At 26.9% G+C, this 57,671-nt stretch carries 41 protein-coding genes (2 of these 41 running past the window's edge); 28 read left to right on the top strand and 13 right to left on the bottom strand.

Annotated features, from left to right (window positions below; translation table 11 throughout):
* From B0174_RS01040 to gmhA, 16 genes are all read left to right on the top strand, one after another.
* Positions 1-12,041: the end of a hypothetical protein gene (locus B0174_RS01040; RefSeq protein ID WP_108557776.1), read on the top strand. Its footprint begins 13,630 nt before the window's first position; 12,041 of the gene's 25,671 nt are visible here — the last part of the coding sequence; its start codon lies off the left edge, out of view; it ends in the stop codon at positions 12,039-12,041.
* An 18-nt stretch (positions 12,042-12,059) separates the two neighbouring features.
* Entirely contained in the window at positions 12,060-12,875 is an 816-nt protein-coding gene (locus B0174_RS01035; protein ID WP_108557775.1) for an FkbM family methyltransferase, read from the top strand.
* 64 nt (positions 12,876-12,939) lie between these two features.
* Positions 12,940-14,727, top strand: coding sequence for a tetratricopeptide repeat protein (locus tag B0174_RS01030; RefSeq protein WP_108557774.1), 1,788 nt, complete (start codon positions 12,940-12,942; stop codon positions 14,725-14,727).
* An 11-nt stretch (positions 14,728-14,738) separates the two neighbouring features.
* A complete protein-coding gene (locus B0174_RS01025) occupies positions 14,739-16,871 on the top strand; it encodes a type I secretion system permease/ATPase (RefSeq protein ID WP_165790372.1) in 2,133 nt (710 codons plus the stop codon).
* A 1-nt stretch (position 16,872) separates the two neighbouring features.
* A complete protein-coding gene (locus B0174_RS01020; RefSeq protein ID WP_108557772.1) occupies positions 16,873-18,147 on the top strand; it encodes an HlyD family type I secretion periplasmic adaptor subunit in 1,275 nt (424 codons plus the stop codon).
* Positions 18,148-18,235: 88 nt separating this feature from the next.
* Positions 18,236-19,186: a hypothetical protein gene (locus B0174_RS01015; protein ID WP_108557771.1), complete on the top strand. Its 951-nt coding sequence runs from the start codon at positions 18,236-18,238 to the stop codon at positions 19,184-19,186.
* A 9-nt stretch (positions 19,187-19,195) separates the two neighbouring features.
* Positions 19,196-20,326 carry a hypothetical protein gene (locus B0174_RS01010; RefSeq protein WP_108557770.1) on the top strand — a complete coding sequence of 377 codons (1,131 nt, stop codon included), beginning with the start codon at positions 19,196-19,198 and terminating at the stop codon, positions 20,324-20,326.
* A gap of 3 nt (positions 20,327-20,329) precedes the next feature.
* A complete protein-coding gene (locus B0174_RS01005) occupies positions 20,330-21,058 on the top strand; it encodes a hypothetical protein (RefSeq protein ID WP_108557769.1) in 729 nt (242 codons plus the stop codon).
* A 7-nt stretch (positions 21,059-21,065) separates the two neighbouring features.
* Positions 21,066-23,486, top strand: coding sequence for a TolC family outer membrane protein (locus B0174_RS01000; RefSeq protein ID WP_108557768.1), 2,421 nt, complete (start codon positions 21,066-21,068; stop codon positions 23,484-23,486).
* Positions 23,486-25,660, top strand: a complete 2,175-nt coding sequence (locus B0174_RS00995; RefSeq protein ID WP_108557767.1) for an EAL domain-containing protein — start codon at positions 23,486-23,488, stop codon at positions 25,658-25,660. The genes B0174_RS01000 and B0174_RS00995 overlap by 1 nt, the downstream gene beginning before the upstream one ends.
* 8 nt (positions 25,661-25,668) lie before the next feature.
* Positions 25,669-26,616, top strand: coding sequence for a hypothetical protein (locus tag B0174_RS00990; protein WP_108557766.1), 948 nt, complete (start codon positions 25,669-25,671; stop codon positions 26,614-26,616).
* 18 nt (positions 26,617-26,634) lie between these two features.
* The gene (locus B0174_RS00985) at positions 26,635-27,567 is read left to right on the top strand and encodes a tetratricopeptide repeat protein (protein WP_108557765.1); all 933 of its coding nucleotides are present in this window, start codon (positions 26,635-26,637) and stop codon (positions 27,565-27,567) included.
* Positions 27,568-27,575: 8 nt separating this feature from the next.
* Positions 27,576-28,106: a D-glycero-beta-D-manno-heptose 1,7-bisphosphate 7-phosphatase gene (gmhB, locus tag B0174_RS00980; RefSeq protein WP_228156386.1), complete on the top strand. Its 531-nt coding sequence runs from the start codon at positions 27,576-27,578 to the stop codon at positions 28,104-28,106.
* A gap of 9 nt (positions 28,107-28,115) precedes the next feature.
* A complete protein-coding gene (gene rfaD / locus B0174_RS00975; RefSeq protein ID WP_108557764.1) occupies positions 28,116-29,123 on the top strand; it encodes an ADP-glyceromanno-heptose 6-epimerase in 1,008 nt (335 codons plus the stop codon).
* Positions 29,120-30,553, top strand: a complete 1,434-nt coding sequence (gene rfaE1 / locus B0174_RS00970; RefSeq protein ID WP_108557763.1) for a D-glycero-beta-D-manno-heptose-7-phosphate kinase — start codon at positions 29,120-29,122, stop codon at positions 30,551-30,553. The genes rfaD and rfaE1 overlap by 4 nt, the downstream gene beginning before the upstream one ends.
* Positions 30,534-31,103: a D-sedoheptulose 7-phosphate isomerase gene (gmhA, locus tag B0174_RS00965; RefSeq protein ID WP_108557762.1), complete on the top strand. Its 570-nt coding sequence runs from the start codon at positions 30,534-30,536 to the stop codon at positions 31,101-31,103. The genes rfaE1 and gmhA overlap by 20 nt, the downstream gene beginning before the upstream one ends.
* Positions 31,104-31,117: 14 nt before the next feature.
* Here gmhA and B0174_RS00960 read toward each other — a convergent pair whose 3' ends face one another.
* The 3 genes from B0174_RS00960 to B0174_RS00950 form a co-directional block, all read right to left on the bottom strand.
* On the bottom strand, positions 31,118-31,648 hold the full coding sequence (locus tag B0174_RS00960; protein ID WP_228156385.1) for an SAM-dependent methyltransferase: 531 nt from the start codon (positions 31,646-31,648) through the stop codon (positions 31,118-31,120).
* Between the two features lie 118 nt (positions 31,649-31,766).
* Positions 31,767-32,054, bottom strand: a complete 288-nt coding sequence (locus B0174_RS00955; protein ID WP_108557761.1) for a tyrosine-type recombinase/integrase — start codon at positions 32,052-32,054, stop codon at positions 31,767-31,769.
* Positions 32,055-32,072: 18 nt separating this feature from the next.
* Positions 32,073-32,264: a hypothetical protein gene (locus B0174_RS00950; RefSeq protein WP_108557760.1), complete on the bottom strand. Its 192-nt coding sequence runs from the start codon at positions 32,262-32,264 to the stop codon at positions 32,073-32,075.
* Positions 32,265-32,412: 148 nt separating this feature from the next.
* On the opposite strand from B0174_RS00950, the gene ychF reads away from it, so the two are divergent.
* Both ychF and B0174_RS00940 read left to right on the top strand, forming a co-directional pair.
* Complete coding sequence (gene ychF, locus B0174_RS00945; RefSeq protein ID WP_108557759.1) at positions 32,413-33,516, top strand: redox-regulated ATPase YchF; 1,104 nt, start codon at positions 32,413-32,415, stop codon at positions 33,514-33,516.
* A gap of 65 nt (positions 33,517-33,581) precedes the next feature.
* Positions 33,582-34,406, top strand: a complete 825-nt coding sequence (locus B0174_RS00940; protein WP_108557758.1) for an HDOD domain-containing protein — start codon at positions 33,582-33,584, stop codon at positions 34,404-34,406.
* A 4-nt stretch (positions 34,407-34,410) separates the two neighbouring features.
* On the opposite strand, the gene recO is transcribed toward B0174_RS00940, so the two are convergent.
* Positions 34,411-35,025: a recombination protein RecO gene (gene recO / locus B0174_RS00935; protein ID WP_108557757.1), complete on the bottom strand. Its 615-nt coding sequence runs from the start codon at positions 35,023-35,025 to the stop codon at positions 34,411-34,413.
* 9 nt (positions 35,026-35,034) lie between these two features.
* On the bottom strand, positions 35,035-35,307 hold the full coding sequence (locus tag B0174_RS00930; protein WP_108557756.1) for a hypothetical protein: 273 nt from the start codon (positions 35,305-35,307) through the stop codon (positions 35,035-35,037).
* A 116-nt stretch (positions 35,308-35,423) separates the two neighbouring features.
* Between B0174_RS00930 and ppnP the strand changes: the two genes are divergently transcribed.
* Positions 35,424-35,741: a pyrimidine/purine nucleoside phosphorylase gene (gene ppnP, locus B0174_RS00925; protein ID WP_108557755.1), complete on the top strand. Its 318-nt coding sequence runs from the start codon at positions 35,424-35,426 to the stop codon at positions 35,739-35,741.
* A 53-nt stretch (positions 35,742-35,794) separates the two neighbouring features.
* Here ppnP and B0174_RS00920 read toward each other — a convergent pair whose 3' ends face one another.
* Positions 35,795-36,889, bottom strand: a complete 1,095-nt coding sequence (locus B0174_RS00920) for a nitrous oxide reductase accessory protein NosL (protein WP_108557754.1) — start codon at positions 36,887-36,889, stop codon at positions 35,795-35,797.
* 368 nt (positions 36,890-37,257) lie between these two features.
* Between B0174_RS00920 and B0174_RS00915 the strand changes: the two genes are divergently transcribed.
* Both B0174_RS00915 and B0174_RS00910 read left to right on the top strand, forming a co-directional pair.
* Positions 37,258-38,424, top strand: a complete 1,167-nt coding sequence (locus B0174_RS00915) for a tyrosine-type recombinase/integrase (RefSeq protein WP_108557753.1) — start codon at positions 37,258-37,260, stop codon at positions 38,422-38,424.
* Positions 38,425-38,584: 160 nt separating this feature from the next.
* Positions 38,585-39,826 carry an ATP-binding protein gene (locus tag B0174_RS00910; protein ID WP_108557752.1) on the top strand — a complete coding sequence of 414 codons (1,242 nt, stop codon included), beginning with the start codon at positions 38,585-38,587 and terminating at the stop codon, positions 39,824-39,826.
* 295 nt (positions 39,827-40,121) lie between these two features.
* Here the strand turns inward: B0174_RS00910 and B0174_RS00905 are convergent, their stop codons facing one another.
* The 3 genes from B0174_RS00905 to B0174_RS00895 are packed head-to-tail and all read right to left on the bottom strand — an operon-like array spanning position 40,122 to position 42,164.
* Positions 40,122-40,367, bottom strand: a complete 246-nt coding sequence (locus B0174_RS00905; protein WP_108557751.1) for a hypothetical protein — start codon at positions 40,365-40,367, stop codon at positions 40,122-40,124.
* A 1-nt stretch (position 40,368) separates the two neighbouring features.
* Entirely contained in the window at positions 40,369-41,529 is a 1,161-nt protein-coding gene (locus B0174_RS00900) for an AAA family ATPase (RefSeq protein WP_108557750.1), read from the bottom strand.
* Positions 41,529-42,164 carry a hypothetical protein gene (locus B0174_RS00895; protein WP_133174782.1) on the bottom strand — a complete coding sequence of 212 codons (636 nt, stop codon included), beginning with the start codon at positions 42,162-42,164 and terminating at the stop codon, positions 41,529-41,531. Before B0174_RS00895 ends, B0174_RS00900 begins: the two co-directional genes overlap by 1 nt.
* Before the next feature lie 375 nt (positions 42,165-42,539).
* Here B0174_RS00895 and B0174_RS00890 point away from each other — a divergent pair, with 375 nt between their 5' ends.
* The 3 genes from B0174_RS00890 (at position 42,540) to B0174_RS00880 (ending at position 45,448) form a co-directional block, all read left to right on the top strand.
* Positions 42,540-43,316, top strand: coding sequence for a hypothetical protein (locus B0174_RS00890; protein WP_108557748.1), 777 nt, complete (start codon positions 42,540-42,542; stop codon positions 43,314-43,316).
* Positions 43,317-43,426: 110 nt separating this feature from the next.
* Positions 43,427-45,016 carry a type IV secretory system conjugative DNA transfer family protein gene (locus B0174_RS00885; protein WP_108557747.1) on the top strand — a complete coding sequence of 530 codons (1,590 nt, stop codon included), beginning with the start codon at positions 43,427-43,429 and terminating at the stop codon, positions 45,014-45,016.
* Positions 45,017-45,448, top strand: coding sequence for a gamma-glutamylcyclotransferase family protein (locus B0174_RS00880; RefSeq protein WP_108557746.1), 432 nt, complete (start codon positions 45,017-45,019; stop codon positions 45,446-45,448). It begins immediately after the preceding gene.
* Positions 45,449-45,702: 254 nt separating this feature from the next.
* Here B0174_RS00880 and B0174_RS00875 read toward each other — a convergent pair whose 3' ends face one another.
* The 4 genes from B0174_RS00875 to B0174_RS00860 all read right to left on the bottom strand — a co-directional run bounded on the left by B0174_RS00875 (position 45,703) and on the right by B0174_RS00860 (position 49,605).
* On the bottom strand, positions 45,703-46,191 hold the full coding sequence (locus B0174_RS00875) for a hypothetical protein (protein ID WP_108557745.1): 489 nt from the start codon (positions 46,189-46,191) through the stop codon (positions 45,703-45,705).
* 168 nt (positions 46,192-46,359) lie between these two features.
* On the bottom strand, positions 46,360-48,114 hold the full coding sequence (locus B0174_RS00870) for a hypothetical protein (protein WP_108557744.1): 1,755 nt from the start codon (positions 48,112-48,114) through the stop codon (positions 46,360-46,362).
* 101 nt (positions 48,115-48,215) lie between these two features.
* A complete protein-coding gene (locus tag B0174_RS00865) occupies positions 48,216-48,851 on the bottom strand; it encodes a hypothetical protein (RefSeq protein WP_108557743.1) in 636 nt (211 codons plus the stop codon).
* 1 nt (position 48,852) lies between these two features.
* Positions 48,853-49,605 carry a nucleotide-binding protein gene (locus B0174_RS00860; RefSeq protein ID WP_108557742.1) on the bottom strand — a complete coding sequence of 251 codons (753 nt, stop codon included), beginning with the start codon at positions 49,603-49,605 and terminating at the stop codon, positions 48,853-48,855.
* 341 nt (positions 49,606-49,946) lie between these two features.
* Here B0174_RS00860 and B0174_RS00855 point away from each other — a divergent pair, with 341 nt between their 5' ends.
* The 4 genes from B0174_RS00855 to B0174_RS00840 all read left to right on the top strand — a co-directional run.
* Positions 49,947-50,282, top strand: a complete 336-nt coding sequence (locus B0174_RS00855) for an FtsZ/tubulin family protein (protein WP_108557741.1) — start codon at positions 49,947-49,949, stop codon at positions 50,280-50,282.
* A gap of 72 nt (positions 50,283-50,354) precedes the next feature.
* Complete coding sequence (locus B0174_RS00850) at positions 50,355-51,302, top strand: helix-turn-helix transcriptional regulator (RefSeq protein WP_133174781.1); 948 nt, start codon at positions 50,355-50,357, stop codon at positions 51,300-51,302.
* A gap of 96 nt (positions 51,303-51,398) precedes the next feature.
* Positions 51,399-54,221: a DEAD/DEAH box helicase gene (locus B0174_RS00845; protein ID WP_108557739.1), complete on the top strand. Its 2,823-nt coding sequence runs from the start codon at positions 51,399-51,401 to the stop codon at positions 54,219-54,221.
* Positions 54,218-57,671, top strand: partial view of an Eco57I restriction-modification methylase domain-containing protein gene (locus B0174_RS00840; protein ID WP_108557738.1) — the 5' portion only. Its footprint extends 1,421 nt past the window's final position; only the first 3,454 of its 4,875 coding nucleotides appear in the window; the start codon lies at positions 54,218-54,220; the stop codon falls past the right edge of the window. Before B0174_RS00845 ends, B0174_RS00840 begins: the two co-directional genes overlap by 4 nt.

The following is a 57,671-nucleotide window of genomic DNA, read 5'->3' as shown; positions in this document are numbered from 1 at the left end:
GAAATACAGCAAATCAACATGTTATTACAAATATAGAAAATATCGTTGGAACAAACCAAGCTGATACAATTACAGGAAATGATGGCAAAAACATTCTTGTAGGAATGGATGGAAGCGATACTATTTCTGGAATTGCTGGAAATAATATTATTTATGGTGGAACTAAAGAGCGAAACTCTACTTCAACAGCAGCTGATACTATTTATGGTGGTACAGGAGATGACACTATTTATGGAGCAGCTGGAGCTGATGATTTAAGAGGTGGCTTAGGAGATGACACTATTTATGGTGGAGCGGGAAATGACATTATAAAAGGTGGTTCAGGGTCTGATAAGCTTTATGGAGAGGCTGGAGATGATACTTTTGTATTTGAAGCAGCTGATAATATGACAGATTATATCTATGGTGGAAATGAAACTAAGGATGATGGTTCTAGTGATATGGTTGATTACTCTTTAGCTATTAAAGGTATGACTATTGATTTAGGTGGGAAAAATGGAATTAGAGCTCAAGATGAAGCTTTATTTGATAGTTCAAATATTCCTACATATAACTATAGAGGATATTCATATAGTGCAGATCAAGGATTTAATCTAATTTATGGAATAGAGTCTGTACGAGGAAGCGATTTAGAAGGTGACACTATTTGGGGAAATAGTGCAAATAACTCTATATTTGGGCTAGGTGGTAATGATACCATCTATGGAGTAGCTGGAAATAACTATCTTGATGGTGGAGCAAATAACGATACACTTTTTGCAGGAAGTGGAGCAGATGTTATGGTTGGTGGAAGTGGAGATGATACTTTTAAAACTTATTATAATGCTTCTGGAGACGATGATACAGCTAAATTTGGTGGAGTAAATACTATCTATGGTGGAACTTGGGATGGAACAACCGCCATAGCAAGTGGAAGTGATACTGTTGATTATGGTGCAATAGTAGATAATACATATAATATATTTGCAGATTTATCAGGGAATACTGCTAATGTACAAATTAGAACAGGCACAACCGTAATAAAAGCAGATAATGTAATAAATGTAAACAATGCCATAGGAACAAGTGGAAATGATACATTTAGAGGAAATTCATTTGCTAATACACTTAATGGATTAGGTGGAAATAATACAGCTTTATACACAATGGCAGCCTTGACAGCTGGAATAGTTGCCGATTTACAAGCAGGGGAAGTTACAAAAACTACTGCTAGTGGGACAGTTAAAGATACTTTAATAAATATTCAAAACCTTGTAGGAAGTAGCTATGATGATTATTTTGTTACAAAAATAACTGAAAATAATATCATAGATGGTGGAGCTCATGGAAGTGGTGGAGATACTATAGATTATAGTACTAATGGAGCTTCAAAAATAATTCTTGACCTTGATGTGACACATACAACAGATTTTTATGGTGTTGGTGCAATCAATGATGGAGAATATGCAAATGCTTATATTGGTGATGGTACTTTTGTAGATAAAATCAAAAACATTGAAAATATAAAAGGAAGTGCAGGAGCTGATACTATTTATGGAAATAGTGAAAATAACACTATTTTTGGTATGGGTGGAAATGATACTATTTATGCAGTTGCTGGAGCAAACTACATAGATGGTGGAGCTGGAAATGACTTAATTTATAGTGGAATAGGAGCTGATAAGTTATTTGGAGGAACTGGAAATGATACATTTAGAGGAACAACGGCTTCAAGTTTTGCTGGGGATGTAATAGATGGTGGAAATGAAACGGATGGAGTAAATATAACAGGTCGTGGAAGTGATACGGTTGATTATAGTTTGGTTGATACAACTGGATTTTCAAAAGGGCTTGAACTTACATTAAACGATACAGTAGCCACAGCTGTTACAATAAATGGAGCAAATGCACACACTATTGTAAACATAGAAAATATAATTGGAACATCTCATAATGATTCAATTGTAGGTGACAGTGGAAATAATACTTTAATTGGTGGAGTTGGAGCTGATACTATACGAGGAACTGCTGGGAATAATGTTATTTATGGAGATAATGAAAACGGTAGTGAAGCTAATATAGCTGGAAATAATGACTTGATTTATGCAGGAACTGGTGATGATAAGATATATGCAGGTGGTGGAAATGATACAGTACATACAGCACTTGGAAGCGATACTATATATGGTGGTGATGGTGATGATACTATATATGGGGGAATTGGTAGCAATAAAATATATGGTGGAAACTATATAATAGCAGATCAAACTCACACTGATAGCGGAAATGATACTGTAAGTTATGAGTTTATTTCAGGAAGTGGCGTTATTGCTAGACTTAATTCAAATCTTGCAATTGTAACTGCTACTGGAAATGCCGATGTTCTTTTTGGTATAGAAAATATCACAGGTACTGCTATGGCTGATGAAATAGTTGGAAGTAGTGTTGCAAATATATTAATTGGTGGAGCTGGAAACGATACTATCAATGGACTAAGTGGAAATAATAGATTAGAAGGTGGAGCAGATAATGACACACTTATTTCAGGAAGTGGAAATAACTATTTAGATGGTGGAACTGGAAGTGATACTGTTGATTATAGTTATTTAACGGGGACAGATTTTGGGGATGATGATGCAACAGCTGGTCAAGTAAGTGGTGTTTATTACAATGGTATCAAGGTTGATTTAACAAATACTTCAGCACAAAGAATTCATACAAATTATGGAACAGACACTATTTTAAATATTGAAAATGTGATTGGTTCAACAAAAAGTGATTATATTGTTGGAAATGATGAAAATAATATTTTAGATGGAAAAGGTGGTAATGATTATTTTGTATTAGGAAAAGGGACTGATACAATTTTAGGAGATATTGGAAATGACACTATTGCCTTTAGTGATGCTGGACGAGATGGAACTACAATTGGTGGAGTTATTGTAGATTTAAGTAAAAATCAAACTTATGGAAGTTTAGATACTTATAGAGTTATTAATGATGGATTTGGAAATGTTAAATATCTTGATAGTATTGAAAATGTAATTGGTACAAGTTATGATGATACTATTTTTGGAAATAATGACTCTAACTCGCTTATAGGTGGAGCAGGAAATGATACTTTAAAAGGTGGATTAGGAGCTAATGTCCTTGATGGTGGAATTGGTCAAGACTGGGCATATTTCGATGATATTGCAGTATCAGGTGTAAATATAGTTTTAGACACAGATGGAAGTAGTGCTAATGGAAGTTCTGGAACAGCTAATATTACAGGGTACACTACAACTCTTATTGGAATTGAACATATCAAAGCTACATCACTTGCAGATATTATAAAAGGTGACGATAACAAAAACTCAATTTTATCAGGTTCAGGAAATGATACAATTTTTGCTTCAAAAGGTGGGGATTATATTGATGGTGGAGAAGGAAGTGATTTATTAGATTTTAGTGCAACAATCAGTGCTGATTCGGTTACTCCTTATTCAGGTATTAAAGTAAATTTAGGACAAACAGTTGCTCAAACAGTTCACGACTATTATGGAACAATGACAATTCTTGGAGTAGAAAATATTCAAGGAAGCAGCTTGGATGACTTTATAAAAGGAAATGGACAAAATAACACTCTTTGGGGTGGAGCTGGAAATGATGTTTTAGATGGAGTTAGTGCAAATAATATTTTAGTTGGTGGAATTGGAAGTGACACATTTAGAGGTGGAGCTGGGGATAATATTATCTATGGAGAATCTTATTCAACTTTAGGTGCAGCAGGAACGGAAACTGATACAACATCAAGAGATTTAATAGATTTTAGTGGAGCAGGAAATTCTGTTATATTAAATTTAAGTAACTCTACTTCTATAAACTACAAAGATGAAACAACTTTAACATTAGAAGCTATAACTTCTGTAGGATATGGAAAAAATAAAATTTATAATGTTGAAGATGCACTTGGTGGAAGTGCAAATGATACTTTAATAGGAAATAGTAGTAAAAATATTCTTGATGGTGGAGCTGGTGATGATATTCTTTTTGGTTTTGGTGGAACTGGAAATATTTTAGTAGGTGGAACTGGAAATGATACTATTTTAGGACTTCTTGGTGGAGATACTATTTATGGTGGAACAGTAACATATACTGTTGCTAGAGATGGCATCGCTACAAGCGCAGTTTCTGGAAGTGATTGGGTAGATTATAGTTATATTACAGATACAAGAGCTGTAAATATTGATTTAAGCCAAAAGAAAGCAGAGCAAATAGGAACAGTTGTAAATGCAGATACACTCAATCATATCCAAAACGCTAAAGGAACTAAAAACAATGATATTTTAAGAGGCGATGATGATTTTACTACTATCAATTCACTTTTTGGATACAAAGGTGATGATAGCTTTATAGTATCAAAAGGAAGCGACTATATCGATGGTGGAGATGGTTTTAATACTATGGATTATAGTAGTGTGGATTTAGGAAATGGTGGAAATAGAGTAATTGTTGATTTAGGTCTTAGTAAAGCTTTAGATAATGGTTATAAAAACGCAGGAAATGTTGTTGAAGATACACTTCTTAATATTCAAAAAGTACTTGGTACAAGTGGAGATGATATTCTTTATGGAAATTCTTATGGAAATGTATTTGTTGGAGGAGCTGGAAACGACACTATAGATGGAAGGGAAGGCGATGATACTATTTGGGGAACTTCTGGAAACAATACACTTATTGGTGGAGCTGGCAAAGATACTATTTACGGTGGTACTGGAAATGACACACTTGATGGTGGCGCTGATAATGATATTCTTGATGGAAGTTTAGGCGGAAATAATAGATATATTGGTGGAGCTGGAAATGATACTTTTATAGGTGGTTCGGGAGTTGATACACTTTATTATTTAAATGCAGAATCTGGTATTACCGTAACGCTTAAACCAAATGGTGAAGATGGAACGATTACAAGCTTAACAGATGGAACTGATAGTTTAAAAACACATTTTGAAAGAATTATTGCTACAAACTTTAAAGATACAATAGATTTAACTAGCGCACAAGGTGCAAATACAATTTTAGCAAATGGTGGAAATGATACGATAACTGCAAGTGCAACTCATAATGACACAATTTATGGTGGAGATGGAGATGATGTTTTCTTTGCAAATGGTGGAAACAATGTTTACTATGGAGGAAATGCAACTTTAGATGCAAACGCTGATATTATAGGAAGTAGTGCAAGTGGTACAGACACTATAAATTATAGTAATGCAACGCAAAGCGTGAATGTAAATTTAAGTACTAATAGTGCAATTGCAAACGGTTTTGGCGGAACAGATGCACTTCATGATATAGCTAATGTAACAGGTTCAAATAAAAATGATATTTTAAAAGGTGATGCAGGAGTAAATAAAATTCTAGCTGGAGATGGCGATGACTGGATTATAGCAACTGCTGGAAACGATGAAATATCTGGTGGAAACCATACACAAACTGATGGCACACAAGGAAGTGGAGTTGCAAAAGATGGTAGCGGAGATTGGCTTAGTTTTCAAGAAGTGGCAAATGGACTTGATGCGACTATGAGTGCTAACTCTATTTCTTTTGGTGGTTATACTCCAAATATTAAAGAGATAGAAAACCTTTTTGGTTCTTTATATGCAGATATTTTAAGAGGAGATAATAGTAATAATACTCTTCATGGAAATGCTGGAAATGATATTATTTATGGAACAGCTGGAAATAACTTCTTAATAGGTGGAAGTGGAGATGATACTTTACTGGGTGGAAGTGGAGTTGATAAATATGATGGTGGAGATGTTTCTATTGGGACATTCTACACTTCAAGTGGAATTCATGGAAACAATACTATTAGCTTCTACGATACTACAAGCGCTGGAGTAAATGTTGATTTATCTTATGATAATGGGGATACAACAACAGGACGAGTTATAAATGATGGGTATGGAAACACTGAAACTTATGTAAGAAATATTAATAACATCACAGGAACACTTAATTATAACGATATTTTAAAAGGTAATAACTCAAAAAATATTATCAATGGATATGGTGGTAATGACACTATTTATGGAATTGGTGGAGAAAATACACTTTATGGTGGAACAGGAGTAGATGTAATCTATGCAGCTACTACAAAAACAGGAACAGAACGAGGAGATGTATTATTTGGTGGGATAGGTTCTGATACTCTTGTTGGTTCTTTTCATAAAGATTTTCTAATAGGTGGAGAAGAAAATGGATCAGATGTTGAAAAAGATTGGGTAGATTATACTTCTCTTACAAATGCACATAATTATGGTATTCGTGTTGATTTATCATCAAATGTTACTTTTACAGATGCTGATGGAGATAGATTAAGTTTAAATGGAAACTACTCTCAAATATTTGAATTAGATAATACGGGAACAGTAACAGCTAATTTTGATTATATATCTCAAATTGAAAATATTATAGGAAGTTCTAAAAATGATATTTTAAAAGGAGATAATACAACTGCAGCTGCTGGTGGAGCAAACACTATTTTTGCTGGTGCTGGAAATGATACTATTATTCTAGATGCTGGTGGAACAGATTATATAGATGGTGGAACAGGAAGTAACTGGTTAAGTTTACTAGATAATTACAGAGGAACTATTGATTTAAGAAATATAAATGGTTCTGGTGGTACAACTAATGGAAATGTGACATTAGTAAATATTCAAAATATTTTAGGTTCAAATATAGGTGAAACTGTATGGGGAAGTTCTACTACTAGTAAAGAAACTTTTATTATGAATGGTGGAGATGATTATGTTTTAGGTGGAGCGGGAGATGATGTTTATGATATGGGTATTGGAAATGATAGAGTTTCAAATAACTATGGAAGCGATACAATAATCGGTGGAGCTGGAATTGATACTCTTGATATGTGGAATAATATTGGTGCAAATCAAGGAACAAATATAGTATTTAATTCTATTTTAGCATCAAATTATACAGGACTTGCAACAGATTTAGGAACATTAACTCTTTCAAATCAAACAGTAGTGATAGAATCAAAAACTATAAATGGTCTTTCAACTTTAACTGATGGGTCTTATAACTTTTATAAAATTAAAGATGGGCAAGGATTTTCTGATTATTTATATCAAGATGGAAGTAATCCAGATTTTGAACAATTTTTAATGACAAATTATGCTGATATATTCGTTGGTTCAAATAATGCAGATACAGTTTATGGATATGGTGGTAATGATACTATTTGGGCTATGGATGGAAATGATAGCATTTATGGTGGAGATGGAAATGATACTATTTTTGGAGTTAGTGGAAATAACCTTCTAGAAGGTGGAGCTGGAAATGACCTTATTTTCGGTGGAACAGGTAATGATATAATCAGAGGTATTACAGGAAATAACACTCTATATGGTAAAGCTGGAAATAATGTTATAACAGGTGGTGATCTTATTGATATTATTTATGCAGGAATAGGACAAGATGTTATTGATGGTGGAGCTGGAACTGATACTTTAAGATTTGATGGAGCAGCTCAAAGAGTTGTGGTAAATCTTGGAACAGATGTATTAAATTACGATAGTACATCTATTGCGGCAAATAGATTTATTAATAGTTGGCAAAGTGGTGGAAGTAATCAAACAGGAACAGTAAGTAATATTGAAAATGTTGATGGTACACAATTTAATGACACTATTCGAGGAAATGACTCTATAAACACTATATTAGCAGGTGCAGGAGATGATTATATTTTTGCTAGTTTAGGTGATGATAAATATGATGGTGGAGCTCATACTGTAGGTAAAGGTGACTGGGTAGATTACAGTTTGGTTACAACAACTTCTGGTGTAAATATAGATATAAATACTCAGAAAAATGCTTTATTTACAGCTAGTGGTTCAACATATAATCAATCACTTATAGATATAGAAAATATTAAAGGTTCTGCTCAAAACGATATTATTAGAGGTGGAGCAGGTCTAAATACTATTTATGGAGGAGATGGTGATGATCAAATCTATGGAACAGCTGGTAATAACTTCCTTTATGGCGATGCTGGAAATGATACTATTTACAGTGGAACAGGAAATGATTATATAGATGGTGGAGCTGGAACTAATACTGTAAGTTATTCTGACTTTGGAACAAATGTTAAAGTAAACTTGAGTGGAAGTACTCAAGGTGTAATTGCAAATAATACAGGAGTAACTACAGGAGTACTTGATACTTTAACAAATATTCAAAATGTTACAACAGGCGGTGGAAACGACACTATTTGGGCTGGAAGTACTGCGAGTGTTATTAAAACAGGAGCAGGAACAGATACTATTTACGGTGGAACAGGAGTTGAAACTATTGATGCTGGTTCAGGAAATGATTATATCTATGCAAGTGCTGGTAATGATGTTATAGATGGTGCAGATGATAGCGATACGGTTGATTATAGTTCAAGTACAACAGGAATAACTGTAACTTTACTAGATAATGGAGTTACGACAAGCGTTAATCATAATATTGGTGGAGTTTTTACAGATAGTTTAACAAATATTGAAGGAATAAAAGGTTCATCTACAGTTTCAAATACTTTAACAGGTAATAATATGAATAATACTCTAATAGGTGGAAGCCAATCAGATATTATTAAAGGTGTGAGTGGAAACAACTATTTAAATGGTGGAGCTGGACTTGATACAATATATGCAGGAACTGGAAGCGATACTATAATCGGTGGAAGTTTAGATGAGAATTGGTTGAACTATACAGAAGTTGGTGGAGCCAATGTTAATGTTAATTTAAAAGCAGGAACAGCAACTTATGGTTCAAGCATAGATACTATTTCTCAAATTAGAAATCTACAAATGGGTAATGGAACAAATATAGTTGAGGGTAATTCAGATGCAAATAGTTTTATAGGTGGAACTGGAACTGATACTTTAAGCTACAGCGGAGCTTCAAATACAGTTACTCTTAATGTTACAAGTGCAGGTGCTGGAACTTCAACAGGTGATGGATCAGATACTTTTGTAAACTTTGAAAACTATACTCTTTCAGGAAATGCAGATATGGTAAACCTAAGTGGAGTATTTGGGAGTACAATAAACGGTGGAGCAGGAAGCGACACAGCAAGTTATAGCTCTGTAGGAAGTGGAACTTCTTTAACTGTTACTGTAAATAGTGGAAACACAAGTGCTACAGTAGTAGGTGGTGGGAAAACTGATACTCTACAAAATATCGAGAAAATAATAGGTGGAGATGGAAATGATACATTTATTGTTTCAAATGTAACAGGTATTAATACTCTTGATGGAGATGCTGGAGTAAATACTTTACAACTGAGTGGAAATATAGATTTATCAAGCGTAACACTTCTTAATTTCCAAAATATAATAGTAGCAAATGGCGATACATTAACTTTGAATGCAATAGATTTATCTGGTAAAACTATGAATATCACAATGAATGGAACAGCTAATTTAGTGATAATCTCAGATGCAAGTAGTCATGATTTTAGTAATATTACTCTTACAAAAGGAACAGGAAGAGTTACACTTGATGTTAATGTAAATAAAGATATAAGTGGAGCAAATATACACAATATAGTAGACATATTTGATGTGGCAAGTGGTAATAGTTTAACATTAAGCAATGCACAATTCAACACACATACAGGAATTGGAACAGGAACATTAAAATTATCAGATAGTTCATTAACAGGTACTCAAATTAAATCTATAAATGATGCAAGTACTAATGCAATTGATTTAACAAATGTTACAACAATATCAACAGCAACAATTTCTGAAATGTTAGAAATTGTAAATAATACAAATGCAACCTTTACAACAGCACCTAACTATGCAGTAACTATAAGTGGTACAGTAAGTGCAGCTAATATAAATAGTGTATTAGGTGATACAAGTGGAGTTGTAACGGCAACTGTAACAGCTACAGGTTCTGTATCAGCTTTAAATACAGCACTTTCAAATGCAGGTTCAAATCACGATGCATTGACATTAGTTTTAGATGCAACAAGTGCATCAGCAACAGACTTGAATACACTTGATAGTAAAACATCTGTAAATGTAAATGCTTCAAGTATTACAGATATTACAAGTAGTGATATATCAGATGTAAAAACTTTAATCACAAATAAAACAACTGCGGGGATAGACACCGATTGGAATGTAGTTATTTCAAATACAACAGTAAGTGCAGCAGATGCTAAAATAGTAAATACAGCAACATCAGGAACTATAAATATCTCAGCTTCTACAACATTAAATGGCTCAACAGCAGATGTACTTGAAATTGTAAATAATTCAGGAGCAACATTTATAACAGCATCAAACTATGCAACAACATTAAGTGATACAGCAAGTGTTTCAAATGCAAATACAATCTTAGGTGATACAACAGGAAAAGTAACGGCAACAGTAAGTGCAGATACAGCAGCGAATTTAAATACAGGTTTATCAAATGCAACAGCAACTGATGCTTTAACATTAACAACAACTGATACAAGTTTAAGTTCATTAACAAATTTAATAGCTCTTGATTCAAAAACAAGTGTAGCAGTAGACGCATCAAGTATAACAACAATAACAGAAACATATGCTAATTTAAATACAGTATATTCAGCAGTTGGAATAAGTGGACTTGGAAATGAAGCGGTAACAATCACAGATACACAAAGTGCAAGTAATATAAATACAATGTTAAATAAAACAACTGGAATAGTAACAGCAACAGTAAGTACAGATACAGCAGCAAATTTAAATATAGCTTTAGCAAATGCAACAGCAATAGATGCTTTAACATTAACAGTAAGTGCAGGAAGTGTAACAGCTACTGATTTAACAGCATTAGATAATAAAACTTCAGTTGCTGTAAATGCAGCTGCAGTTACAGTATTAATAGGAACAGCAGTACAAATTCAAGCTGCATACGATGCAAATACAGCAGGAACAATAAGTGGATTAGGAAATGAAAATATATCTATTTTGGATACTGGAACATTAGCATCATCAGTAATAACTTCTTTAGATGTAGCAACTACTGGAACTATAACTTTAAATGGAGCAGGTTCATTAATATTAACAACTACAGCAGGGCAAACCGTTGATTTAAGTGGAGTTACAAATAGTTTAACAGGAACATTAACTATAAATGACAGTACGGGTAATGAGAATATTACAGGAACATCAGGAAATGACACATTAAATCTTTCAAGTGGAAATGATACAGTTAATTTAGGAAATGGTAGTGATACAATAAATACAACTATTGTAAATTTAGATGTGAATGATAATATTTCTGATACAGGAACTATAGGAACAGATACATTAAATATTACAAATAGTGGAACTATCGATTCAGCTAATCTTATTAATGTAAAGGGAATCGAAACATTAAATTTATCAAGTGGCAATGATACGATTACATTCGATGATACAACAGAATTTAATGCTTTTAGAAATAATTTTACTGATATAGTTGATTCAGGTGGAAATGATACATTATCTTTTGGAACAACAGCAGTTTCGGGTGACCTTGACTTTAGTAAATTAACTGAATTTGAGAATTTAAATTTATCATCAGTTTCAGATAATTTAATAATTAGTGGAGATGAACCAACTAATATTAATGGTTTAGGTGGAGATGATCAATTTACTTTAGATTTCTCGACAGTTAGAAATTTAGATGGTGGTACGGGTGCAGATACTGTTAAGTTTACAGGAACTACAAGTTCTATATCAGCAGATACAGATTTTGCTCCAAGTTCAACATTTACAAATATTGAAAGACTTGATATTTCAGGGCTTAATTTAAATACAAGTGATAATAATACAGAATTTAATTTTACAGAAGCTATGTTAGATGCATGGACAGGAAGTGATACAGGGAGTTTAACCTTATCATTAACTTCTTCTCAAGTAGAAAAAATTAAGTTTACAGATAGTTCTAATGTAGTACATGATAGTTCATTAACTATTACAGATAATACATCTTATTCTATAGGTAATAATACATTTACTATTGATATTATAGATGCACCTTAAAATTAAAAAAGGCTTTTAGTGAATAAAAATATTATTGACACAGGTTTCAACAAAGTTATAAAATCAAGACATGGTTTTCTTTCATACAATAAAAATGATATTTATATTGGAAAATCGATAGAAAAATATGGGGAATTTTCTCATCTTGAAGCAAAACTATTTGAACAAATTTGTAAAGATAAAGATGTAGTTATTGAAGTTGGAGCAAATATTGGAGCTCATACTGTATATTTATCCAAACTTGTTGGAAGTGGTTTTGTGATTGCTTATGAACCACAACGATTGGTGTTTCAAAATCTATGTGCAAATCTTGCAATAAATAGTATTTCAAATGTATTTGCATATCAAGAAGCAGTTAGTAATGAAAATGGAACTATATTAATCCCAGAGTGTGATTTTACAAAAAACAATAACTTTGGTGGAATTAATATTGAAAATAGTAAAAATGGAACTCTTGTAAATAAACAAAAATTAGATAATTATACAAATAAAATAGATAGACTAAAATTGCTAAAAATCGATGTTGAAGGTATGGAAATATCAGTAATCAAAGGAGCTATTGAGTTAATTAAAAAATTCAGACCAATGATTTATGTTGAAAACGACAGACAAGAACACTCAAAAGAATTAATTGAGTTATTATGGAGCTTGGATTACAAAATGTATTGGCATTTACCAAGGCTTTATAATGAGAATAATTTTTTTAATGAGAAAGAAAATATTTTTGGAAATATAGTATCTGTAAATATGCTATGTTTGCATAAAGACAGTTCTATTCAAATATTAGAAATGGATGAAATAATCGATTCAAAACATCATCCAATGAAAAAATGAATATAATAATAATCTAAATTTTTTAGATATAATTCCCCTAATTTAATGATTTGAAGGTAACATAATGATAGAACAAGAAAAAAAACTTTTTGAACAAGCAATTGAATCTTTTAATAAAAAAGATTACGATAAATCAAAATTTTTATATGAAGAAATCTTAAAAATAAATCCAAAGTCTTCTAATATTTATGGAAACTTAGGTGTTATTTATAAAATAAAAGGTGATATCAATACAGCTATAAAATATTATGTTGCAGCAATCAATTTAAATCCTAAAAATACTCTTGTGTATAATAATTTGGGTAATGCATTTAAAGAAATAAAAAATTATAAAATGGCACTAAAAGTATATATTGATGCAATAAAAATTAATCCAAAAGATTTTAATATGTTTAATAATCTAGGAATAGTTTATGAATTAATTGGTGATAATAATAGAGCAATTGAAGCATATAAAGAAGCTGTAAGAGTAAATCCAAAGTATGCAAAAGCTGTAAATAATATAGGTGTAGTTTTATATAAACAAAAAAGATATAAAGAATCAGCGCAAATTTTTGAAATAGCACTTCAAACAGACTCAAATTACAATGAAGTTTATAGTAATAAAGGTGCTGCATATAACAAAGCAAAAGATTATGATAAAGCAATAGAATCTTTAGAAATGGCAATTCTTAAAATGCCAAATCATGGTGGAGCATATACAAATTTAGGAAATGTATATAATAAATTAAATGATTATAAAACAGCTGCAAAAATGCATGAAAAATCTATAGAATTAGAGCCAAATGGTTCAAATGCACATAGTAATTTAGGTACTTCATACAAATATTTAGGATTATCAGATAAAGCTGTTACTTCATATAAAAAAGCTATAGAACTTGACCCAAATTTTGTAAATGCACATTTTGACTTAGCAACTATGTATTTAGCATCTGAAGATTTTAAAAATGGTTGGAAAGAGTATGAATGGAGATTTAGAAAAGAAGAGATGATTCCTCATATTATAAAACATAAAGATATTTTTTCTAAGCCATTGTTTACAGGAATCGAAGATATAAAAGGTAAAACTTTATTACTTCATTCAGAGCAAGGGTTTGGAGATAGTATCCAATTTATAAGATTTCTACCACAATTAAAAGAAAAATTTGGATGTAAAATAGCAGTAAAATGCAGAGAAGGTTTAAAAGAATTATTTACAACAATTGATGAAATTGATGTATTAGTTGATAGAAGTGAAGAAACTCCAGCGTTTGATTATCAATTATCAATTATGAGTATGCCATTTATTTTGGATATGAAAAGTACAGATGAATTACCAAAAAAAATGCCATATTTAAAAGCTATTTTTGATAAAGAATTAGAAATTAAAAAAGAAAAAGACAAAATCAATATTGGTATTTGTTGGAGTGCTTCAACAACAGGTGAAAGTTATGAAGGAAAAGTATTTGATTTGAAATTTTTTGAACCTTTAATGAATAATCCAAAAATTAATCTTTACTCTTTACAAATAGGTGAGGGAAGTGAAGATATAAAAAAACTTGGATATGAAAATAAAATAATAGATTTAACTCATAAATTAACTAATTTTTCAAAAACGGCTTCACTTATAAATGAATTAGATTTAGTTATTTCATCAGATACAGCAGTTGCTCATTTAAGTGGTGCATTAAATAAACCTGTTTGGATTCCTTTACAAAAAATTCCTGACTGGAGATGGACTAACAAAGGTGAAACTACAAAATGGTATCCAAGTGCAAAATTGTTTAGACAAAAAACAGCAAAAGTTTGGGAAAGTGTATTTCAATCAATAAATGCAAAACTTTCAAAACAATATAAAATTAAAATAAATTAATAGGTAGTTTTTTGCAAATTCAAGAAAATATCACATCGCAAGAAGAATCAATATTTGAAGATACAACTTTAAATAGAGAAGAATATCCTTTATTATTTACATTAAAGTATATTTTAGATTTCTATTTTGGAGAAATATCTTTAAATACAATCATAAGTTTAAGTGCTAAATCAAATAAAGGTTTTACCCAAGAATTAGCAGTTGATGTTGTAAAGGAAATCGGTTTTACAGCAGTTTGTCGAGATATGAAAGCTTCAGATATTCCAAATCATTTTTTACCATGTATTGTCTTTGATAAAAAAGAAAATCCATATGTACTAAAAAGAAAAGGAAAAGAGTGCTTATTATACGATCCAATTAATAATAGTGAAATAAAAAAAGATAGTAGTTATTTAAAAAACTTTACAAAAGCAATTTTAGTATTTAGAGACCCAAAAAAAGAAAAAATACTTGATCAAATCAAAGGTAAAGAGTGGTTTTGGAATCCAGTAAAAAAATTTTGGAGAGCATATATTGAAATAGGATTTTTAACTCTATTTATAAATATTTTTGCTCTTGCTGTTCCTTTATTTTCAATGAGTGTATATGATAGAGTTGTTCCAAATAATGCAACAGAAACACTATTTGTACTTGCAATTGGAGTAATAATAATCCTTTTATTTGATGTATTTTTCAAAAGTGTTAGAAATCATATCATTGAAAAAGTGGGAAAAGAATTAGGACTTCATTTAGAAGAAGAACTTTTAAAAAGAGTTTTAAGTATTCAATCTCAATATGATAGTATGCTTGTGGGAACAAAAGCAAATTTGTTTAGAGAGTTAGCTTTAATCAAAGATTTTTTTGCTACAAAATCTATTGTACAAGTAATAGATTTTCCTTTTTTCTTTATATCAGTTGCTGTTATATTTATAATTTCACCAATGATTGCTTTAGTTCCTATATCTATTGCTATTTTAGTACTAGTTTTTAATTTTGCAATGCAAGTTCCAATTTCAAATTTAAGTAAAAAGAATATAGAAAATGTTCAAGCAAAACACTCTTATTTGGTTGAAACTATTCAAGGAAGTGAAATAATAAAACTTTCAAATGCACGAGCAACAAAACTTTTTAATTGGAGAAATATTATCGCTGTAACGGATTCAGTTTCACATAAAATACAATCTTTAAATGTATTTTCAATGAATTTATCTCAATCAATAATACAATTTGTTACGCTCTTAGTTATTATTGTTGGAGTATTTGAAATAAACAGTAAAACTCTATCTGTTGGTGGATTAATAGCAGTTACAATTCTTGCAAGTCGTGCAATGGTTCCTGTAATTCAAGCTTCAATGATGGCAATAAAATTAAAAGAGATTAGTGAATCATTAGATAATATAAATGAATTTTGGCATTTACCATTAGAAAATGATAAAAATATTGAAATTGGTTTGGGTGAAATTAAAGGAAATATTGAATTTAAAAATGTTGAATTTTATTACAAAAATAGTAAATATGCATCTTTAGAAAATTGTAATATAAAAATAAAAGAGGGTGAAAAAGTAGGAATTATTGGACAAACTGGTGCTGGGAAAAGTACCTTTTTACGAATATTAACAGGTCTTGATTATCCAACAAAAGGTTCTGTTTATTTAGATGGACATGAAATATCTACAATTCATCCTGTTGAAATTAGACAAAATATTGGAGTTATGCCACAAGAACCATTTTTATTTTCTGGTACATTAAAAGAAAACATTGAATTATCAAGCCCAATTAGTAAAGAAAAAATGATGCAATTAATAAAAATTACGGGGCTAGAAGATTTAGTAAAAAAATCAGGACAAGGTGATGGATTGCAAGTTGGTGAACGAGGTTGTAACTTATCAGTTGGACAAAGACATTTGGTTGCACTTGCAAGGGCATTATTAAATAATCCTCCTATTTTAGTTTTAGACGAACCAACAACAGGACTTGATGTAGGTCTTGAAAAATCTTTAATAACACATATGAAACAAGTATTGGATAATAAAACTTTGATAGTAATTACACACAGATTTGCAGCATTAGATTTAGTAGATAGAGTAATTGTTTTAAACCAAGGTAAAATTGTTGCTGATGGTCCAAAAAATACGGTTTTAGCTGCATTACAAGAGAAAAAATAATATGAATAGAGGATTATTTGAAGAGAAAAAATGGAATTATTACACTACCGTAATTCCAATTATGATTTTTTTTACGGTTTTTTTATCTTGGGCTGCAATTAGTGAAGTTGATGAAGCAATAAAAGGAACAGGAAAAGTAGTTCCCTCAGGTCAAACAAAAGTAATACAAAATCTTGAGGGTGGAATTATTTCTGCAATTTTAGTAGAAGAGGGGAAAACAGTAAAAAAAGGAGATATTATATATAACCTTTCAAATGCTTTTTTTAGTTCAGAATTTGTTACAAAAGAGATTGATTTATTGAGTCTTCAAGCGGTTTTAATAAGACTAGAAGCCTTAATTGATAATCAAAAAACAATTGAATATCCTGATGAATTAAAGAAAAAAATACCTGATATAATTGAAAATGAAACTAGAATATTTTATGAAGATTTGGAAAATAATCAAAGAAAAGTAGATATTGCAAAAGATCAATACAATCAAAAAGATTATAAATTAAGAGAAACAAAAATTAGATTTAATAATCTTAGTATAGAGTTGAATTTAGCTATGGAAAATATGAAAATATTAGATGAGTTGTTAAATAAAAAAGTTGCTTCTAAAAAAGAATATATATTAGAATTATCAAAAAAACAAAATATTGTAACTCAAATTGATGAAACAAGAAATAGTATTCCAATATTACAAGAAGAAATTGAAGAGTCAAAAAAGAAAATTGCTTCAGTTGAATCAGAAAATAGAAGTAAACAATTGAGTAAATATTCAGAAATTAAAACAGAGATTAACAAAGCAATAGAAAAAAATAAAGCAAATGTTGATAGAGAACAAAGAAAATCAGTAATTTCACCTGTAAATGGGATTATTAATAAACTTTATTTTTATACTGAGGGTGGAATTGTAAAACCTGGTGATAAAATGGCTGAAATTACTCCAATAGAAGACTCTTTAACAATTGAAGCAAAAATAAAAAGTTCAGATAGAGCATTTATTTGGGAAGGACAAGATGTATCTGTTGAAATTACAGCATATGATTTTTCTAAATATGGTTTATTAAATGGAAAATTAATTTCTATTTCTCCTGATAGTTTTGAAGATAGAAATGGTTCAATTTTTTATATAGCAAAAATAAAAGCAGATGTAAATCAATTTGCACCAGATCTTCCAATTTTACCAGGAATGGTTGCAAATGTTAATATTTTAACAGGAAAAAAGACAGTACTTAAATATATTATAAAACCTCTTAAAAATATTAGTAAAAATGCTTTAAGTGAACAGTGATTTAAAAATGTTATTAAATAAAATTATTTTAATAATGAAATAAGAGAAAATAAAATATAATGAAAGTTATTACTACAAAAGGATTGATGTGTTTAGTTTCATAAAAGCTATCCAAAATTTACTTGGCGAATTAAAAAAGAAAAAAGGATTGTGGTTTACAATCTTAAGTGTTTTGTCTATATTTGGAATCACTCTTTCTATGTATTTACTAACAACAATGACAACTAAAATCGCTGAAGAAGTTTATGCTAACATGTCAGTAACTTATAAAAGTAATTTAGAATATAAGTTTGAAGATAAACAAAAAGAGTTTAAAAGAATTGTTTTAGGATTAAAAAATAATGATAATTTTAAAAATAATTTGAGTAACAAACAAATTATAGATTCAATTATGGATGTTTATAATAAAAGTTTAATTGAATCAGGTTTTGATAGTATCTCTATGTCTTTTTATCCAACTGTTTATCAAACAAGTCAATATCGTACTATTATAAATAGTGTAATAAATAGAAAAATTACATCATTTGGTATTGAAGTTTTACCAGATGGACCAAATATTGTTTATATTGAACCTATTATATTAGGGGAAAATGTATTAGGTGTTGTCGAAATAAAAGAGAGTTTAGTATCTTTAAAAAAAGATTTTGAAAGAAATAAACAAAGTATATTTCTAGCATTAATACAAGAAAAAATGATGTCTCATTTAGCAATTGATGCAAAAAATGGTAGGTATCGTCCTATCGTAGATGATCTAAGAGTAGAAGAACAAAAATATGATGGTGCCTTTTTTACAAATGTTATGGAAGAGGGTTTAACAGGTTTCAAAGAGCTAAAAGATAAAGGGTATGTTGTTAATAAAGAATATTTTAAAACATATAAAGAAATGGTAGATGTAAATGGCGTTACTATTGGATATTTATTAGTTGGAGAAAAAGTTAAAGGTAATGACGGTTTTGTAAGTATTGTTGATAAAATGACTAAATCTGTTACTATGATAGCATTAGGTTTAGTAATATCTATATTATTATTTATGTTTTAAAGGCTATAAATGAGAAGAGTTAAAATATTAAAAATCTTTTTTATTGTCTTGTTATTTATAACATTTATTTTATATGCAAATTTTTCTTTAATAAAAACATTTTTTCTTGCAACATTAACATTTAATATTCCTATTATTACTGTTTTTTCACTTGCATTATTGGTAATTTATCAATCAGCAATAAAATTAACAATGTTAGCAGGTACTTTTGGAATATTGGCATATAAACAAGGTAAAAGTTTAGAATTCTATTTAGAAGGAATTAGTAAAATTATGCCTGCAAGTATTGCTCATATGTTTCAAAGAAGAGCAAAAAAAGGTGTAATACATTTTTCTGAACAAGAAGCAAAAGATGTAACTGAATGGTTAGAAAATCAGTTTTTTAAAGAAAAAGGCTATACAGCATTTTTTGTGGGAACTTCTTTAACACTTGGATTACTTGGAACATTTGCTGGATTATTGGTTGCAATTGATCAAATGGGAAAAATTATTTTATCTTTTGGTGGAGATAATATAGATATGGGAGAAATAATGACAGGATTCTCAGGTCCTTTAGGTGGTATGGCCATTGGATTTGCTTCTTCATTATTTGGTGTTGCTTCTGCAATTATATTAAATCTTATGCAATATATCTTAACAAAAAGTCAAGCAGCTTTTTTAGAAGATGTACAAGATTGGATAAAAGGAAGAATTGTTGAAACTCAAGCTATAGATACTATTGAAGATATAGGAGATATTAAAGGTTTTAATAAAAGTGGAGCTAATAATATGCAAGCTGCTGGATTTATAGATATTTTTGTAGATACAATAGGTGATTTTACAGAACGAATGGAGCATTCGAATCAAGTATCTCAAGATATGTTTATGAAAATTGCTAATAAATTAGAAGAGACTGTAACTACTTCAGATAATGAGTCGATTTTATTAAAAAACTTGATTGAAGTAATGAAAGAATCAAATGTTAATCAATATTCTAGTTCTAAACTCATTGAAGAATCTTTACAAGAAATTTCAACAGTAATTTTATCAGAGCATAAAACGATAAAGAAAAGTTTATTATTACAAGAAGAAAATAATAAATTACTTATTGAGTTAGTTAAAAGTTTAGAAAAAGAAAATAATTTAGAAAGTAAGAGATAATATATGGCTTGTAAATTTGAAGAAGAATTTAATCCTTGGCCATCTTTTGTCGATATTTTTTCTTCAGTTATTTTAGTATTACTATTATTTTTGTTAGTTGTTCTTGCAAATCTGGGATATTATGCGCAATTTAAATATAAAGTATCCTTTAATGGTTCAATTTCATCTAGTGAATTAATTTCAAGTACAAACAATCCTCCTGTTGTAAGTACTACTAATCCTAATTCAGATCTTAATATACAAATAATAAATGAACAAAAACAGATGATTTTAGCTCTTCAACATCAAATAGCATCAGAAGATACTTCTGTAAAATCTGCTAAAGGAACAGATGAAATAGAATCTTCTGGTATAAATGTTGCAGATAAAAAAGAAGATTCAACTGTAATACAAAAAATTCTTGCAACTGATGAATATATAGTAATAACATATAAAGCAGATGAATTTTTTGTTGATGATGCTGTTTCAAAACAAATAAAAGATTTCGTAAATAAAGCAAAAAATAAATATCCTAATCATCAAGTTAATATTTATGCATCTGACATAAAAGACCAATTAAGTGCAACTATTTCTAAACAAATTTCTCTAGCAAGAACAATGAGTGTTAGAAATTTAATTAGAAAATTTGGTTATGAAAAAAAAGATATAAAAATTGATTTAACTAGCAATCCTGATTTAAAAGAATCTGTAGATGCTAAAAATGGTTATTTAGTAATTAAAATAGTAAAGTAGAAAATAAATGAAAAAACAATTGATATTTTGGATATTTTTAAGTGTTATTTTAAATGCGAATGAAGAAACACTAATAGATGAAAATAAAAATATTTCTGTTTATATTGATGAAAATCCAAGCCGTTCTGAAATGCAGAAAATGAATAGTTTTGGCAGATATGATAAAAATTTTAATGCAGATATGACTAAATATAAAAAAGTATCATTAATGGATGTTGTTCTTGAAACAGTATCAAATAGTGATTTATTAAAAGCAGCAAGAGAAGGAGTAATCCAAAGTGAAATTAAATTAAAAGATTCAGTTGCTGGATATTATCCAACTTTAAATTTTGAAGCAGAAAATGGAAGAACTCAAGCAAGTAATGTAGATAATGGAACAAAAGATACAAAATTTTTTAGATATTACAATGATAGAAATTATAAATTTATTTTAAGTCAAAATATTTATTCTGGTGGAGAAACTTCAAATACTATTAAAAGTTTAGAAAAAAAATTAAATGTAGAAAAAAACCAATATCAAATTGTTTTGCAAGAACAAATTACAAAAGCAATAAAAGCATATTTTGATGTAGTATTTTCATATAGAACTGTTTTAGCTAGTGAAAATAATATGGAAAATTTAAATAGAATTTTAGAAATTGTAACAATAAAATATGATAATGGAGCTGCAACAATTGGTGATTTAACAGCAATTAAAGCAAATGTTTCAAATGCACAAACACAACTTACAAAAGTAAAATCTAAACTTACTGAATCAATTCGATATTATGAATATATTGTAGGTGAAAATTATATTCAAACACTTCCTTATGAGAAAAATTTTAATATTAATGTTTCAACTTTTGATTTATTATATGAAAGAGGAATCAAAAGAAACAGTATGATTTTAAATTATTATGAATCTCTTGATGCTGAAAAATTTAATTTAAAATCAAAGAGATCAAGTTTTGCTCCTAAACTAGATTTTGAAGTTTCATTAGATAATGTAATGGATAAAGAAGACTATAAAGAAAGAGAACAAGAATTTAATGCACTTTTTAGACTAAGTTTTAATTTATATAATGGTGGAAAAGATGAGAATAAAATCTTAAGTGCTTTTAGTGTTATTAGAGAACTAAATTTTAAATTAGATGAAGAAAAGAAAAAATTAAAATGGAATATCTCTAAATTATTTACATCTATACAATCTACAAATGAATCTTTAAAAAGTAATATTTCTGAAGTTATTTCATTAAGAAAAATGGTTGATGCATATTGGGAAGAGTTTAATTTAGGACAACAAGATTTACAATCTTTATTACAAGGTCATAAGCAACTAAATTCAGCAGAAATAGAGTTGATAAAATATGAAAATAGTAATATTACTGATTTTTTCACATTACTAGGATATACAGGAGATTTATTAGCCTTTTTTGATATGGATCCTGAACATCCGAAATTTATTGATTTTACGAAAAGTAATTACACACAAGATGTATATATTGATGATAAATTTCTAACAGAAAAAGAAAAATTAGAAAGAGAAGAACAAAGAAAAAAAGAAGAAGAATTACGAAATTCATTTGCTAATAAAGCTATTAAAGATGAGAATATTAATGATTTTATTAAAAGTTTTTTAAGTACAAATGATAATTTTTATACTATTGAAATAGGAAAATTCAATAATCAAAAAGATGCAATTGATTTTATAAAAAATAATGAATTAGATAAAAATTCTTTTTCTTATGATTCTATTGAAAATTTAAAAGTTAGTTCAAAAATTGCACATGGGATTTTTGAAAATATTGAAATGGCAAATTTAGAAATGAGTAAATTATCAAAAAACAATAGCCAAAAAACTCTTGTTATAAAAAAAGTGAAAGATATTAAAAAATCATATAATGACTATATTATAGGGTTAAAAGTTCAAGCACCTGCTCCTGAGATTAAGGTTGTTGAAAAAACAAATACTATTGAGAAAATCAAACAAGAGAAAAAAATAGAAGAGTTTCAATTTGATGAAACAATAAAAAATACTTTTATAAATGCAAATCCTGAAGCTTATACTATTAATGTAACATCATTTAATAATAAAAAAGAGTTAGAAAGAATTCTGATTGAAAATCCAACTTTGTATAAAAATTCTTTTGCATATAATTATTCAAATGGAACAAATCTAATTAGATGGAATTATGGAATTTATAATACATACGAAGAAGCACAAAAAGCTATTGAAGAACTCAATAAAATAGGAGCTTCTTATTATCCAGTTGTTCAAAAAGTTTCAAAAGAGCAAGAATTGTATAATTTAAATATTCAACAAAATATAAATGAACCCAAAAAAGAACCAGAATTTGAATATATAAATGAAACTTCTAAAACAGAGTATACAAATCCAAGCTCAAGTAGTGTAAAAGAAAAATTCTTACTTTTAGAAAAAGTTAAATAATGCAGAAAAATATAAAAATTAGAATAATAAAAAATATCGCAACATTAATATTAATATTTGTTGGTATTTTATTTTTATTCTTTTGGTCGTTTTTTTTAGATTTCAAAGAAAAAGCTTTTATAAATGCCCAAAAAAACATTGAATTAAATGTGGATAAATATACTGATAAACTCCAAAGTAAAATTATTTTGTTTGATAAAATATCTATAAATCAGTATATTAAAGATATTAAAAATACTAATTTTATAAGCAATGTAAAAATCAAATACAACAAAATTTTATTTAATAAAGAGAGCTTGATTTTCCAAACTGATGGTTTTGATGATAATTCATGGAATTTAGCAGATGTTACAACAGATATAAGATTTGGTGAAATAAAAAAAATAGAAGGAACATCTTTCTTTGAATTTATACCATTAAATGACTCTAATTTAAATGAAGATTTAATAATTAAATTTCAATTATTTAAAAATAATGAGATTAAGAGCTTTTTAGTTTCTCTTAATCCAAATTTAGTAGATAATAAAGATATTGAAAGAAAACATGAAGAATTTTATAGTATTTTTGAATATTTTTATAATATAAAACTAGAGAATGTAATAACAAAAGAATTGAAAATCGGTGATATAAACTATGCAACAATAGAATATATTATTGATGAATATAGTTTAAAAAAAGAGATTTATGACTTTTCCAATAAACTATTTATTTTTATAGTAGTTTTATTTTCTTTAATAATAATATTTATAGTTTATTATAATAATTATATAGAAAATAAATATATAATTGAACCAATTAATTATCTTGAGAATGTTGTTTCTGATATGTTAAACAATAAATTCTCAAATATAGATAATAAAGTTTTTAATGAAAATCATGAATATAAAAATTTGTTGAGTAATATATCAAAATTATCAAATAGAGTAGCATCTTTAGTAAATGAATTAAATATTAATAGAGAATCTATGGAAAGAAATTTATTAACTGATAATTTAACAGGATTATATGATAAAAAAATGTTTGATATTGATATGAAAAGTATGTTTGTATCATCTTTTGAAGGTTATATCTTTTTATTAAAAATTGCTAAACTAAATCAAATTGAGAGCTTAAATGGTACAGTAAAAACTGATGATTTTCTTTTGTCTTATGTAAATATTATAAATAATATTATTAATTCATATAATAATAAAATATCTTTTTATAGATTTCATGGAGCAGAATTTATAATTTTAGCAAAGGATTTTGATTATTCAGAAGCAGTTAATTTTTCAAATAGAGTGATTAATGGATTATTTACTGAAATATCAAAAAACTATAAATTACCTGATAATATATTTCATATTGGAGGAACACCAATTGATAAATATGGAACAATAGATTCAATCTTAAGTTTAGTAAATGATGCATATAAAGAAGCTGTTTCAAAAGATAAAAATAGTTATGAAATTATTGAAAAAAATAAAATCTCTGAAGAAGTAGAAAAAACAGAAAAAAAAGTAAGATATATAATTGAAAACAATGATTTTGATATATCATTTGCCTTTGATAGTTATTCTTTTGAGAATGAATTATTAATGAGAGAATTAAAACCAATATTAAAAGACCAAGATGGTAATATCTTGCCAATAGGTTCATTTATTGCAATTAGTGAAAAATTAAAATTGAATAAATTTTTTGATAAACAGGTTATTTTAAAGGCTTTAGAATATATTAAAAATAACAATATCGAATATAAAATTGCAATTAATTTATCAATTAAAACTATATCAGATGATGAATTTATTGAATTTTTAAATAAATTAGTAGTTGAAAATAAAAATATTATAAATAATATTTTATTTAGTATTACATCTTATTCTGCTTCTGTTTATAAAAAACAATTTATAGAATTTGTTAAACAATTAAATAAATTAAATTTTGAAATATTAATTAAAAGATTTAAAACAAAAGAGTATTCACTAGAAGAGTTATCAGAAATAAGAATTAATTATATAAAAATAGATAAAGATTTAACACAAAATATTCATAATGATTTAATAAAAAAGCATAGAATTAAAAATATTATTGTTTATGCTGAAGTGAATGAAGTAAAAATTATAGTTGAAAATGTAGAATCAGATCAAGATTATAAATTTTTGAGTAGATTAGATTTATATGCAGTTAATAGATAAGGTTATTTATGAATAAAATTATAGTTGTGTTGATAATGATAATATTTGTAGGTTGTTCTCAAAAACAAGATATTTTGGTTACAAAAAAAGTTTATCCTGATATTTCAAAAAATGCTGTTTTTGATGCTGCTAAAACTCTTTTTACTCTTTCAAATAAAGAAAATGGAAATAAATCTTTTATTGTAGATGTTTATAGAGATAAAATAGAAGTAAATAAAATAATATTTGAAGATAATATAATCAAAGTAGATATTGTTTTAGATAAATGGATATTAGAACTATATCAAACGGAAAAAGAAACAAGAGCTAACTTAATTGTAATTAGAAGAGATGGAATAAATCCTGATGATATTGAAAATATAAATCAAAATGTACATCAGCTTTTTTGGGATAGATTGGATTATTTATTAGGTTTAAAAAAAGAGTGGAAAATGTGTAATAAATATTTCTCATATAATTTATTAAATGGTTTTTGTGATAATTATTTTATTAGATTTAGTCCAGATAATAGTTATATCCAAAAAAATATTTTAATATCACAAGAAAATAGTAATAAAAACACAATTGATACTATAAAAGCAGATATTTATGAAAAAACAGATTTATCATTAGGTTTAAGTAATAGCGATATTTTTAATCAAAGTGAAAATATAGAAGATACAAATATGTTATCTCCCGTTATTATGGATGATATTTTTAAAACAGAAGCACAAAAAAAAGAAAGAGCAAAAAAAGTACAAAATTTAGATACAAATGAAAAAATTGGTTTAAAAGATTTAAAAGAAGACAAATCATTGAAAGAAGATAAAGATATTGATAAATTTAAAGAAAATTTAGAAAATATAATAAATATGAGACCTCAAAATGAGAATACTGATTCAAATAAGATTATTTTAAATAGTAATAATTTAAAAGAAAATAGTGAATTTGATTTGAAATCAAAAGAAAAAAAATGATAATTTAAAAGGATTTTTATGAAACTAATTATTTATATATTTTTATTTTTTACAACTTTATATGGAGTAACTTTTGAAGAAGCTACTGATAGTTTTAATAAAAAAAATTATATTGAAGCCTATGACAAGTATAGTGAGTTAGCATTAAATGATGATGCAAATGCCCAATATAATATTGCGTTAATGAATTATAAAGGATTAGGCGTTACAAAAAATTATAAGTTAGCTTTTTTTTGGTATGAAAAATCTGCACAAAATGGTAATCCAGCTGCACAAAATAATTTAGCACATATGTATCATTTAGGTGAAGAAGTTAAAAAAGATTTAGAGTTAGCTGAAAAATGGTACAAGCTTTCTGCTCAGTCTGGTTATCCTTTTGCACAACTTAATCTAGCGATGTTATATGATTCAAGCACAAATGAAGAAAAGGTAAAAGAAGCATTTTTTTGGTATGAAAAGGCTTCTTTACAAGGTGTAATTATTGCACAAAATAATTTGGCAAAAATGTATTATATGGGAAGAGCCACAAAAGTGGATAAAGCAAAAGCACTTTATTGGTTTACTAAATCAGCAGATGCTTCAAATTCTGTTGCACAAGCTAATTTAGCAATGATGTATTTAACAGCTGATGGAGTTGAACAAGATATTCCAAAAGCAATAGAATTACTTACTAAATCAGCAGAACAAAACAATTTACCATCAATGATTAAACTTGCTGATTTATATGGAAAAGGTAATGAAACTTCTTTGGATTATAAAAAATCATTTTATTGGTATAACAAAGCTTCTGAATTAAAAAGCACAACAGCAATTTTTCATGTAGGATTATATTATTATAATGGATATGGAGTTGAAAAAGATATGAATAAAGGGATTAGTTATATTAAAGAGGCAAAAGAAAAAGGTTATCAAAGAGCTGAAAACTTTTTTAAATTAAATAATATAAAATAGAAAACTTATTGATTATAGAAAATAAAAAAACAAAAGTAATATTTCTAGATAGAGATGGTGTAATAAACCATGATTATGGATATGTAAGCAAAATTGATAAATTTGATTTTATAGATGGGGTATTTGAAGCTTGTAGATATTTTATAAGTTTAGGCTATGAAATTATAATTATTACAAATCAATCAGGTATTGGAAGAGGATATTATTCAGAAAATGATTTTTCTATTCTTACAAATTGGATGATAAAAGAATTTAATAAAAATGATATAAAAATATTAAAAGTATATCATTGTCCTCATACTCCTTCTGATAATTGTGCTTGTAGAAAACCTAATCCTTTGATGATAAACCAAGCAGTAGAAGAATTTAATATAAATCTTGATAGTTCTTGGCTTATAGGTGATAATATCTCAGATATTAATACTGCAATTAATTCAAAAATAAAGAATTATATATTAATAGATTCAAAAAAAAACAATCAGAAAGATTATATGATAGTTGATAATTTAATTGATACAATAAACATAATTAAAAACTAGGATAGTTTAATGAAATACAATGATATAAATTTTAATAAAAAAACTATTTTAATAACTGGAGGAGCTGGGTTCATAGGCTCTAATTTAGCATTTTATTTTCAAGAAAATTATCCTAATTCAAAAGTAGTTGTACTTGATTGTTTTAGAAGTGGTGAGATATTTTCAAATGGAAACTTAAAAAGTTTTGGTCACTTTAAAAATCTACTTGGATTTAAAGGTATTGTAATTAGTGGTGATATAAATGACAAAAAACTTTTAAAAGAATTAGAAAATAATTATAAATTTGACTATATTTTTCATCAAGCTGCGATTTCTGATACGACGGTTGGTGAACAAGATTTAATGATAAAAACAAATGTAAATGCTTATGAAGATTTACTAAAAATTGCTATTAAACATAACGCAAATATGATTTATGCATCAAGTGCAGCCACATATGGAGATAGCAATAGATTTGAAGTTGGATATGAATTACCAAATAATGCATATGGTTTTTCAAAAGTAATGATGGATAATATTACTGCTTCATATTTGAAAAAAGATTTAGATATTTCAATTGTTGGATTAAAGTATTTTAATGTTTATGGACCAAAAGAGTTTTTTAAAAATAAAACAGCATCAATGGTTGTTCAATTTGCTCACCAAATATTAAAAGGTCTTACTCCTAAACTTTTTGAAGGAAGTGATAAAATTTTAAGAGATTTTATTTATATTGATGACATTATTCAAGCAAATATAAAAGCTTGTAATCCTAAAAAATCTGGTATTTACAATGTGGGAACAAGTAAAGCTAGAAGTTTTGAAGATATTGTGAATATTTTGCAAAAAGAACTTAAAATCGAGAATGGAAAAGAATATATTCAAAATCCTTTTGTTGGCTCTTATCAATTTTTTACACAAGCGAATATTGAGAAAACTAGAGAATACTTAGATTATGAACCAAATTTCTCTCTTGAAGAAGGAATAAAAGCTTATATTCCTGAGATTAAAAGACTATTTAAAGAGGAAGTTAAATGAGAAAATTAGATAAAAAGCCAAATATTCTTGTAATTGGTGATTTGATGATAGATCACTATTTATGGGGAACTTGTGATCGAATCTCACCTGAAGCTCCTGTTCAAGTAGTAAATGTAAAAAAAGAAAGTTCTGTTTTAGGTGGAGCTGGAAATGTAATAAATAATCTTTTTGCACTTGGTGCAAATGTTGATGTTATAAGTGTAGTTGGAGATGATTTAGTTGCCAATGAACTAAAAGATTTATTTGATAATATAAATGTCTCAAGAAATGGTTTAATTGTTGAAAAGAATAGAAAAACATCTAAAAAAAGCCGTTTAATTGCATCTCAACAACAAGTTTTAAGATACGATATGGAAAGTATTGATGATATTAGTAGCCAAAGTTGTGATGAAATTTTAGGTAAATTAAAAAAAGATATCAAAAAATATGACTCAATTATTTTATCAGATTACGGAAAAGGTGTTTTAACATCATCTTTAACAAAAGAGATTATAAAACTTGCAAATGAAAATAAAGTAAAAGTTTTAGCTGATCCAAAAGGAAAAGATTATAGTAAATATAAAGGCGCTTATACTTTAACACCCAATAAAAAAGAGGCTATTGAAGCTACGAATATAGATATAAAAGATGATTTTTCTTTAGAATTAGCAATAAAACAATTAAAAGAAATCTATAATTTAGAGGTATCTTTAATCACTCTTGGTGAAAATGGAATTGCAGTGTTTGATGAAGAATTAAGAATAAAACCAACAGTTGCAAGAGAAGTTTATGATGTAACAGGAGCTGGTGATACGGTAATTGCTTCAATTGCTTTTGCTATTGCCAATGACTTGGATATTGATGAATCAATACACTTCGCCAATTTAGCTGCTGGTGTTGTTGTTGGAAAAATTGGAAGTGCAATAGCATCTTTAGATGAGATTTTTGAATATGAGTCAAGTTTACATCAATCAACTTCTCTAAATAGAATTAAATCATTAGAAGAAATAGAAATTTTATCAAAAAAAATTCATGCAAAAGGTAAAAAAATAGTTTTTACAAATGGATGTTTTGATATATTACATGCTGGTCATGTAAAATATCTTGAAGTTGCTAGAAGTTATGGTGATATATTAATTCTAGGTTTAAATGCAGATATTTCTGTTAAGAAGCTAAAAGGCTCAACTCGTCCAATTAATTCTCAAGACGATCGTGCTTATATTCTTGCTTCTTTGGAATCTGTCGATTATGTAGTTATTTTTGAAGATGAAACTCCATATGAATTAATCAAAAAAATACAACCTAATATTCTTGTAAAAGGTGGTGATTATGAGGGTAAAGATGTAGTTGGTTCTGATATAGCAGACGAATTAAGGCTTGTTAGCTTTGTGGATGGACAAAGTACAACAAAAATAATCCAAAGGATTCAAAATGCAAAAACAAACAATTAAAGATGAATTTTTAGCTCATTTAGAAGTTATTAATTTAACTATAAAAGCTATAGAGGATAAACTTGAAAAAGCTTCACTTTTAGTTATTGAAACACTAAGAAATGGAAATAAAATTCTTCTTTGTGGAAATGGTGGAAGTGCTGCTGATGCACAACATATAGCAGCAGAGTTAACAGGAAGATATAAAAGTGATAGACGAGGTCTTCCTGCAATTTCACTTACAACAGATACGAGTGCATTAACTTCTATTGGAAATGACTATGGATATGATAGAGTTTTTGATAGACAAGTTGAAGCTTTAGCACAAAAAGGTGATTTATTAATAGGGATTTCTACAAGTGGAAATAGTAAAAATGTAATAAATGCACTTAAAACAGCAACTGAAATGGGTTGTAAAACTCTTGGTTTTTCTGGAAGAGATGGAGGGAATATGAATAATATTTGTGATATAAATCTAATAGTTCCCTCAACTGATACTCCTCGAATTCAAGAAATGCATATATTAATTGGACATATAATTTGTCAAATTATTGATAATGAGTTTTCTTAAATATATGGCGCCATTTATTGAACAAAATCAATAAATAGCGTCATATATTTATCAACTTTTTTCTTTTTCTTTTTATGAATAGTTTCGCCTTTAAAATTAAGGTTTTCAAAGGTATAAATAGTTCCTTTTTGAGGAATTTTATCAGTTTGCATTCCTATTTTGGGTCTCATAAATACTGTTGTATTTACCACTTTTTCTTTATGCAAAGGAACGATACTAAAAGAGCCATCTCCAACACATAAAGGTTTTTTTACCTTTGCTGATGCATTTGAGAATGATGTAACACCAGGAATTACTTCAGAATTTTCATAAACAATGCTATTTTGTTCTTTTATTAAATCTAAAAGATAATAAACCGTGCTATAAACAGCACTATCTCCTAAAGTTACAAAAGATAAAGTTTTATATTTTTCAAATGATTTATGAATTGTATCTACTTGATTTTGCCAATCTTCTGTTTTAAAATTCATTGGAGTATACATAGGAATAATAGGTTTAGTAAAATTAAATTCTTCCATTAATTTTTGAACTATTTTATATATCATTGATCGAATAAACTATGAACGGCACTTTTAGTAGGAATACAAATAGCATCAGAATTCTTCAAAGCTTTTATTGTTATAAGTTCATAATCACCAGGTCCTAAAGATTTTTAGAGGTGCCCTAAATTGCACCAATAATTTGAATAAGTGCATTTACCGTTCTTTCAGCAAGGATTTTATTCTTTATTTTTTGAATTTCCTTTATATCATCTGAAGATATTTCTTCAACACATTTATTTCCTAAATATGGTTTGATGTGATTAATGTAGCTTTTCTTAATTTTTTCTATATCTTTTACTTCTGTTTCTTTTTCTTTAAAATATATTTCTGCAAAATCGTGAAATTTTATGATCTTTTTTCTTTTCTTTTTTGCAATAATAGGAGGATCATCTCCTAATCTTAATTTCATAATAATTTCATTTCGGATTCATTTGCAGTAATTTATTCTTATACCTTGTGAATATTTACCAATAGTTTTTAACTTGTCTTTATCATTTTCTCTATAGCGAATAATGTACATTTTATCTACTTCTTTGGCATTATCGTTTATAATCTGTTTATAAAAAATACCTTCCTCATTGGTTGGGATTCTTTTTGATAGTATTTTTAAGTTTATCATTGTTTTAGTCCTTGAAAAGTCCGTGTGATTTGAAATATATTGCTAAATAATGAGATTTATTTTACTATTAAAAACCATGAGAGTTCCTTTGAAAAACCGATATGATGGATATTGTAGTATATTTATAGAAAATGATAAAAGGAATATTATGGGATTAGGTGTAGGAATAGTAGGGCTTCCAAATGTGGGTAAATCAACAACTTTTAATGCTTTAACGAAAGCTCAAAATGCAGAAGCGCAAAATTATCCATTTTGTACAATCGAACCAAATAAAGCGATTGTTCCAGTTCCTGATAAAAGATTAATTGCATTAGCAAAAATCGTAAATCCAGATAAAATTCAACATTCAACTATTGATTTTGTTGATATTGCAGGACTAGTTCGTGGTGCTTCAAAAGGTGAAGGTTTAGGAAATCAATTTTTATCAAATATTAGAGAAGTTGAAGTTATTTTACATATGGTTAGATGTTTTGAAGATGGAAATATCGTACATGTTGAGGGTGATGTAAATCCTTTAAGAGATATTGAAATTATCGAAACAGAGTTAATTTATGCTGATATTTCTCAATTAGAGAAAAAAATTGATAGATTAAAAAAACAATCAAAAACTTCAAAAGAAGCAGCAGCTTCTTTAATTATTGCAGAAGAAGTATTTGCTCACTTAGCTGAATTACAACCTGTTAAAACATTTGAAAATAAAGAGCATGAAGTGTTTATTGCTCTTGATAAAGAACTTAGATTTTTATCAAATAAAGATGTAATTTATGGAGCAAATGTTGATGAAGATTCATTAGCTGATGGTGGAAATAAATTTGTTGATATTTTAAAAGAACACGCAGCAAGCGTTGGTGCTGATGTTATTGTTTTATGTGCAAAAATTGAAGAAGAATTAATTGGGCTTGAAGATGATGAAGCAACTGAATTTTTAGCAGATTTAGGTGTTGTTGAGTCAGGGCTAGAGCAAATTATTCATAAAGCTTTTGATAAATTAGGTCTTCAATCATATTTCACAGCTGGGAAAGTTGAAGTAAGAGCTTGGACTATTAAAAAGAATACAAAAGCACCACAAGCAGCAGCTGTAATTCATAATGATTTTGAAAAAGGATTCATTAAAGCTGAAGTAATTGCTTATGAAGACTTCGTAAATCTAGGTGGTGAAGCTAAATGTAAAGAAGCTGGAAAACTAAGACTTGAAGGTAAAGAATATGTTGTTCAAGATGGTGATATAATGCATTTTAGATTTAATGTGTAAAAAATTTATTTACAATTGATTCAAGTTCTGTTACAATCAAAATAATTATAATTTAGGAGTTAAATTTGTCATCTATTAATATTTTAGAAAAGATAGAGTCCCTTCCGCCTCTTCCAAAGACAATAATTGAAATAGAAGAGTTTAGGAAAAAACTTAATAAAGAAGCTCTTGATTTATTAGAAATAATAGAAAAAGATGCGTTAATAATTTCTACTTTATTAAAAATATCTAACTCTGCAATGTTTGGATTTAGATCAAAAGTTGAAACACCTAGTAGAGCGATTAATCTTTTGGGAATAAATTTCACAATTTCTATTGCAATTGGCGGAACGGTACAAAATCTTCTAATGACAAATTTAGAGCCTTATGGAATAAATAGTGATGATTTCATGAGAGCTTCTAATATCTCTTCTACTTTGGCAAATATATGGTTATCAAAAATAGATATTGATTTAAAAGAAGAGATTATTCTTCCAGCATTATTACAAGAAACGGGTAAATTTATTTTATCAGATTTGATTTTAAATGAGAAAAAATCTGATTTATTTAAAAGTAAAATAGCATCAGGTTCTAGTATCGAAGAGGTAGAAAAAGAGTTATTAGGTTTTACAACTAACCAAATTACAGCTCAAATTTTTAGACATTGGAAATTAAGTGATAATTTGATTAATATGATTGAGCATGTTGATGACATATCAAATGCAAATGAAAATTTTAAGAAAAAATCTCAAATTTTAGATGTAATCAAAACAGCCTGTAATGTTAAAGAGCCATTAAGTGATGAAAATGTTGCAAAAGCAATAAAAAAAGCTATAACTTATGGTTTGGATATAAAAGTACTTAGCAAAGCTATTGAGACTTTACAAGATAGATTATTAGACGAAAAATAATATCTTACAATCCTTGAAGTAGAATGTTCCATAAATATTCTACTTCTTCATCATTAAAACTAATCACTTTCTTTTTTTCAAATAAATCTTTCATTTTATTAAGTTCAAATCCTCTTGAATAAGCACAATTTGCATGAACAGGTAAAAAACCTCTTACTAGTGAAATATCTTGTGTAATTTTATTTTCACATAATAAACATTCAAAATCATTGTGAAGTCTTCCTTCATATTCAATTAATGAAATATATGACTCACAAATAGCTCTTAAAGCGTTCTGTTTTATCATAATATGAACTAAATTTTCAAAAGAATAAAAATAAAAAGCATCAATATGTTCTATATCTTTTAAGTGAGGATAAAAAAGTTTTATATATCTTTGCCAGCAGTACATCTTTTCATTATCTAAAATCCAAGGGAAACCTAGTTGAATAACATCTTTTAATCTAGGAATTGAAGACTTTGTAATTTCAAGCTCAAAATCAATTTTATAACCTAAATTTATATTAGAATGTCTTGCTCCATAAAATCTATAGGTTGTCATAACTTCATGCTCAGTTAAAATCGATACAATTAAATCATCATCTTTTACGGGTTTTATATCAATAATATAACCTTGCATGAAAGCTTTTTAGTCCTCGTCTTCTTCGTCTTCATCTTTTCTCATATCATTGATTTCTTCAATGATTTCTTTACATTCCTCATCATCAATTTCGCCATTTTCTAAATCAACTAACATATCTTCAAAATCTTTTTTCATTTCTTGCATTTCTTTTAATTCTTCTTTTGTACTATCATCTTCTTTTTTTGCAGCAATAATTTCGAATAATTCATCAATATAATCTTCAATTTCAATAAGTACATCATTTTTTATTAAATCTTCTAATTCTTTTTGGATACTCATTTTTACACCTTTATTTTAATTTTAAAATTATAACAAAAAAGAACTACTCTTTTGCTTCAATATAATCATATAATATTTGTGCTAAAATATCTAAAATAATTATGTAAGGAAAGTAAATGGCAGAGTTTAATAATGTTTCTATCGCAAAAGCAGCTAATATTCTTTTTGAAGGAAATATTACTAGTAGAACAATAGTATTTGAAGATGGTTCTAGAAAAACATTAGGAATTATGTTAGCAGGAGAATATGAATTAAACACAGTTCATAAAGAGATTATTGATATTCAAGGTGGTATTTTAGAAGTTATGTTACCAGCTCAAGATTGGGTAAGATATGAAGGTCCAGCATCATTTGAAGTTCCAGCTAATTCTAAATTTAAATTAAGAGTACATATGTTGGTTGATTATTGTTGCTCTTTTATAAAAAATAATTAATCTTTTGTTTGTCATTTATTAACAATGCGATAAAATCGCATTGTAATAAAATATTATTTTACCATTTCTTCTTTTATTTCATCAAAACCTACAACTTTTTTACCAAAATGGTCAAGCATAAATTTTTTTGCTTCTTCTTCATTTTTAAATGGAATTAATTCTTCACCCATTGGACCATAAACATTTGAACCAATTACATAATAAGCTTTTTTACCATCTATTGATTCAAGACTATAATAATCAGTTACATTAATTTGTGATATTTGTTCATTTGTATGAGCATGATATTTTGTTGGATTAAAGTAAAATTTCATCATATCTTTTACGCCATCAAAATAGTGATTATGTCCATCTGGTAGTTGAATTTGTGCCACCCATTTTGGGAATTTTGATACAAACATTCCACATACTGGGCATTTTGCATCTTCAGGAATATTAATCATTTTTGATTTATCCACAGCATAAAGAGGATTGTATAAATAAACTGAGACAGCTTGAATCATTTGAGCATCTAAATTTTTACAAGTATTATTGTCTATTAAATATTGTTTTGCTTCACCAACTGAATTAAACTCTTTTAATTGATTTGTATCACACATAGATTCAAATATTTTTTTTCCTTTTTTAGCAAGAGGAATTCTTTTCTCATCTATAACTTCATTATCTTTTGATAATTTGTCTTTTGAAAGTTTTAAAGTTTCATTAAAATTATGAACTTCCCCTCCAAACTCTTTTTTAAATTTCTCTGCATCTTCTTTTGTAAAAAATGCATATTCGCTTGTGGAACTCATTGTTCCTTCTTTTGAACTTCCCACAACATAATAAGCTTTTAAAGCATCTATTAGTTTTAGTGATTTCGTATCCACAACTTGAATATTTTTAATCTTTTCTGCATAATTCTTATGAATTTCTGCTAAACAATGAAGTGAACAATATTGTTCTTTATGACCATTTTTAAACTCAGCAACATGGTTTGTTTTATAGTATTTTGTTAAGTTCATTCCACAAACATTGCAAAATTCTTTTGAAGAATCTGCTTTTACCAAAGTTGCATCTTTAGATTCGACTGTTTGAAAGTTTTCATTTGCACTTAAATTTGAAAAGATAATTCCAAATAAAAATATAAATAATCCCAAGGCTTTTTTCATAATTTTTCCTTATAATTGATATGAGAAAATTATAGTTAAATGTAGTTAATTTTTTGTTAAATTTCTGATTTAATGTAAGATTTGAGTTTAGAAAATAATATAAATAAAAAAAGGTAGAAGCTAAAAGCTTCTACCTTTTTTATATAGTAGTGCAAAGCTTATTCAGCAACAGCTACTTCTACAGGAGTACCTTCCCAAAAATAATAAATCTCTCAAAATCTAACAAAGCCCTTAAATGCTATATGAGCCCCATAAAATAAGGATTTATTTATATATTTTTGCTTTTTTGAAAGCTATTAAAAGTTAATTAAAGTTAGAAAAAGATAGACTTTACCAACAAATAATCAACAAAAAAATAAAGGTTTTATATGGTAAATAATTCAACTTTAACTCCTACCAAATATACAGGTGTATTTTATAGGCTAACTAAAAATAATGATAAAGTCTTTTATATCACATATATGCAAAATAAAAAATATACAAAAGAAAAAATTGGTAGTTTTAAAGAAGGAATTACCGCAGAGTATGCGAATAAAATTAGAGCAAAAAGAACGTCAGTTGATAGACTAAAAGAAGATGCTCCAATGCTTTTAAATCAGAAGTTACCAACATTTGATGAATGTTTTAATATGTATTATAAATCAATTGAGACGAAGAGTGATAGTTTGAATACGAAGAGAAGATATGAACTACACGTAAAAACAACTTTTTGGCATATAAAAATGGATGATATAACAACTCAAATGATTGAAGATTTTAAGATAAAAGCAAAAAAATTAAAAAGTCAAAAAACGACAAGAGAGTATTCACCTAAAACTATTAATGACTGGATTAATATAATTAGTACAGTATTTAATTATATGATTTCAAAAAAAGATTTAAATATTAAAAATCCAGCAATTGCAGCAAAAATTGAAAGAGAAAAAGTTGACAATGATAGAGAAAGATATTTAGAATTAAATGAAATAAAAAAAATATGGGATGCATTAGATAATAGACAAGAATTATTTGACAATAAAATAAATGATAATGTTACAGAAAATATAAAAGTATTTTTAGCTCTTAGTTTATCAACTGGTGCAAGGCTTAGAAGTGTTTTAACAATTTCAAAAGCCGATATTAATTTAAATTCAAATACTGTAATAATTAAAAATCATAAAGCAAATAGAACATATAATGGGTATATTCACCCTAATTATAGAGAGTTAATTGCTAAAAGAATTGAAAATCTAAGTCCAATTGATTATCTTGTAAATAGTTCACCCGAAGAATTAAATAGAAATTCAATAAATAAGGTATTACAGCCAATATTTGATAAATTATTTAATCAAGGATTAAAGCCTGAAGATAGCAAAAGAAGGGTAGTTATTCATACTTTGAGACATACATTTGCTTCTCAATTAGCAATTGCGGAAACGCCTATCTATACAATAATGAGATTAATGGATCATGCAGATATTAGTCAAACTATTAGATATGCAAAATTAAGTTCAGCAAATGGTAGAGATGCTGTATTTGGGTTGAAATTTATTTAAAATTAATTTGATAAATCCAGAAAAAGATATACTTTTTTCTGCGAAATATAATTAAGCCAGATATTTATTTCCTGTTGCAAAATTTTGTAGATCTGTTGTATGTATTGTATTACATATAATATTCTGATATAATTGTAAAACTTCACAATAGGAATAAGATATGTTAGAAGAGCTTTTTATTAAAAGTAGAGATTTTATAAACCTGAGTAATCAAGAGTATAAAAGATATTTTATAAATTCAAATAAACTAGAACATAGACTTTCTATTATCATAGGACCTAGAGGAATAGGGAAAACAACTACTATTGCTCAATATATAATTCAAAATTATAGAGAGAATGAAGCTTTATATATAAATCTTGATGATATCCAAAATACTTCAAAATTCACAATGACACAAATAGCTGAAGAGTTTGTTTTAAATGGTGGAAAACTTCTTTGTTTTGATGAAATACACAAATATGGTAGTTGGTCTGCGGAGTTAAAAAATATTTATGATAGATTTGATAAATTAAAAATAATAGCAACAGGAAGTTCTGCTTTACAGATAAATAAAGGTAGTCATGACCTTAGCAGACGAGCTATAGTTTATAACATGGTTGGAATGAGTTTTAGAGAATTTCTAGAACTTCATCATGGCTATAAATTCAATAATTATACTTTAGAAGAAATATTAAACAATCATATTGAAATGGCATCAAACATTAAAAAAGAGATTGAAAAAAAAGATAAAAAGATAATTCCTCTTTTTAAGGATTATTTGAAATATGGGTATTATCCATACTACTTATCAATGCCAAATGAATTACTTTTTTTTCAAACTCTGCAACAAAATATTAATGTTTCGATTGAGAGTGATTTGTTGAATGTTTATCCAAAATTAAATGGAACAAGTGTAAAGAAAATAAAAATGCTTTTATCAATCATTATAAAAAGTGTACCTTTCGAACCAAATATGAGTGAATTAAAAAAAGCAGCAGATATAACTGATGATAGAACTTTAAAAGAGTATCTTTCAAAACTAGATGATGCTGGATTAATTAAACTTTTAATGCAAAATTCATTATCAATGAAATCAATTGATAAAGCAGAAAAAATATATTTAGCAAATACAAATTTAATGTACACCAAAGAACCAAATATTGGAAATCTAAGAGAAACTTTCTTTATTAATCAATTAGATAATTACTATAAAAATAAACAAATTTTAAATGATGATGGAATATATGCAAGTAAAATAGGTGATTTTTATTGTGAAGAGAAATATACTTTTGAAGTTGGTGGAAAAAATAAAGGATTTGAACAAATTAAAGATTTACCAAATTCATTTGTTGTTAGCGATAATATTGAAATTGGTTTTGGAAATAAAATTCCTCTTTGGATTTTTGGGTTTTTATATTAATATTAATTTAAATAAAATACAGAAAATATATGCTTTTTTCTAGAAAATATTACAAGGAATAATGACTTGATGCTCTATAGTATAGTATTCCTAGTCATGATAGGGGTGATTGTTTTTATTTACTGATTTGATTAAAAAATTTGATAGACAACAAATTGACAATGTTTTATTAGATTTAGTAAAAGATAAAAAAATTAGACGAGTATCAAGATGAATTTATGATTATCCAACGTATAGTGAATTTTTAAAGAAATAGTTTTACACAGTTAGGAAAAATGCTAACTATGTAAATTATTTAAGAAACCTTTTTTTCATTTTCAACAAGAGCTTTAGCAATGGCTGTTATATTATAAAGAGGTTTTCCTTTTTCTTTGCCATTAAGTCTAGTATATGGTATACCAATTGCTTCTTCTCTATCTTTTTTCAGATAATCTTCACTTCTTCCAATTACTGAAGCTGTTTCTTCTGCATTTAAAGTAATTTTTTGAAAACGGTCAAATAAAAGGCTAGTCATAATTTTAATATCTTGATTTTTATCCATCTTAAGCTCCTATTTTATCAATGTTTGGCAGTTTTGTAAGTTTTGCAGTTTCTATATAGTAAAACTTTGCATTTTTTTCATTAACTCTTTGTTCATAAGACCATTTTCCCATTTTTGACCATTTATCCAATAAAGATAAGACTTTTTTTTCTCCAATTGAATATTTTGAAAGAAATGAAATTTGTTTTAAATATTTCATAATCTCACTTTGATTCATTTCTCCATCTGATAATAGATCTAAAATAGTATTTACAAAAGAACTCTCTGAATAACTTATATTTGCAATTTGAAAATCAATTTCTTCAATTATTTTTCTATTCTCAACTTTGTAGGCTTTTTCATGAATATTATATCTACTTGCTTTTTTAGGTAATAGCAAAATAGATGAATTAAAATCATTTCTTTGTACTAAAAATGTATAGTCAGCATAGTTTTCAATTTGCTGAGAATCTGCAAAAACTCCTGCCTTATTTAAGTGTGTAACTATGATAATAGTTCCATTAGCATCACGTATTTGCTTTTCATATCTATATAATTTCTCAACATCAATAAAACCTTGCTTTCTAGGTGTTATTAATGTTAATGAGTCCTCTATTATAATATATTTTCTTTGTGGAAAATCTAGTTGAATTTGAATAATTTCTTTTAAAAGATTTTGAGAAACAACACTTAAATTATTAGATGATTTTCCAGCGTATCTAAATCTCTCTCCATATTGTTTTATCATTTCTCCTATCCCAAAATCATTGATTTTCCCTAAAGCCATGTCTGCATCTATATATATAATAAATGTGTTTTTGTAGTTTTCTAAAATTTCTTTAGAAAACTTAACAAGTAAAGAGCTTTTCCCAACTCCTGCACCTCCATAGAATACTCCGATTGTCCCACTTGGAATAACTTCTGAAATTAACCATTGTGTTTCATGTGCATTTTCTATCTCTTCAAATGAATAAAAAAAATCATTAAATTTGTTTTCAATAGATAAATTAGATTTAATTAATTTTTTTTCTAATCTGATTTTTTCATTTCTAACTTCTGTTATTTCATTATCACTTAAAAGATGACTATTATTTTTTAAGATATTATCAATTCTTTGAATCAAATCAGGAATTTGCTCCTGATTTTTTATTTTGGTTTCAATTTTTTGAATTAGATTAGACATTACGCTGCCTTCTCATCAAAAATTAGAACTAATTGATAATCACTATTATTTAAAGTTTGTTTTGACATCTTAGGCACAATATAAGGATTGTAAACAAGAACATCAAGAGGTGTAAATCCAAATTTTACACATAGGTCTTCGAAATCTTTTATGTCAAAATCCATATCACCAATAGAATCTTCCCATACTTTTTTAAAAGTATTCGTTAAGCTTTCTTTATCAATCTTTCCCAAATCAATTTCGAAAATAATTTGTTCAAAATTTTCATAAGAATCTTCAATTTGAATTATAAAATTATGAAATTGTTGATAATTTATCTTTCTTGTCGGACTAAAGTAATTTCTAATATTATTAACAATTCGTGATTTAACTTTCTTTAAAATTAAAATATTGTCATCTTTTTTAATATCAAAAAAATATCGCTTATTTATTTGACTTATCGTAATATCCACACCAATTTTAAATAGATCATCATCTGATAAACCAATTGCTATAAATCCACCTGTTTTTAGAAATAGATTGATACATTCATCTTTTAAGTAACAATCATATAGCCATGATTCTGAATTTTTAAGATGAACTAATAATTCATCTTTTTCCATTGAATTTATTTTCAAAATTTGAAAATCTTCCATAATCTTGATATAATCCAGTCTCAAATAAGGGATTAGTTTGTTTCGAAGCATTTCTTGTCCTTTTATTTAATTTAAGATCCTTTTCCTTTAGATACTTTTGCCGAAGTATTTAGGAATTAGATCTTTTTCTCCCAATTTGATTTCTCTTAAAACCTCCGTGGTATCCAAATACTAAAATATGAAACATTAAAATATTCTTAAATATTTAATAATTTTCTTTTAACACCATCTTTTTATAAAATTTATTAAAATCCATTTTTTGGCTTATTTTTATTCATTTAGTAAAATATTAAATATTAAAAATATCTTAATTAGTATTGTGATTTATTCTAATTTATGATACAATTCTTTTAATTATTTATATATGGAGTTATAATGGAATATGAATTATATAAGCTTACAACTCATCCTGACTATTTTAGATTTGATGATCCAGAGTTAAATATTCGTGGATATTGGATTAAAACAGCTGATTTTGCAGTATTAACAGCTAAATCAAAACAAGTAATTATTTCAAAAACAATTAGTAATATCTTACCAGGTAATATAATCTGTGAATTAACATCTAATTCAAGTGCAAATTACTATTTTATATCAATTGAACCATTACCCTATACTCCTGAGGAAGCTAGACTATTTAGATTGGAGTTATTATCTTCTCAATCATCTATTAATTTAGATATTGTTGAATATGTGGATGAAAATGGGAAAAAAATACCACAGTTTCACAACTCAAATATAAAAGTTATGGGATATTGGTTACCAACAGATGAGTATGCAAAACTTTTAAATATTGGTAAAGGTACTTTGATTAGAAGAACTCAAGAAAATCAACTTCATCCTGGTACAATTTATAAACAAGGCACTGGAGCTACTCCAAATTTATATTTTGTGAATCTTTCAAAACCTGCTTATACTGCTCAAGAGGCAGAATTATTTTTAGTAAAATTCATAATAAATAAAATTGAAAAAATGATTTCTGAATTATCAAATTTACCAAAATGGCAAGAGATTAAATCTTTTTCAAAAATGCTGAATGAAAATAAAGGATTGCCAGAAGCTTTAAATTCACTTTCAAGTTTAGGTGTATCAAACTTAAATAAAATGTTTGAGTTTAATAAAAAATTAATGAAGCTTTTTCCTGAAGGATAAATAACTTCTTACTTGTAATTATCAAATTTGTATTAGTTTTTTTAATAGTATCTCATTTCAATTTATTAGATACTATTTATAGATATTAGAATAAATCACAAGGATTAAATATGGCAATTGGTTTTAATAATTCAAAAAATAAATCTGTAAAAGAGATGATTTTTAATAAAGATTTTACTAATGGTATTATTTTTGGAAGAACAGGTTCTGGAAAAACAATATGTGCTATATTGCCAAATATTGAAGATAGAATAAAATCTGATTATGGATTATTGATATATGATTTTAAAGGTAATTTACACCTACAAACAAAATATCTAGCAAAAAAATATAATAAATTATCAGATGTTATTGAAATTGGTAAACCTTGGGGAAAAAAAATCAATCTTTGTGATTATCTATCTTTAAAACAGATTCCTATGATTGTAAAAACTGATGAAAATAAAGGTAATTATTGGGATGTTGCTTCAAGAAATTTACTAGAAATGATATTTATTATAAATAAAAAGTTTAATATCCTTGAAAATGAATTTAAAAGAATAAATAAAGAGTTTGCACTTCCTTATGAAGTAAAACAAACATCTTATGAATCTATTTATAATCAAATATCTTCAGTTGAAGAGACAAAAAACTTTTTTGAAACAATGAGTTTAAATTTAGAATATGTAAAACAAAAATTGGATTTGCATGAAATAGATTCTTATAAGAATAGATTGAATATTTTTCATGAATCTATTAATAGTATTTCTAAATCTTTAAATAGCCTAAAACTCTATAAATCAGTAAATAAAGATGATGACCATGGAAAAAATGCTGTGGTTAATCATTTAAATAGTACTTTAAATCAAGTTGCAGCTAAAGAGTATTTGAATGTAAATGATATTGATATAATAAAAGAGTTAAGAGCTGGGAAAATTGTAATAATTGATGTTTCAACTTTTAGTGAAAATATCCTTGATTCTATTAATACAGCAATATATACAAGATTACAACAAGCAAAATATGAAATAATGAAACCTGTAAGCATTATTATTGATGAAGCTCAAAAAGTTTTAAGTGCAGAATATTTGCCACAAACAGATGTTTGTAGAGAGAGTAAATTTGAATATATCTTTGCAACTCAAGATAAAATACTTTTAATAAATAAATTAGGTAACTCAAAATTTGAAGAACTATACTCAAACCTAATAGATAAATATAGTTTTAGCTCTAATAACTTAGAAACAATGGAACAATTTGAATATCTTAATATTTCTAATAATAGAAAATATTTTGCAAATCCTATGTTTATAAATAAAAAAGAGTTGATAAAAGTAGAATATGAATTCTTAAAATTAAATAATCTCTTAGAATTAGCAGATTATCAAAGCGATGAACCATATATATTTATCTATGATAATAAATTAATTGAAGAGTATAAAATTATGATTGAAACAATCAATGAAAAATATATTACAGTTGATTACTTATCTTTAGCTTGTGAAATACCAACTTTAGAAAATAAAAATGAAATTGCTATAAAAATTAATCCAAATAAATATTCCCCAAAACTAGATGAATTGGAAAAATATGTAAATGATTGTTTGCGTTCTGTTGCTGCAATAATAAAAACTGAAAAAAGATTAGAAGATAGAATCGCAATGCTTGAAAATAGATTTGAATTACTTGAGCCTGAATCAAAGTTTGAGGAAGTATTTTAAATGAATTGCTATTTGTTTGCCTATGGCTCAATGAAAAAAGATTTTATTAATCATAGTAGATTAATAAATGAGAAATTTATTGGTAATGCTATTACTAAAAATAAATATAATATGTACCCTGATAGTTTATATCTATTCCCTTATGCAATAGAAAATGAGAAAGTTCAACACCTAAAAGGAGAATTGTACCTTCTTGAAAATTGTGATATAAAAAATATAGATATATTTGAAGGTGTACCAAATTTTTATTATAGAAAATTAATTTCTGTAATTTGTAATGATGTAGAAATAAAAGCATATATTTATTTTAGAGCTTTTTCTAATCCAAATAGCTTTGAAAATCAATTGCCAATTGATTCTTGGAAAAAAGAATTTGAGGATTTTGGAGTAAAACTTAGTGAGATTTTTAATGTAATTAAAGGTGATAAATAAATGTTTGATGAAGATTTAAGAGCAAAATTAAAAAGTTTAATTACTTTTACTAAGTCTTAATAAGCATATATTGAAACTACCCAGATAATAACCAATATTTATTTTTTAGAACTAAATATTGAGGTTATTCTTTTACCATTTCTAGTTTTCAAAAGTTGCAGGGATCACAATGACACTCCAGATAGTTAAAACTTCGTTGCAACTTTGATAGAATTTTAGCAAAAAGTTAAATTAAAAGCAAAAAAACAATCTCTTCAATGACTATCTATATTCATTTTTTTACTAACTTTAGCACCTAATGTATAAGTCTTAATATTATTAACAACTAAAGAATCATCATTCTTACTTTTAGCTTCTATAGTAGAAATTCTAGGTTCTTGAGATTTTTGAACAAAATAATTTATTACACTTTCAATTGTTTGGTATTTAAAATGCTCAGATATAGGAATAAAATCATTTTTTAATTGTTCACAATAATCTTCAATTTTTTCATAATCTGATTTTTGAATTATATTTGAATCTACTTTCTTGTTATTTGATATAGATATCTTTTTTGTATAGATATATAGATTTGAATAAGAAACATGTATTTTCTCTTTTTCTAAAAGATATTTTTGAATAGATAAAATACTATTATCATTTTCAAGAAGATATTTAATTGCTTCTTTATAATTATCAAGTTTTAAAGCTTTCTCTTTTTTTAGTTTTTTATTAAAAATTTCTGCTTTTTTTATTGAACTCATTTTAAATGTTTTCCTTTTAGTTATTCCTTTATTATCAGCAGATTATCGTTATATTATTTCATAATTATCTCTTGATTATCGTTTTAATAAATATATTTTTTATGAGCCATTACCCCCAAAAGAATTAAAATTAAAAATTTTAACTCTTTGTAGGTTTTTTTATCTTTTTTATAAATTAAGTGAGCTTCGCACACTTTTTTCATTATTTCCATTGGCTGTATTCATACTTAGATCATTTGTATTTGACTCTAAATTTTCATCACTTAAAATAGTATCTACAGCTGTAGAATCATGACCATCTCTTCTTTTTTGTATCTCATTTTCAATACATTTTATAAATTCATCTGTTCCAGAAATCTCTATTTCATCCAACTCCCACCCTTTAGCAATTGCCATATCAATAAGAAGAATTGCATTATCTATTAAATCTTTTGGTTCATGTTTTTTAACTATTAAAATATTTCCACTATCAACTATATGAGTTGTTTCATTATATAGTTCAATATTATGAGTAGTACTATTTTCTTTTATATACCATTTTGTTAAATCATAACTTGTATCAAAGTTATATATCTCTTCAAATAAAATATTTGTTTTTGAAAGAGATTTTGGTGAATAGTTTTTAATTGCTGATTTTAATTCTTTAACATCATAAGAGATATTTTTATTGAAATTTTCAACTAGTTTTGAACGTATATCTTTACTAGATAAATTAAAGCTTGAATAGTTAATAGTAACTATCTTTTTTCTTGAATTTATAAATGTAAACCCCATTCTACTTCTTTTATTATTTATGGTTTGTTGTTTATATTTAAAATCGGTGTATCCAAGATTTATCATAATATTTTGTAAATCTTTTTCATTTTTTGCAAAGATTAGTGCTTGGATAAAATCTTGTTTATAACAATAATCTAAAGTTTTACGATACTTATCATTTGAAGTGATTTTTTTATTTATATTAAGATTTATATTTGAAGAATCCAAATTGATATTTAAAAAATTAACACCTCTTTTTTTAAACTCATCTATAATGATATTATTAAATCCATATCTTGATTCAACATAGGCTCTTGCTATTTTATCTTCTCTATTTGAAATCAGATTATATATATCCTTATGTGAACCTTGATGGAGGATTTTTAAAGAGTTCTTTTGAGAATCACTTAAAAATAAAGGAAAAGTATCTTTTAAATTTACACTATTATAGAAAAAATCTAGATTTTGTCTTGAGAGTCTTGAACTAAAGTCTCTCATTGTTTTTATGTAGTATTGTAAGTTTCCTGTATTTTTATAGTTTTTTATTGCATCATCTATTTCAAGATTTAGTTTAGTTGCATTATTTAAAACTTTCTTTTGGAAATTCATATCACTTGCTCTTTTATTAAACCATGAAAAATTTGAGTTTTTTAAAGCTAATGAATTATCTTTTAAAGAAGCTGTCTCTTCTTGGAAATTAAATATTAAACCATATTTATTTGATATTTTTTCAATTGCACTTCTTAGTTGATAGTATCCTATTCCTGTTCTTTTTTTCTTATCAAATAAAATATGAATATGTGGTTCTACACTATAGTTTTTTGAATTAATATTATCACTTGAGCTATTATGATATGCAAGAAGTGCATTTGTAAAATCAAATTGAACAACTCTTCTTCTTTGGATAGTTTCATTATTTTTATTTATATATTTTCCTTTGCTCTCTTCAAAGGTATGGGAATGAGTTGATAGATCTTTTAAAAATGATTTCATTAGATTATCTACATCATCTTGAGATTTACAATTATGATTTATTAGAAGTTGGCATAGATCAATTGAGAGTGTAAAATGTATATTTTTTGAATCAGATTCATTGAAATCTAAATTTAGTTTATCTATTGTTAATGCACTATGATCTGTTATATGTGACTTTAGATTCCATTGCATGTTTTATCCTTGGAATGGTTTATTTGTTTTTTAACTTTTAAAATTGTTTTTGGATTTGAAGAAAAAGAGGAAATCTCTTTTTCTATTAGTTATTCACAAATTTATTGAAGTAATAAATATGTGAATATTATTAGGCTTAGTGTTATATTGAAAATCACTAATATTTTTAGATTTGAAAAGGATTTTTCAAATAAAATCTTTAAATTTTCTTCCATATTTTTATAGAAATTACTTTTACTATTTTCAAATGAATTTCTTTGAAGTTTGATTTCAAGGGCAAATTTATCAAGTTCAGAAACAACGGATTCCCTTGAATTTTTTAAATCTTCTTTTAACTCCTCTTCTTTTTTTAATATTCTTTCAAAATTGTTTTCCATTTTTAAAGCACTAGATAAAATAGATGTAAGATTCTTTGCATGTTCTGTTTCTACAGCTTCTAATTTTATGTTTAAATCTTCTAGTATTTTATTCCTTACATTTATTTCATATGATTCAACACTTAAAATTAATTGTTTCATTTTTGGAATATGAAACTCTAGATCTTTTATTAAAATAGAAGCTTTTTTATTTTGATCAACAATATCTTGTATCTCATCTTCTAGAAGGTAGAAAAAACCTAATAGAGGATCATTTTCATCAATTTTATATTTTAATTGAAGTTGTAAAATTTTTGAGTTTTTATTTTTTTCTTTATTTTTAGCCATGTTTTCATTTGAAGTTGAAATATCATTATTCATTTTATTTCTCACTATCACAAATTAAATTATCAATAATTGTTAGAAATACATCATCTAAATCTTTTTTCATTTTTCTGATTCTTGATTTTTCAATTAGTTGAAAATTTTTTGAATCTAATGCTTCTTCTTTAGTTAGATTTAAATCTCTCATCTTTTCATGCATTTTTAAAAATGAATCAGTATATCTTTGCAGTTTTACATTTATTATTACACTTCTATTTGACTCAAATAATTTTCCAATTGGTGTATTAAAAAAATCAAATGTTCCAAAGTGATAATTTTCAACAATAATATATTTTGCAAGGATTGAATATCTAGTTAGAATTTCAAATGCACTTTTATGAGTTGTTATATCAGCAGTTACAGGAATAACAACAATAAAATTAAAATTTGAAATTTCTTGATAAAACATCTCAATTGCTTCAACTGAAAATGCACTCAAAAATGGATTAAAAGATGATGATCCATTATCAACAAGAACTATTTCATTATTACCATTTTCAATTTCAAAAGCTATTTCATCTAGTTTTGTGATATCTAATGTTTCTGGAAGAATTTCACCATCTTGATCAATATCATAAATCATTATATGTTTAGCATTTAATGATTTATATTTACATAGCGTTGGAACTTGACTATCATTGTCAAAACATTTAATTGAATATTCTTCTTTTAGTGCTTGAGAGACAGATACTGAAATCTTAGATTTTCCACACCCGCCTTTTCCAGAAAGTATTGAGATTAGTGTTTTCATTTTAGAACTCCTATGTTTATTTTATTTAATCTATATAGGTATTCACAAAATTTTATTTTTTGAAAATTGTGAATAGAGGATTTCTCAAATAGTGAGAAAAAACAAAATAAACTAACTATTCCTAAACTTAAGAAGAAAAATTAGTAAAATTAAGAATTAAGTAAATCTATTTAAATTAAAAGAAAAACTAAATACAAATGTATATACTTAAATATATAAAAATAATTAAATTTGATAAAAAGTTTTTGACTTCTTTGATTGTGGATTTTTAACAACTAAGTTACTAAGTTAAGTAATTCACCTAGTTTATAATTTCACTATATAAACAATAGGAGAATAAAATGAGTTTAGATACTGCAAAAAATGATTTACAAGATTTACAAACTATCTTGTCAAAAATTGGTAGAGTTGCTGGTTATGTTAAAGTTTTTAATGTTGAAGATAATATAACTTCTGATATTCAAAAAGAGTTTTCTAATGAAGTTAAAAGTGCTAAAGGTATTTATTTAGAATTTGAAATCTTACCAACAAGTTCTATTGTTGCTGTGAATGATGTTATGTGTTTTATTAACAATAATATTGATGAAAATTGTGAAGTAATCTTTACAACACAAACAAATGAAGATTTACCACAAAATAGTATTAAATGTAAAATACTGTTTACTGGATTGGTGTAGTTTCATTTGCAAAATATAAATTTATTTATAGAAAAATTGATTAAACTCAAAAATGAGTCAATAAAGAGTCAATTGCTTTGCTATAATCAATCTATGAATTTTGAAAATAGAATAAATAGATTATCCCTAATATTAGAACTACTAAATAAAGGCTATGAGTTATCTACACCAAGTCTTGTTGAAAGATTTGGTGTAAGTAAGAAAATCATTCAAACTGATTTTAAAGAGTATATCTTGCCTTTATTTGTAGATGATAAAATCTATTATGATTACTCTTCTAAAACCTATAAAGCAAAAAACAACTTTCTAACAAAAACTTTGTTTAGTGCAGATGAACTATCTATCCTTGCAATACTAAAAAATAAATCAAAAGATAAATATAGTGATGATGATTTGAGCCAAAAAGTTGATAGTTTGTTTCTAAAATTTGAAGATGAATTAACAAACAAACTTTATCAAACTTCTTCAATAGAAAAAATAGATAATTTCAAAAATGAAATAATCCAAATAAAAAATGCAGTTGAAACAAAATCTATTATCAAATGTTTTTATAATGATAAAAATAGAGAGATATATCCTCTAAAAATCCTAAACCTTGAAGGATTTTGGTACTTAATAGTTTACGAGCCAATTGATAATAAAATCAAAACTTTCCACCTAAATACTATTAAAAATATAGAAGTATTAAATACTTATTTTTCATTCGATGAAGAAAAAATAAACTCTTTTGATAATGCTATAAGTGCTTACTATAAACCAAATAATGCTCCTATTTTAGTTCAACTATTTATGGATAAAGAAGTATCAAGATATTTCCAAAGAAAACCACTAAATAAATCCCAAAGAGTATTAAAAATCTATGATGATGAATCTTGTGATATAGAACTTACTATTACAGAGTATATGGAGATAATTCCAACTCTTCAAAGATATATTCCACATATTGGTGTGATTGAGCCTGATGAGTTGAAAGATAGGGTAAAAGAAAATATAGATTTATACCGCAAAAGATTTGAGTGATTGAGTTGGGTGATTTATAGATGATAAGATTTTAATCAAAAAAATAATCATAAGTTAGATAAAATATATAATATTTAAAACAATAATTGGAAAAATATGAAATACGCACCAGGTCAAAGAGTAATAATAAGAGATGCACAGTGGAAAATAAGAAGAGTAGATATACTTGCTGATGATGAGTATGAATTAACATGTGATGGAATTTCAAATTTTATCAAAGGTAAAGAAGCTATATTTTTAACCACTTATGAAAAAAATATAACAGTTATAGATCCTTTAAATACAGAGTTTGTAATTGATAAATCTCCAAACTATTCAAAATCACTGCTTTATATGGAATCACTTTTAAAAGATGTTGTTCCAACAGACACTAAAATTCATAGAGCAAACAAAGCTGCAATGGATAGTGTAAATTATCAGTTTGAACCAGCTCTTCAAGCACTTAATCAACCAAGACAAAGAATTCTTATGGCTGATGCAGTTGGACTTGGAAAAACTTTAGAAGCTGGTATTTTAGTAAGTGAACTTATGAAAAGAGGTAAAGGTAAAAGAATACTAGTCCTTGCTGTAAAAAGTATGCTTACTCAATTTCAAAAAGAGTTTTGGAATAGATTCTCAATTCCTCTTACAAGACTTGATTCTCAAGGTATTCAAAAAGTTAGAAATAAAATTCCAGCAAATATGAATCCATTTTTTTACTATGATAAATCAATTATTTCAATAGATACTTTAAAGCAAGAAGCACTTTATAGATCTTATATAGAAGAAGCTTATTGGGATATTATTATAATTGATGAAGCACATAATGTAGCAGATAGAAATAGCGGTTCTCAAAAATCAAAATTAGCAAAATTAATCTCAAGTAGATGTGATACATTAGTAATGCTTTCTGCAACTCCACATGACGGTAGTGCAAAAAGTTTTGCTTCATTACTAAACATGCTTGACCCAACAGCAATTGCAAATCCAAATGAATATTCATCAGATGATTTCAAAGATAAGGGTTTAGTAATAAGAAGATTTAAAAAAGATATTGCAGATCAAGTAAAAGATGAATTTAAAACAAGACAAATCTTTACTATTAAATCAAACGCATCTATTTATGAAGAAGATGTATTTGCATTTATTTCAAATATTAGTTTTAAAACAATAGATTCTAACAAAAGAAAAGGAAGTGAACTATTTAAAACAACACTTATAAAATCACTTCTTTCTTCACCAATAGCTTGTATCGAATCAATTAAAAACAGAATTAAAAAAATATCAGATTTAGGTGATGAGTATAATGATGATATTGATACTTTAGAATTATTACTAGAAAAGCTTGAGGATGTTGATAAAAATAGTTTTTCAAAATACCAAGAGTTAGTAAATCTTATTAAAAACAAAATGAAGTGGAAAAAAGCTACTGATGATAGGATAGTAATCTTTACAGAAAGAATTAAAACACTAGAATTTTTAAAAGAACATTTAAAAAATGATTTAAATCTAAAAGACGATGAAATTGTTTCTATGACTGGTTCAACAATGAGTGATATAGAAATAAATAAAATAGTAGAAGATTTTGGGCAAGAGAACTCTAAAATCAGAATTTTAATTGCAACAGATGTTGCAAGTGAAGGTATAAACTTACACTATTTATCTCATAGATTGATTCACTTTGATATTCCATGGTCACTTATGGTATTTCAACAAAGAAATGGAAGAGTAGATAGATATGGTCAAGAAAAAGAACCAGAAATATATTATATGCAGACTTTATCAAATGATGAAAAGTTCAAAGGGGATAATAGAATTTTAGAAATTCTTATTCAAAAAGATGAACAAGCAGCTTTAAATATTGGTGATCCAAGTGCATTTATGAATGTGTATGATGAAAAGGAAGAAGAGGCTATAGTGGCTGAGGCAATAGAAAGCCAAAAAGATGCAGATGAGTTTAGTAAAGAATTAGACACCAATGCATCTCACGCAGAGTTTGATTTTTTATCATTTTTAAATGAAGTAAATGAACAAGAATCCCAAAAAGAAGATACAAAAAAAGTTGAGTTTGCAAGTTCAGAATCACTATTTAAAGATGATTTAGCATACACAACAGATGCTTTAAAATTCTTACAAACATCTCAAAAACTTGAAGTTCGATTTGAAGAAGATAGAATAGAATTACTAGCAAGTGATCTTGATGATTTAAAATATAGATTTAAAATGCTTCCAAATGAAGTAATACCAGATAAATGGCATTTTATATTATCAAATGACCTTAAAACTATCAATCAAGAGATAAAAAACTCAAGAAAAAATGAATCTGCATGGCCAAATATTCATTATCTTTGGGAACAACATCCATTATTAGAGTGGTTAAAAGATAAATTACTATCAAATTTCAATACTCTTGAAGCTCCTATTTTAACGCTTAATTCTCTAAATCAAAATGAATTAATATATCTAATAAGTGGTGTTATTCCAAATAAAAAAGCTCAACCAATTATTGATGAGTGGCTTGGAATCAAGTTTGTTGATAATAAGTTTGATACTATTTTAACTTTCAAAGAACTTTTAGAAATTAGTAATTTAAACAGTAAAAAATTTCCAAATAGTGTAAGTGAATTTGATACAACTCATATTAAATTCAATCTTCCTATAGCTATTGAAAAAGCAAAAGAGTATATTGTTTTAAAAAGAGATTTTTATGATAATGAAATGACGACAAAAATATATGAAAAACTTCAAGAATTAGATAAATTAAAAGCAAGACATCTTGGACAGCTAGAATTAGACCTAGGACAAGAATCAAAACGACTAGAAAAACAGCATGAAATTGAAAAAATATTTACTGATTATCACAATTGGATAAAAGATAGTATGGAGATTGAAAAAGAACCATTTATCCAAGTAATATCAGCACTAAGAGGTAGTAAATGAATTTAGTTGGAATTACAAATGAAAATGAGTTTTATACAAACCATTATCTTAGTGAAATATTTGAAAAAGATACATTAGAACAAATTTCATCATGGCAAGATAAAGAAAACGAAGATGAAAGTTATAAAACACCTTTTAAAAGAGTTAGAGGAATAGGTCCATCTTACTTAGAACTTCTAAAAGAACTAAATAAAAAAAGCTCAAAAATAGAAGATAAAATCAAAGCTCAAAGAGAGTTTATGAAACTCTTTTTGGATATTTTTGATTATGAATACAACAAACAAAGCATAAATATTGATGATTTTACAATACCTATACTTTCATGTGTAAATAAATCTGATGGTTTGCCATATTTATATATTGTTGAAAGCTTTTGTGAAGATGGTTGTGATATTTTAACAACTACTCTAAAAAAAGAGCAATTAAAAGAACTAGACACTTATAACAGTGAGTTAAATTTTGATTCAATTATAACTTCGCATATCTTTACTCAAAATTTCCCACCAAGATGGGTAATGATTGTAAATGCTTATCAAATAGTTCTTATAGAGAGAGCAAAATGGGCTCAAAAAAGATATTTAAGATTTGACATCAAAGATATAATAGAAAGAAAAGAAGATAATACACTAAAAGCATTTAGTATATTACTTCATAAAGATACTATCGCCCCAACTGATGGATTGAGTCTTCTTGATACACTTGATGAAAACTCTCATAAACACGCTTTTGGAGTAACACAAGATTTGAAATATAGCTTGCGAAGTGCAGTTGAACTTCTTGGAAATGAAGCTATTTATTATCATCAAAAAAACAATTCAGAATTTTTATTAAACACGTTAAACTTAGAAAGTGACCTAACTAGAGAATCTTTAAGATACATGTATAGACTTCTATTTTTATTTTATATCGAATCACGACCAGAGTTAGGGTTTATTCCTAGTAAATCTCAAGCTTTTATCAAAGGTTATTCATTAGAAACTTTAAGAGATTTAGAGCTTATGCCACTTCTAACAGATAGTGATAAAAATGGATACTTTTTTGATGAAAGTATAAAATTATATTTTGATATGATTTTTAATGGAAGAGAAAGCCATAGAGTAAATCTAACAGGAAAGGAGTTATTCTCGATAGCTCCTTTAAAATCACATCTTTTTGACCCAGCTAAAACACCACTTTTAAATGGAGTGAAACTTAGAAATCATATTTGGCAAGAGATTATTCAAAGTCTATCATTAAGTCGTGAGCAAAAAGGAAAAGGGCAAAGAGGAAGAATCTCTTATGCTAATCTTGGAATTAATCAATTAGGTGCAGTGTATGAAGCACTACTTAGCTACAAAGGATTTATTGCTAAAGAGGATCTATTTGAAGTAAAAAAAGCAGATTCAAATCCAACAGAATTAGAAAATGCGTACTTTGTAAATGAAGCACAACTTAGCGAATATACAAAAGATGAGAGAGTATTTAACAGCGATGGAACTATACGAAGATACTCAAAGGGATCTTTTATTTATAGACTGGCTGGTCGTGATAGAGAAAAATCAGCTTCATACTACACACCTGAAGTTCTTACAAAATCACTTGTAAAATATGCTCTAAAAGAATTACTAGAAATCGATGACCAAGGAAAAATTGGCAAAAAAGCAGATGAAATACTAAACTTAACAGTTTGTGAACCAGCTATGGGAAGTGCAGCCTTTTTAAATGAAGCTATAAATCAACTAAGTGAGGCTTACCTACACCAAAAACAAATCGAAACAGGCAATAAAATTGCCCATGACAAATACACAGAAGAACTTCAAAGAGTGAAGATGTATATAGCAGATAACAATGTTTATGGGATAGATTTAAACCCAACAGCAGTAGAACTAGCAGAAATCTCTCTTTGGTTAAATGCTATGTTTACATGGGAAGAAGATAAAGTGCGAAAAACATTTATTCCATGGTTTGGTTTCCAACTAGAAAATGGAAATTCTCTTATAGGTGCAAGAAGAGAAGTATATGATATATCAACACTAAATGCTACAAAAAAAGATCTTCTTTGGTATGCTGATGCACCAAAAAGACTTAGTCCAAAAACTCTATGGAAAACCCAAACCAGAGAAATAACTCTGGCTCAAAGTACAGGTTCACTATTTGATGACCCTACAAAACTTCCACTTGTAACTGTAGATGAAAAAGAAGAAACAAAAAGTGCAGGAAGAACAAAAGATAGAGAGGTTTATCACTTCTTACTAGGTGATGAAGGCATGGCAAATTACTCTGACAAAGTAATAAAAGAGCTAAAAAAAGATGAAATTGATACTATTAATAAATGGCGAAAAGAGTTTATCAAACCATACAACAAAGAGGAAGTAAAACTTTTACTTGATTTATCACTATCTATTGATAAACTTTGGCAAGAACACACTCGTCATATCAATGATATGAAGAAAAAAACAACCGACCCACTTAAAGTTTGGGGGCAACCAAAAGCTGACCAATTTAAACAAACAGACATAAGCTACAAAGATAGAGTTTTTGAGCAAGAAAAACTAACTCAAAACATCAAAAGCTCAAGCCCATATATGAGACTAAAAACAGTGATGAACTACTGGTGTAGTTTATGGTTTTGGCCAATAGATGAAGCTGAATCTTTGCCTTCAAGAGTAGAGTTTTTAACTGATATTGCAATCTTAGTTAAAAAACAAGATGGTATGGTGATGAGCTTAGATAAAGAACTATTTAGTGATACGATAGATGATGATATAAGAGCAACTCAATTAAGTGAGCTTGGAGTACTAGATGTAGAGGAATTTATAGCCAAAAATCCTAGACTTCAAGTAGTAAATAGAGTAAGTAAAGCTCAAAAATTTCTTCACTGGGAGCTAGAGTTTGCAGATATTTTTGCAAAAAATGGTGGATTTGATATTGTGCTTGGAAATCCACCTTGGCTAAAAGTGACTTGGAATGAATCGGGGATAATGGGAGAAGCTAATCCACTATTTGACATTAGAACATTTAGTGCTAATAAATTGAATAACTTAAGAAATGAAACATTTGATAACTACCCAAAATTATTAAATGAGTATATATCAGAGTTTGAAGGAAATAGTTCTACACAAAATTTTCTTAATGCAATAGTAAATTATCCACTATTATCAGGTATGAAAGCGAATCTTTATAAGTGTTTTTTACCACTTGGCTGGAAAATACTTCAAAACAGAGGTGTATGTGGTTATTTACATCCTGAAGGAGTATATGAAGATGCAAATGGTGGGAATTTAAGAAAAGAAATTTATAAACGATTAAAATATCATTTTCAATTTCAAAATGAAAAAGCTTTGTTTGAAATAGGAAATAGAAATAAATTCAGTATAAATATTTTTAATAATAGTAATAAAGAAATAAATTTTAAAACTATCTCAAATTTATTTCTACCAATTACAATCGATTTATCCTTTCAAGATTTAG

Origin of the sequence: Arcobacter caeni, from assembly GCF_003063245.1 — a bacterium.
GTDB classification, from domain to species: domain Bacteria; phylum Campylobacterota; class Campylobacteria; order Campylobacterales; family Arcobacteraceae; genus Aliarcobacter; species Aliarcobacter caeni.
Note: the sequence above shows the minus strand (reverse complement) of the source record. Positions and strands in the feature narration are given on the sequence as shown.

Excerpts from the sequence above, each read along its gene's own strand:
- B0174_RS00885 (WP_108557747.1), top strand. The coding sequence starts at position 43,427 with ATGGCAATTGGTTTTAATAATTCAAAAAATAAATCTGTAAAAGAGATG.
- B0174_RS00900 (WP_108557750.1), bottom strand. The coding sequence starts at position 41,529 with ATGTCTAATCTAATTCAAAAAATTGAAACCAAAATAAAAAATCAGGAG.
- B0174_RS00985 (WP_108557765.1), top strand. The coding sequence starts at position 26,635 with ATGAAACTAATTATTTATATATTTTTATTTTTTACAACTTTATATGGA.
- B0174_RS00875 (WP_108557745.1), bottom strand. The coding sequence starts at position 46,191 with ATGAGTTCAATAAAAAAAGCAGAAATTTTTAATAAAAAACTAAAAAAA.
- B0174_RS00880 (WP_108557746.1), top strand. The coding sequence starts at position 45,017 with ATGAATTGCTATTTGTTTGCCTATGGCTCAATGAAAAAAGATTTTATT.
- ychF (WP_108557759.1), top strand. The coding sequence starts at position 32,413 with ATGGGATTAGGTGTAGGAATAGTAGGGCTTCCAAATGTGGGTAAATCA.
- B0174_RS00860 (WP_108557742.1), bottom strand. The coding sequence starts at position 49,605 with ATGAAAACACTAATCTCAATACTTTCTGGAAAAGGCGGGTGTGGAAAA.
- B0174_RS00910 (WP_108557752.1), top strand. The coding sequence starts at position 38,585 with ATGTTAGAAGAGCTTTTTATTAAAAGTAGAGATTTTATAAACCTGAGT.
- B0174_RS00895 (WP_133174782.1), bottom strand. The coding sequence starts at position 42,164 with ATGGAAGATTTTCAAATTTTGAAAATAAATTCAATGGAAAAAGATGAA.
- B0174_RS00995 (WP_108557767.1), top strand. The coding sequence starts at position 23,486 with ATGCAGAAAAATATAAAAATTAGAATAATAAAAAATATCGCAACATTA.
- rfaD (WP_108557764.1), top strand. The coding sequence starts at position 28,116 with ATGAAATACAATGATATAAATTTTAATAAAAAAACTATTTTAATAACT.
- B0174_RS00855 (WP_108557741.1), top strand. The coding sequence starts at position 49,947 with ATGAGTTTAGATACTGCAAAAAATGATTTACAAGATTTACAAACTATC.
- B0174_RS00845 (WP_108557739.1), top strand. The coding sequence starts at position 51,399 with ATGAAATACGCACCAGGTCAAAGAGTAATAATAAGAGATGCACAGTGG.
- gmhA (WP_108557762.1), top strand. The coding sequence starts at position 30,534 with ATGCAAAAACAAACAATTAAAGATGAATTTTTAGCTCATTTAGAAGTT.
- B0174_RS01030 (WP_108557774.1), top strand. The coding sequence starts at position 12,940 with ATGATAGAACAAGAAAAAAAACTTTTTGAACAAGCAATTGAATCTTTT.
- B0174_RS00905 (WP_108557751.1), bottom strand. The coding sequence starts at position 40,367 with ATGGATAAAAATCAAGATATTAAAATTATGACTAGCCTTTTATTTGAC.
- B0174_RS00870 (WP_108557744.1), bottom strand. The coding sequence starts at position 48,114 with ATGCAATGGAATCTAAAGTCACATATAACAGATCATAGTGCATTAACA.
- B0174_RS00990 (WP_108557766.1), top strand. The coding sequence starts at position 25,669 with ATGAATAAAATTATAGTTGTGTTGATAATGATAATATTTGTAGGTTGT.
- B0174_RS00890 (WP_108557748.1), top strand. The coding sequence starts at position 42,540 with ATGGAATATGAATTATATAAGCTTACAACTCATCCTGACTATTTTAGA.
- B0174_RS01005 (WP_108557769.1), top strand. The coding sequence starts at position 20,330 with ATGGCTTGTAAATTTGAAGAAGAATTTAATCCTTGGCCATCTTTTGTC.
- B0174_RS00920 (WP_108557754.1), bottom strand. The coding sequence starts at position 36,889 with ATGAAAAAAGCCTTGGGATTATTTATATTTTTATTTGGAATTATCTTT.
- B0174_RS00915 (WP_108557753.1), top strand. The coding sequence starts at position 37,258 with ATGGTAAATAATTCAACTTTAACTCCTACCAAATATACAGGTGTATTT.
- B0174_RS01020 (WP_108557772.1), top strand. The coding sequence starts at position 16,873 with ATGAATAGAGGATTATTTGAAGAGAAAAAATGGAATTATTACACTACC.
- B0174_RS00955 (WP_108557761.1), bottom strand. The coding sequence starts at position 32,054 with ATGAAATTAAGATTAGGAGATGATCCTCCTATTATTGCAAAAAAGAAA.
- B0174_RS00930 (WP_108557756.1), bottom strand. The coding sequence starts at position 35,307 with ATGAGTATCCAAAAAGAATTAGAAGATTTAATAAAAAATGATGTACTT.
- rfaE1 (WP_108557763.1), top strand. The coding sequence starts at position 29,120 with ATGAGAAAATTAGATAAAAAGCCAAATATTCTTGTAATTGGTGATTTG.
- B0174_RS01010 (WP_108557770.1), top strand. The coding sequence starts at position 19,196 with ATGAGAAGAGTTAAAATATTAAAAATCTTTTTTATTGTCTTGTTATTT.
- B0174_RS01000 (WP_108557768.1), top strand. The coding sequence starts at position 21,066 with ATGAAAAAACAATTGATATTTTGGATATTTTTAAGTGTTATTTTAAAT.
- recO (WP_108557757.1), bottom strand. The coding sequence starts at position 35,025 with ATGCAAGGTTATATTATTGATATAAAACCCGTAAAAGATGATGATTTA.
- B0174_RS00865 (WP_108557743.1), bottom strand. The coding sequence starts at position 48,851 with ATGAATAATGATATTTCAACTTCAAATGAAAACATGGCTAAAAATAAA.
- B0174_RS00950 (WP_108557760.1), bottom strand. The coding sequence starts at position 32,264 with ATGATAAACTTAAAAATACTATCAAAAAGAATCCCAACCAATGAGGAA.
- B0174_RS00960 (WP_228156385.1), bottom strand. The coding sequence starts at position 31,648 with ATGATATATAAAATAGTTCAAAAATTAATGGAAGAATTTAATTTTACT.
- ppnP (WP_108557755.1), top strand. The coding sequence starts at position 35,424 with ATGGCAGAGTTTAATAATGTTTCTATCGCAAAAGCAGCTAATATTCTT.